49 protein-coding genes, 7 tRNA genes, 3 rRNA genes and 1 pseudogene (1 of these 60 running past the window's edge) are annotated in these 57,671 nt (G+C 46.0%); 54 read left to right on the top strand and 6 right to left on the bottom strand.

The window, feature by feature from the left end; all coding sequences use genetic code 11:
- Nucleotides 1–37: 37 nt before the first annotated feature.
- From dnaA to priA, 26 genes are all read left to right on the top strand, one after another.
- Nucleotides 38–1,465 (top strand): chromosomal replication initiator protein DnaA, encoded by a 1,428-nt coding sequence (gene dnaA / locus NHB34_RS00005; protein ID WP_353427486.1) that lies wholly within the window; start codon nt 38–40, stop codon nt 1,463–1,465.
- Nucleotides 1,466–1,727: 262 nt separating this feature from the next.
- The gene (gene dnaN, locus NHB34_RS00010; RefSeq protein WP_353427487.1) at nt 1,728–2,843 is read left to right on the top strand and encodes a DNA polymerase III subunit beta; all 1,116 of its coding nucleotides are present in this window, start codon (nt 1,728–1,730) and stop codon (nt 2,841–2,843) included.
- Nucleotides 2,844–2,854: 11 nt separating this feature from the next.
- Entirely contained in the window at nt 2,855–5,353 is a 2,499-nt protein-coding gene (gene gyrB, locus NHB34_RS00015) for a DNA topoisomerase (ATP-hydrolyzing) subunit B (protein WP_353427489.1), read from the top strand.
- A gap of 2 nt (nt 5,354–5,355) precedes the next feature.
- Nucleotides 5,356–5,850, top strand: coding sequence for an SET domain-containing protein-lysine N-methyltransferase (locus tag NHB34_RS00020; protein WP_353427490.1), 495 nt, complete (start codon nt 5,356–5,358; stop codon nt 5,848–5,850).
- A 4-nt stretch (nt 5,851–5,854) separates the two neighbouring features.
- A complete protein-coding gene (locus NHB34_RS00025; protein WP_353428596.1) occupies nt 5,855–6,088 on the top strand; it encodes a DUF3717 domain-containing protein in 234 nt (77 codons plus the stop codon).
- Nucleotides 6,089–6,182: 94 nt separating this feature from the next.
- Nucleotides 6,183–6,950 carry an ABC transporter ATP-binding protein gene (locus NHB34_RS00030; protein ID WP_353427492.1) on the top strand — a complete coding sequence of 256 codons (768 nt, stop codon included), beginning with the start codon at nt 6,183–6,185 and terminating at the stop codon, nt 6,948–6,950.
- On the top strand, nt 6,947–7,648 hold the full coding sequence (locus tag NHB34_RS00035) for an ABC transporter ATP-binding protein (RefSeq protein ID WP_353427493.1): 702 nt from the start codon (nt 6,947–6,949) through the stop codon (nt 7,646–7,648). The genes NHB34_RS00030 and NHB34_RS00035 overlap by 4 nt, the downstream gene beginning before the upstream one ends.
- A 21-nt stretch (nt 7,649–7,669) precedes the next feature.
- Complete coding sequence (locus NHB34_RS00040) at nt 7,670–8,896, top strand: ABC transporter substrate-binding protein (RefSeq protein WP_353427494.1); 1,227 nt, start codon at nt 7,670–7,672, stop codon at nt 8,894–8,896.
- A 14-nt stretch (nt 8,897–8,910) separates the two neighbouring features.
- Nucleotides 8,911–9,831, top strand: coding sequence for a branched-chain amino acid ABC transporter permease (locus tag NHB34_RS00045; RefSeq protein ID WP_353427495.1), 921 nt, complete (start codon nt 8,911–8,913; stop codon nt 9,829–9,831).
- A gap of 2 nt (nt 9,832–9,833) precedes the next feature.
- Nucleotides 9,834–10,763 (top strand): branched-chain amino acid ABC transporter permease, encoded by a 930-nt coding sequence (locus tag NHB34_RS00050; RefSeq protein WP_353427496.1) that lies wholly within the window; start codon nt 9,834–9,836, stop codon nt 10,761–10,763.
- Nucleotides 10,764–10,919: 156 nt separating this feature from the next.
- Nucleotides 10,920–11,657, top strand: a complete 738-nt coding sequence (locus NHB34_RS00055; protein WP_353427497.1) for a TSUP family transporter — start codon at nt 10,920–10,922, stop codon at nt 11,655–11,657.
- A gap of 107 nt (nt 11,658–11,764) precedes the next feature.
- Nucleotides 11,765–13,684 carry a tRNA uridine-5-carboxymethylaminomethyl(34) synthesis enzyme MnmG gene (mnmG, locus tag NHB34_RS00060; protein ID WP_353427499.1) on the top strand — a complete coding sequence of 640 codons (1,920 nt, stop codon included), beginning with the start codon at nt 11,765–11,767 and terminating at the stop codon, nt 13,682–13,684.
- Nucleotides 13,681–14,364: a 16S rRNA (guanine(527)-N(7))-methyltransferase RsmG gene (gene rsmG, locus NHB34_RS00065; protein WP_353427500.1), complete on the top strand. Its 684-nt coding sequence runs from the start codon at nt 13,681–13,683 to the stop codon at nt 14,362–14,364. The genes mnmG and rsmG overlap by 4 nt, the downstream gene beginning before the upstream one ends.
- 6 nt (nt 14,365–14,370) lie before the next feature.
- Nucleotides 14,371–15,141, top strand: a complete 771-nt coding sequence (locus NHB34_RS00070; RefSeq protein WP_353427501.1) for a ParA family protein — start codon at nt 14,371–14,373, stop codon at nt 15,139–15,141.
- Nucleotides 15,142–15,162: 21 nt separating this feature from the next.
- Nucleotides 15,163–16,053: a ParB/RepB/Spo0J family partition protein gene (locus NHB34_RS00075; protein WP_353427502.1), complete on the top strand. Its 891-nt coding sequence runs from the start codon at nt 15,163–15,165 to the stop codon at nt 16,051–16,053.
- Between the two features lie 67 nt (nt 16,054–16,120).
- Nucleotides 16,121–16,615 carry an ATP synthase subunit I gene (locus tag NHB34_RS00080; RefSeq protein ID WP_353427503.1) on the top strand — a complete coding sequence of 165 codons (495 nt, stop codon included), beginning with the start codon at nt 16,121–16,123 and terminating at the stop codon, nt 16,613–16,615.
- Between the two features lie 40 nt (nt 16,616–16,655).
- Nucleotides 16,656–17,531, top strand: coding sequence for a F0F1 ATP synthase subunit A (atpB, locus tag NHB34_RS00085; RefSeq protein WP_353427504.1), 876 nt, complete (start codon nt 16,656–16,658; stop codon nt 17,529–17,531).
- Between the two features lie 45 nt (nt 17,532–17,576).
- The gene (gene atpE, locus NHB34_RS00090) at nt 17,577–17,843 is read left to right on the top strand and encodes a F0F1 ATP synthase subunit C (RefSeq protein ID WP_114639407.1); all 267 of its coding nucleotides are present in this window, start codon (nt 17,577–17,579) and stop codon (nt 17,841–17,843) included.
- Between the two features lie 63 nt (nt 17,844–17,906).
- Nucleotides 17,907–18,377 carry a F0F1 ATP synthase subunit B gene (locus tag NHB34_RS00095; RefSeq protein ID WP_353427505.1) on the top strand — a complete coding sequence of 157 codons (471 nt, stop codon included), beginning with the start codon at nt 17,907–17,909 and terminating at the stop codon, nt 18,375–18,377.
- A 1-nt stretch (nt 18,378) separates the two neighbouring features.
- Nucleotides 18,379–18,915 (top strand): F0F1 ATP synthase subunit delta, encoded by a 537-nt coding sequence (locus NHB34_RS00100; RefSeq protein WP_353427506.1) that lies wholly within the window; start codon nt 18,379–18,381, stop codon nt 18,913–18,915.
- A gap of 46 nt (nt 18,916–18,961) precedes the next feature.
- Nucleotides 18,962–20,503: a F0F1 ATP synthase subunit alpha gene (atpA, locus tag NHB34_RS00105; RefSeq protein WP_353427507.1), complete on the top strand. Its 1,542-nt coding sequence runs from the start codon at nt 18,962–18,964 to the stop codon at nt 20,501–20,503.
- A 13-nt stretch (nt 20,504–20,516) separates the two neighbouring features.
- Nucleotides 20,517–21,386 carry a F0F1 ATP synthase subunit gamma gene (gene atpG / locus NHB34_RS00110; RefSeq protein WP_353427508.1) on the top strand — a complete coding sequence of 290 codons (870 nt, stop codon included), beginning with the start codon at nt 20,517–20,519 and terminating at the stop codon, nt 21,384–21,386.
- Nucleotides 21,387–21,441: 55 nt separating this feature from the next.
- On the top strand, nt 21,442–22,842 hold the full coding sequence (gene atpD, locus NHB34_RS00115; protein ID WP_353427509.1) for a F0F1 ATP synthase subunit beta: 1,401 nt from the start codon (nt 21,442–21,444) through the stop codon (nt 22,840–22,842).
- A 21-nt stretch (nt 22,843–22,863) separates the two neighbouring features.
- Nucleotides 22,864–23,280 (top strand): F0F1 ATP synthase subunit epsilon, encoded by a 417-nt coding sequence (locus NHB34_RS00120; protein WP_353427510.1) that lies wholly within the window; start codon nt 22,864–22,866, stop codon nt 23,278–23,280.
- A gap of 14 nt (nt 23,281–23,294) precedes the next feature.
- The gene (gene hemE, locus NHB34_RS00125) at nt 23,295–24,407 is read left to right on the top strand and encodes a uroporphyrinogen decarboxylase (RefSeq protein WP_353427511.1); all 1,113 of its coding nucleotides are present in this window, start codon (nt 23,295–23,297) and stop codon (nt 24,405–24,407) included.
- A 267-nt stretch (nt 24,408–24,674) separates the two neighbouring features.
- Complete coding sequence (gene priA / locus NHB34_RS00130) at nt 24,675–26,810, top strand: primosomal protein N' (protein ID WP_353427512.1); 2,136 nt, start codon at nt 24,675–24,677, stop codon at nt 26,808–26,810.
- Between the two features lie 7 nt (nt 26,811–26,817).
- Here the strand turns inward: priA and gcvH are convergent, their stop codons facing one another.
- A complete protein-coding gene (gcvH, locus tag NHB34_RS00135; RefSeq protein WP_353427513.1) occupies nt 26,818–27,210 on the bottom strand; it encodes a glycine cleavage system protein GcvH in 393 nt (130 codons plus the stop codon).
- Between the two features lie 86 nt (nt 27,211–27,296).
- On the opposite strand from gcvH, the gene NHB34_RS00140 reads away from it, so the two are divergent.
- The gene (locus NHB34_RS00140; protein ID WP_353428597.1) at nt 27,297–27,935 is read left to right on the top strand and encodes an MBL fold metallo-hydrolase; all 639 of its coding nucleotides are present in this window, start codon (nt 27,297–27,299) and stop codon (nt 27,933–27,935) included.
- Nucleotides 27,936–27,967: 32 nt separating this feature from the next.
- On the opposite strand, the gene NHB34_RS00145 is transcribed toward NHB34_RS00140, so the two are convergent.
- From NHB34_RS00145 to NHB34_RS00155, 3 genes are all read right to left on the bottom strand, one after another.
- Nucleotides 27,968–28,153 carry a hypothetical protein gene (locus tag NHB34_RS00145; RefSeq protein ID WP_173954835.1) on the bottom strand — a complete coding sequence of 62 codons (186 nt, stop codon included), beginning with the start codon at nt 28,151–28,153 and terminating at the stop codon, nt 27,968–27,970.
- 41 nt (nt 28,154–28,194) lie between these two features.
- Entirely contained in the window at nt 28,195–29,229 is a 1,035-nt protein-coding gene (locus NHB34_RS00150) for a fatty acid desaturase (protein WP_353428598.1), read from the bottom strand.
- Between the two features lie 190 nt (nt 29,230–29,419).
- Nucleotides 29,420–29,495: transfer RNA gene (locus NHB34_RS00155), tRNA-Arg, on the bottom strand.
- Between the two features lie 104 nt (nt 29,496–29,599).
- Between NHB34_RS00155 and NHB34_RS00160 the strand changes: the two genes are divergently transcribed.
- Nucleotides 29,600–30,091 carry a c-type cytochrome gene (locus tag NHB34_RS00160; protein ID WP_353427514.1) on the top strand — a complete coding sequence of 164 codons (492 nt, stop codon included), beginning with the start codon at nt 29,600–29,602 and terminating at the stop codon, nt 30,089–30,091.
- 47 nt (nt 30,092–30,138) lie between these two features.
- Here the strand turns inward: NHB34_RS00160 and rsmI are convergent, their stop codons facing one another.
- Complete coding sequence (rsmI, locus tag NHB34_RS00165) at nt 30,139–31,041, bottom strand: 16S rRNA (cytidine(1402)-2'-O)-methyltransferase (RefSeq protein ID WP_353427515.1); 903 nt, start codon at nt 31,039–31,041, stop codon at nt 30,139–30,141.
- Nucleotides 31,042–31,146: 105 nt separating this feature from the next.
- Between rsmI and NHB34_RS00170 the strand changes: the two genes are divergently transcribed.
- The 3 genes from NHB34_RS00170 to NHB34_RS00180 are packed head-to-tail and all read left to right on the top strand — an operon-like array spanning nt 31,147 to nt 32,798.
- Complete coding sequence (locus NHB34_RS00170) at nt 31,147–31,749, top strand: phosphoheptose isomerase (protein ID WP_353427516.1); 603 nt, start codon at nt 31,147–31,149, stop codon at nt 31,747–31,749.
- 26 nt (nt 31,750–31,775) lie between these two features.
- Nucleotides 31,776–32,426 (top strand): BON domain-containing protein, encoded by a 651-nt coding sequence (locus tag NHB34_RS00175; protein WP_353427518.1) that lies wholly within the window; start codon nt 31,776–31,778, stop codon nt 32,424–32,426.
- An 18-nt stretch (nt 32,427–32,444) separates the two neighbouring features.
- Complete coding sequence (locus NHB34_RS00180; protein WP_353427519.1) at nt 32,445–32,798, top strand: c-type cytochrome; 354 nt, start codon at nt 32,445–32,447, stop codon at nt 32,796–32,798.
- A gap of 10 nt (nt 32,799–32,808) precedes the next feature.
- Here the strand turns inward: NHB34_RS00180 and NHB34_RS00185 are convergent, their stop codons facing one another.
- A complete protein-coding gene (locus NHB34_RS00185) occupies nt 32,809–33,465 on the bottom strand; it encodes a GNAT family N-acetyltransferase (RefSeq protein WP_353427520.1) in 657 nt (218 codons plus the stop codon).
- Between the two features lie 472 nt (nt 33,466–33,937).
- Here NHB34_RS00185 and NHB34_RS00190 point away from each other — a divergent pair.
- From NHB34_RS00190 to rpsJ, 23 genes and pseudogenes are all read left to right on the top strand, one after another.
- A 16S ribosomal RNA gene (locus tag NHB34_RS00190) occupies nt 33,938–35,470 on the top strand.
- 59 nt (nt 35,471–35,529) lie between these two features.
- Nucleotides 35,530–35,606 (top strand) — tRNA-Ile (locus tag NHB34_RS00195).
- A 30-nt stretch (nt 35,607–35,636) separates the two neighbouring features.
- Nucleotides 35,637–35,712 (top strand) — tRNA-Ala (locus NHB34_RS00200).
- A gap of 268 nt (nt 35,713–35,980) precedes the next feature.
- Nucleotides 35,981–38,852 (top strand): 23S ribosomal RNA (locus tag NHB34_RS00205).
- Nucleotides 38,853–38,957: 105 nt separating this feature from the next.
- Nucleotides 38,958–39,071, top strand: a 5S ribosomal RNA gene (rrf, locus tag NHB34_RS00210).
- Together the 16S, 23S and 5S rRNA genes with 5 tRNA genes alongside form the textbook arrangement of a ribosomal RNA operon.
- A 104-nt stretch (nt 39,072–39,175) precedes the next feature.
- Nucleotides 39,176–39,260 (top strand) — tRNA-Tyr (locus tag NHB34_RS00215).
- Between the two features lie 5 nt (nt 39,261–39,265).
- Nucleotides 39,266–39,339: transfer RNA gene (locus NHB34_RS00220), tRNA-Gly, on the top strand.
- 21 nt (nt 39,340–39,360) lie between these two features.
- A tRNA-Thr gene (locus tag NHB34_RS00225) sits at nt 39,361–39,435 on the top strand.
- 66 nt (nt 39,436–39,501) lie between these two features.
- Nucleotides 39,502–40,692 (top strand): elongation factor Tu, encoded by a 1,191-nt coding sequence (gene tuf / locus NHB34_RS00230; protein WP_353427521.1) that lies wholly within the window; start codon nt 39,502–39,504, stop codon nt 40,690–40,692.
- A gap of 17 nt (nt 40,693–40,709) precedes the next feature.
- Nucleotides 40,710–40,785: transfer RNA gene (locus NHB34_RS00235), tRNA-Trp, on the top strand.
- A gap of 20 nt (nt 40,786–40,805) precedes the next feature.
- On the top strand, nt 40,806–41,183 hold the full coding sequence (gene secE, locus NHB34_RS00240; RefSeq protein ID WP_353427522.1) for a preprotein translocase subunit SecE: 378 nt from the start codon (nt 40,806–40,808) through the stop codon (nt 41,181–41,183).
- Between the two features lie 9 nt (nt 41,184–41,192).
- Nucleotides 41,193–41,765 (top strand): transcription termination/antitermination protein NusG, encoded by a 573-nt coding sequence (nusG, locus tag NHB34_RS00245; protein ID WP_215389954.1) that lies wholly within the window; start codon nt 41,193–41,195, stop codon nt 41,763–41,765.
- Between the two features lie 174 nt (nt 41,766–41,939).
- On the top strand, nt 41,940–42,371 hold the full coding sequence (gene rplK, locus NHB34_RS00250) for a 50S ribosomal protein L11 (protein ID WP_173954844.1): 432 nt from the start codon (nt 41,940–41,942) through the stop codon (nt 42,369–42,371).
- 2 nt (nt 42,372–42,373) lie between these two features.
- The gene (gene rplA / locus NHB34_RS00255) at nt 42,374–43,075 is read left to right on the top strand and encodes a 50S ribosomal protein L1 (RefSeq protein WP_353427523.1); all 702 of its coding nucleotides are present in this window, start codon (nt 42,374–42,376) and stop codon (nt 43,073–43,075) included.
- Nucleotides 43,076–43,311: 236 nt separating this feature from the next.
- Nucleotides 43,312–43,833, top strand: a pseudogene (gene rplJ / locus NHB34_RS00260) (50S ribosomal protein L10); the annotation flags it as partial.
- A gap of 141 nt (nt 43,834–43,974) precedes the next feature.
- On the top strand, nt 43,975–44,352 hold the full coding sequence (gene rplL / locus NHB34_RS00265) for a 50S ribosomal protein L7/L12 (RefSeq protein ID WP_173954847.1): 378 nt from the start codon (nt 43,975–43,977) through the stop codon (nt 44,350–44,352).
- A 227-nt stretch (nt 44,353–44,579) separates the two neighbouring features.
- Entirely contained in the window at nt 44,580–48,680 is a 4,101-nt protein-coding gene (gene rpoB, locus NHB34_RS00270) for a DNA-directed RNA polymerase subunit beta (RefSeq protein ID WP_353427524.1), read from the top strand.
- A gap of 1 nt (nt 48,681) precedes the next feature.
- Complete coding sequence (gene rpoC, locus NHB34_RS00275; RefSeq protein WP_353427525.1) at nt 48,682–52,944, top strand: DNA-directed RNA polymerase subunit beta'; 4,263 nt, start codon at nt 48,682–48,684, stop codon at nt 52,942–52,944.
- 179 nt (nt 52,945–53,123) lie between these two features.
- A complete protein-coding gene (rpsL, locus tag NHB34_RS00280; protein WP_068947691.1) occupies nt 53,124–53,504 on the top strand; it encodes a 30S ribosomal protein S12 in 381 nt (126 codons plus the stop codon).
- A gap of 170 nt (nt 53,505–53,674) precedes the next feature.
- Nucleotides 53,675–54,145, top strand: coding sequence for a 30S ribosomal protein S7 (rpsG, locus tag NHB34_RS00285; protein WP_068320103.1), 471 nt, complete (start codon nt 53,675–53,677; stop codon nt 54,143–54,145).
- Nucleotides 54,146–54,172: 27 nt separating this feature from the next.
- The gene (gene fusA, locus NHB34_RS00290; protein ID WP_353427526.1) at nt 54,173–56,275 is read left to right on the top strand and encodes an elongation factor G; all 2,103 of its coding nucleotides are present in this window, start codon (nt 54,173–54,175) and stop codon (nt 56,273–56,275) included.
- Nucleotides 56,276–56,323: 48 nt separating this feature from the next.
- A complete protein-coding gene (tuf, locus tag NHB34_RS00295) occupies nt 56,324–57,514 on the top strand; it encodes an elongation factor Tu (protein WP_353427521.1) in 1,191 nt (396 codons plus the stop codon).
- 122 nt (nt 57,515–57,636) lie between these two features.
- A protein-coding gene (rpsJ, locus tag NHB34_RS00300) for a 30S ribosomal protein S10 (RefSeq protein WP_011901899.1) crosses the window boundary here: on the top strand, nt 57,637–57,671 show its 5' portion. Its footprint extends 277 nt past the window's final position; only the first 35 of its 312 coding nucleotides appear in the window; the start codon lies at nt 57,637–57,639; its stop codon lies off the right edge, out of view.

Genomic DNA, 57,671 nt, shown 5'->3' on the forward strand with positions numbered 1-57,671 from the left:
AACTTTACGAAATCGCTACAATGGATCCTCCAAAAATATGAGCAACCTACAAAATCCCCCCACATTAAATTCAGCCAGTCCTTTTGGTTTTTGGGACGGCGCTGTTGGCACCCTTTCGCGCGAACTGTCTCCACAGCAATTTAAAACCTGGATACAACCCCTAGTTTTATTGTCTTTTGAAGAGAGTGATCGCTTACTAACAATAGGAGCGCCGAATCGCTTCAAGCTTGATTGGATCAAAAAAACTTTTGCGGAGCGCTTTCAGGAAATGGCGGTTGAGTATTTTGGGGCGCCCATTAATATTCATTTTGCGTTGGCTCTTGAGGGCTCATCACCCATAAAACCAGTCGCTACTGAGACTGCTGAACCCCAACCAAACCCAGAAATAGAAAGTGGCAGCCCTCAAAATGTCTCGGTTGAAGAGCAGGCTTTTGAGATAGAAGACCATTCAAAATTGAACCCAAACCTTACTTTTGATACTTTTGTGACGGGTAAGGCAAACCAACTGGCAAGGGCGGCTTCTATCCAGGTTGCCCACAATCCCGGAACCTCATATAACCCGATGTTTTTGTATGGTGGCGTTGGTCTTGGCAAAACCCACCTTATTCACGCTATTGGTAATCACCTTCTTAAAGAGAAACCTAACGCTCGAATTCGTTATATTCATGCCGAACAGTATGTGTCTGATGTGGTGCGCGCCTATCAGCAAAAGGCTTTTGATCGCTTTAAACGCTACTACCACTCTCTTGATTTGTTGTTAATTGACGATATCCAGTTTTTTAGTGGCAAATCGCGAACCCAAGAAGAGTTTTTTTATGCCTTTGAGGCGCTATTAAGCAATAAATCTCAAGTCATCATTACTAGCGATACCTACCCTAAGGAAATGGCAGGCATTGATGATCGGCTTATATCGCGCTTTGACTCAGGCTTAACGGTCGCAATTGAGCCCCCAGAATTGGAGATGAGGGTCGCCATTCTAATGAAAAAGGCAGCCAATGAAGGCATCCCCATGAGTGAGGATGTGGCTTTTTTTGTGGCCAAACACCTCCGATCAAATATACGAGAGCTTGAGGGGGCCCTTCGAAAGATTTTGGCATTTGTTCGCTTCCATGGTCGCGAAGTCACTATTGAGGTTGCTAGAACAGCACTAAAGGATTTGTTGTCTATACAAAACCGACAAATTTCGGTTGAGAATATTCAAAAGGCTGTGGCCGATTTCTACAGTATTAAAGTGGCTGATATGTATTCAAAGAAGCGCCCAGCAAATATTGCGCGACCAAGGCAAATCGCTATGTTTATGGCCAAAGAGTTGACCCAAAAGAGCCTTCCAGAAATTGGGGAATTGTTTGGTGGTCGTGACCACACAACCGTTTTGCATGCGGTACGCAAAATCGCGGATGAGCGGGCGCATGATAGCCAACTAAACCATGAAATTCACGTTATTGAGCAAACCTTAAAAGCTTGATTTTGATTGTGGATAAGTGTGTGCACAACTTAAGGGATAAGTTTGGGGATTGTTTGTGGATAAATTGTGGAAAGATCTAGCTTCATGCAAAAATAGGGTGTTAAAGAAGAGTTATCCCCGTTTTATGCAAGATTTATACAGAAGTTTTCCACAGGTTTTTAATTGTTTAGTGTGTTGTTTTGTTTGAGTTTTTTGACTTATCCACCGAAAGAATAACCCTTACTACTATTACTACTTAGATATATACAAGGATTTAAAAACAATGCAACTCGTCAATACTTCACGCGATAGTTTGTTAAAACCACTACAGGTGGTTAGTGGAATTGTTGAGCGTAGACACACTTTGCCAATTTTGGCAAACCTCTTATTTAAAAAGAATGGTGAGAGGGTGTCGTTTATTTCAACCGACATTGAAATCCAAATTACAACAAATACTAATTTTGGTGTCGGTTCTGAAGATGTAACTACTACAGTTGCAGCAAGAAAATTATTAGATATTTTGCGCGCACTACCAGAGGGTCCCGTATCACTTAACCTTAAAGATAACCGCATGGTTGTACAAAGCGGTAAAAGCCGCTTCTCTTTGCAAACACTATCTGCAACAGAATTCCCAATTATGCAGAGCGTTGGCGAGGTTACTGCCGCGTGGAAGATGTCTCAGAAAAGTTTTCGTCAGTTAATTAGCCAAGTACATTTTTCAATGGCCCAACAAGATATTCGTTATTACTTAAATGGAATGTTGTTGGTTGTTGAGGGTAAAGAGGTGGTTGCTGTGGCAACGGATGGCCATCGTTTGGCGTTTTCTCAAGTTCAACTTTCAGAAGCTCCATCAGGTTCGGGTCAACGCCAAGAGATTATTATTCCTCGCAAAACAATCCTTGAGTGCCAGCATCTACTTGAGGATACAGACGAGCCACTAGAAATTAGTTTGACGGCCAATCAAGTGAAATTTACGTTTGGTGATATCGAACTTATTTCTAAATTGGTTGAAGGTAAATTCCCGGACTTCCAAAGGGTGATACCGAAAGGACATAAAAACACTCTAGTAGTTGGGCGAGATGTATTGCAAGCCGCCCTACAACGCGCTGCAATTTTAACGACCGATAAATTCAAAGGCGTTCGCTTTTCTTTGTCCCCAAATCAAATCACCATCCAATCCACCAATGCTGAGCAAGAAGAAGCTCAAGAAGAAATTGAAACTGAATACAGTGGCGAAACGGTTGAAATTGGTTTTAATGTGAGCTATCTGTTGGATGTGTTGGCAAACTTGAAAAATGAAAAAATTCAAATTAGCCTGGGTGATGCAAACAGTAGTGCAGTAGTTACACTACCAGGATCAGAAGATTTTAAGTATGTAGTAATGCCAATGCGCATTTAATGTAGAAAAAAATGACTGAAGAAAACAAAGCGGTAGAGCAGTATGGTGCAGCATCGATTCAAATCTTAGAAGGTCTTGAGGCTGTTCGTAAGCGTCCTGGTATGTACATTGGAGACACCTCCGATGGAACAGGTTTACACCATCTTGTTTTTGAGGTTTTAGATAACTCTATTGATGAAGCTTTGGCGGGTTATTGTTCAGAAATTACGGTTGTTATTCAAACCGACAACTCCATTTCAATCGTTGATAACGGTCGCGGAGTCCCAACAGGTATTAAATACGACGACAAACACGAACCAAAAAGAAGTGCCGCTGAAATTGTGATGACTGAGCTTCATGCTGGAGGTAAGTTTGATCAAAATAGCTATAAAGTTTCTGGTGGTTTACATGGTGTTGGTGTTAGTTGTGTAAACGCACTTTCTAAGTGGTTAAAGCTAACCATCCGACGAGATGGCAAAACCCATTACATGGAGTTTGCTCGGGGGGTTATTCAAAATCGCAACATTCAAGAAGAGAATGGTGTTGCCATTTCACCAATTACAGTTATTGGTGATACCGAGCTATCGGGCACCGAGGTGCACTTTTTAGCTGATGAAGAAATTTTTGGAAACATTGAATTTCATTACGAAATTCTAGTGAAGCGCATTCGTGAGCTTTCATTCCTAAATAATGGCGTTCATATTAGGTTGATTGATCAACGCAGCGGACAAGAAGAAGACTTTGCTTTTTCAGGTGGTGTGCGTGGGTTTGTTGAATATATTAATCAAACCAAAAACGTTTTACACCCCAACATTTTTTATGCAGAAGGTGTTCGACCCTCTGACTTGGGTGGTCAAATTACTGCCGAAGTGTCGATGCAGTGGAATGATAGTTTTAGTGAGCAGGTTTTATGTTTTACCAACAACATTCCTCAGCGAGATGGTGGCACCCATTTGACTGGTTTACGCGCCGCCATGACGCGCGTTATTAATAAATATATTGATGAAAATGAAATTGCCAAAAAGGCAAAAGTAGAAATTTCTGGTGATGATATGCGCGAAGGCCTTGCGTGCGTATTGTCTGTAAAAGTACCAGAACCAAAATTTTCAAGCCAAACAAAAGACAAGTTGGTCTCAAGCGAAGTTCGTGGACCGGTTGAAGAAATTGTTGCTGAGGCATTGAGTGCTTATTTGCAAGAGCGACCTGCAGACGCAAAAATTCTTTGTGGAAAAATTGTGGATGCTGCGCGTGCTCGAGAGGCTGCGCGTAAAGCACGCGACATGACCCGACGCAAAGGAGCCTTAGATGGGCTTGGATTGCCAGGTAAGCTTGCAGATTGCCAAGAAAAAGATCCTGCAAAATCTGAATTATTTATTGTCGAGGGTGATTCAGCGGGGGGTTCTGCCAAACAAGGCCGTGATCGTCGCTTCCAAGCAATTCTTCCTTTAAAAGGAAAAATTCTCAACGTTGAAAAAGCGCGCTTTGACAAAATGCTCACAAGCCAAGAGGTGGTGACACTCATTACTGTTCTAGGTACTGGTATTGGTGTTGAGGAATATAAGGCAGATAAATTGCGCTATCACCGCATCATTATTATGACCGACGCGGACGTTGATGGAAGCCACATTCGCACGCTGCTTTTAACCTTCTTCTACAGACAAATGCCTGAGTTGATTGAGCGCGGCCATATTTATATTGCCCAACCACCGCTTTATAAAGTGAAGTTTGGCAAAAGCGAGCAGTACATTAAAGACGATACCGAACTCAACCAACTTCTGTTAAAAATCGCAATGGAAACAGCCTCTTTGCAAACCCCGGGTGGCGAAGTCATTGAGGGTGAGGCGTTAAATGAATTAGCAAAACACTATCAAGTAATCCAGTCTATTGTTGATCGACTGTCACGCACAATTGACGAAGACGCGCTGCGCGCAATTGCTTCTGGAACCCAATTAAACTTGGATACCGAAAAAGCTGCGAATGATTCTGCGGAGCGCTTAAGGCTTGCTCTTGCTGATCCTTCAAACCCGCTGGCATTGCCCCCAGAAATTATTGTGCAAAAAGAAGATCGTACAGAGCGGTTCCGTTTGTTGTTGTCCCGACGTATTCATGGCAACCTAAAACTTTCTACCATTAACTCCGACTTTGTTCATGGTGATGACTATCAAAGCCTTGCTAACGCAGCTGCCGTTTTATCTGGAAAGGTATTGCCTGGGACAAAAGTTCGTCGCGGAGATCCTGATAAAAATTTGAAAGAGCAAACCATTCATGATTTCAGGGGCGCCTTCTCTTGGTTGTTGTCCGAGGCTGAGCGGGTATTAAGTCGTCAGCGGTACAAGGGTCTTGGCGAAATGAATCCATCGCAATTATGGGAAACAACCATGGATGCAGATTCAAGAACCTTGCTCCAAGTAAAAATCGAGGATGCCATCGCTGCCGATCAAGTTTTTACAACCCTTATGGGTGATGAGGTAGAGCCACGACGCGCATTTATTGAAAAAAATGCATTAATTGCCCGCAATCTCGACGTATAAACATGACATCCAAAAAACTCAAACCACCTAAAGTGGATCGGTCATCTATTGTTGTTAAATCCTCACCAATTCATGGCAAGGGCGTTTTTGTTGTGAAGCCAATTAAAAAAGGCCAAGCCATTATCGAATACAAAGGCGAGCGTATTAGCTGGAAGCTTGCTCAAAAACGACACCCCCATGACCCTAAAGACCCGAACCATACCTTCTATTTTTCATTAGAAGATGGCCGAGTCATTGATGCTAAATATGGTGGCAATGCTGCTCGCTGGATTAACCACTCGTGCAAACCAAGCTGTGAAACTCGAGAGGATAAATTTAACGGTGAGCCTCGAGTTTTTATTTATGCCAAGCGCGACCTGAAGGCTGGCGAAGAACTTTTTTATGACTACTCCTTGGATATTGAGGGGCGCATTACCAAACAAATGAAAAAAGATTACGAATGTCGTTGTGGTGCTAAAAAATGTCGTGGCACCATGTTGGCCCTAAACAGTAAGTAATTAAATAACTTTTATGCTGTACATCACCATCCAAGAGATTGAGGCCGCAATTAATTATTGGCGCAATCAATCTCCAGCCAAGGGTGATGAGCTGAGCCTGTGCGCAGAAGCATCGGCATTAGCAAGGGCTTACGCGCTAATGATTATTCAGGGAGCGCAGCGTGTTCCAGCGGATGTTCTAGATGAATCCGCAAAACTGGCAATGCAAAAGTTTGCTAAAGCAAACCAAAATCTTTGACATTCAAAACCCTTTCAATTTAGGGTAATTGCTATATATAGCGGCCCCGTTCTAGGTTATTCTCAAAGTCTTGCCCCGGTTGGGGGTAGAGGGTATGAACTTGCAAGAAACAATTTTAAAAACTATTGGTCTAGGAAAATCCTTTAAAGGATTTTCGGCGGTCAGCGATGTTAATTTAAATGTGACCAGGGGAACCATTCACGCCCTCATTGGTCCAAACGGCGCTGGAAAAACAACCTGCTTTAATTTACTAACAAAATTCTTAGAGCCGACTAGCGGCCAAATTTTATTTAATGGTTTTGATATCACCAAAGAGGCTCCATCAGAGATTGCTCGTCGTGGCGTGATTCGATCATTTCAAATTTCCGCGGTTTTCCCCCACCTAACAGTCTTGGAAAACGTTCGTGTTGCACTGCAGCGAGGGCTGGGCACAGAGTTTCACTTTTGGAAACCAGGAAGCTCTTTGAATGTTCTCAACGAGAGGGCTTTAGAGCTTTTGCGCGAAGTTGGTTTAGAGCAATTTGCCGACGAAGAAACAATGAATTTGGCTTATGGGCGCAAGAGGGCGCTGGAAATAGCGACCACCTTAGCCATGGAGCCTGAACTTATGTTGCTCGATGAGCCGACACAAGGCATGGGGCACGAGGATGTTGAGCGGGTGACCGAGCTAATTGATCGTGTATCAAGGGGTAGAACCATTCTGATGGTTGAGCACAATATGAAGGTGGTTTCTTCAATTGCCGATCGAATTACCGTGCTACAGCGTGGCTCGGTACTGGCGGAGGGCTCTTACCATGAGGTGTCTAATAACCCTTTGGTGGTCGAGGCGTATATGGGTAGTCATGGGGGAGATGCCCTATGACGATGGCGCTCGAAGTTAAAAATTTAGAGTCTTGGTACGGCGAGTCGCACATTCTTCATGGTGTAAATTTTGCTGTCCGCGATGGTGAGGTTGTTACTTTGTTGGGCAGGAATGGTGCGGGCCGCAGCACTATTCTGAAATCTATTCTTGGATTAACAAGCAAAAGAACTGGCTCGGTGCAGATTTACGGCGCAGAAACCGTCGCAATGCCAACCTACAAAATTGCACGACTTGGTGTTGGTTTTTGTCCCGAAGAGAGAGGCATTTTCGCAAGCCTAAGCACAGAGGAAAATTTACTCTTATTGCCAGAGGTGGCCACAGGCGGGATGGGTTTGGAAGAAATCTATGAAATGTTTCCGAACCTTTATGAGCGTCGCAATAGTCCAGGCACTCGACTTTCTGGGGGTGAACAACAGATGTTGGCGATGGCTCGTATTTTAAGAACGGGAGCCAAGCTACTTTTGCTAGACGAGATCACTGAAGGCTTGGCGCCAGTGATTGTGCAAAAACTGGGAGAAGTGGTTACTAGTTTGCGCAACAAAGGTTTCACTATTGTGTTGGTTGAGCAGAACTTTCGTTTTGCTGCGCCCTTGGCAGACCGACATTATGTTGTTGAGCATGGAAATGTTGTGGAGGTTGTTCAGCAAAATGAGCTTGCAGAAAAAGCGAGCCTATTAAACGAGTATCTTGGTGTTTAGTTGTTTTTATAGGAGATGGGTATGAAGTTAAAGCAAATTACCGCAAGTCTGGTTGCAGCGACCCTGTTCGCTTCAAACCCAGTTTTTGCACAAAGTGGTTCTAAAGTTAGTGGTGATGTAATTAAGATTGGAGTGTTAACCGATCTTTCCTCAACCTATTCTGATTTGGCGGGCCCTGGCGCGGTGATTGCCGCCAAGATGGCGATCGCTGATTTTTCAAAAGACGGCACCGTTATTGGGAAAAAAATTGAACTAGTTAGTGCAGACCACCAAAACAAAGCTGATATCGCTGCTAATAAAGCGCGCGAATGGTATGACAAGGATGGTGTAGATGTGATTGTGGAATTGGTTTCCACTAACGTTGCTTTGGCGGTTATGGAGGTAGCCGAGCAAAAGAACAAAATTACTTTGGTATCGGGCGCTGCATCATTGCCGATTACAAACGAAAAGTGTACCGCCAACAACGTTCATTGGACTTATGACACCTATGCACTCTCTAATGGAACTGGTAAGGCGGTTGTAAAACAGGGCAAAAAGAATTGGTACTTTATTACTGCTGACTACGCTTTCGGCGCTGCATTAGAAAAAGATGCTACCAGCGTTGTGACATCTAATGGTGGAAAAGTGTTGGGAACCAGTAAGCATCCTTTCCCGAACAGTGATTTCTCTTCTTACCTTTTAAAGGCACAGGCGAGTGGCGCCGATGTTGTTGCTCTAGCAAACGCGGGCCAAGACACCATCAATACCGTGAAGCAAGCTTCTGAGTTTGGCATTAATAAAAAACAAACTGTTGTGCCTTTGTTAATGTTTATTACAGACGTTCACTCTTTAGGTTTAAATGCTGCTCAAGGAATGTACCTCACCGAGGGCTTCTATTGGGATAAGGACGATAAAACTCGTGCATTCTCTAAGCGCTTTATTTTGCAACACAAGCGTATGCCAAGCATGGTTCAAGCTGGTGTTTACTCCTCTGTACTTGCATATTTAAATGCAGTTCAAAAAGCTGGCACAGATGATACTCAAGCGGTTATGAAGGCTCTCAAGTCAACCAACATTGATGACGGCCTCTTTAAAGGCAAGATTCGTGCTGATGGTAAGTTCGAGCATGACATGTATCTCTTAGAAGTGAAGAAGCCATCTGAGTCTAAGAGCCCATGGGATTACTACCATGTTCGCGCAGTGATTCCTGCTGCCGAAGCAACCCAACCACTTTCATTATCACGATGCAAATTGGTTACTAATAAGTAATAACAAAAATAAGCATGTTTGAACTTCTTGGAATTACCCCACAAGGGCTGGTTGCCCAGCTCTTAGTGGGTTTGATTAATGGCTCTTTTTATGCCATTTTGAGTTTGGGGTTGGCCATTATTTTTGGCCTCCTCAACATTATTAATTTTGCTCATGGTGCTCAATACACCATGGGTGCATTTATTGCTTGGATTGGCTTAACTCAAATTAGCCAATGGCTTGGCTTTCCCGAGCTATCCATCAACTATTGGTTTGCATTGATTATTGTTCCGCTTGTGTTGGCGGGCTTTGGTTTGATTCTTGAGCGAACAATGTTGCGTCGCCTTTATCACCTTGACCATTTGTATGGTCTTTTACTTACCTTTGGACTGGCTTTAATTATTGAAGGTATGTTCCGCCATTGGTATGGCATCTCTGGTGAAAGCTATCCTGCACCTGAGTTGCTACAAGGCGCCATCCCCCTAGAGTCAATCGGAATTATTTTGCCCAAGTATCGCTTGTGGGTTGTTGTGATTTCTTTAGCGGTTTGTTTCTCTACTTGGTATGTGATTGAGAGAACAAAGTTGGGCGCGTATTTGCGCGCGGGTACTGAAAACCCAAAATTACTTCAGGCGTTTGGCATTAATGTGCCGCTGATGATTTCATTGGCTTACGCCTATGGCGTTGGCTTAGCAGGATTTGCTGGCGTATTAGCCGCCCCTATTTTTCAAGTAAATCCATTGATGGGGTCAAATCTCATCATTGTTGTTTTTGCTGTGGTGGTGATTGGTGGTATGGGCTCCATCATGGGCGCCATTTTGACGGGCCTGGCTTTAGGTTTAATCGAGGGTCTTACTAAGGTTTTTTATCCTGAGGCTTCTGGAGTTGTCATTTTTGTGATCATGGCAATCGTTCTCTTGATTCGTCCTGCTGGACTTTTTGGGCGGGAAAAATAATCATGAACTCTAAAACAAAATTGCTTTATGGCGCCCTTGTTTTAATTGCACTACTTTTGCCTTTGCAAGATTTTATTTATCTTGTGTTTGCAATGAAGGTTTTGTGTTTTGCTCTTTTTGCTTGCGCATTTAATTTGTTGCTTGGCTTTACTGGCCTTTTGTCTTTTGGTCATGCGGCATTTTTTGGAACAGCGGCTTATATTACCGCCTACTTTTGCAAAGAGCTGGGCTATTCACCAGAGCTTGGCATCCTCCTGGGTGTAGTTGGTTCTGGTGTTTTAGGTTTCTTAATTGGATCTCTCGCGATTCGTCGCCAAGGCATTTATTTTGCGATGGTGACTTTGGCGCTTTCGCAGATGGTTTACTTCTTAGCCGTGCAAGTTCCCTATACGGGTGGTGAGGATGGCATTCAAGGCGTTCCTCGTGGAACATTGTTTGGCTTGATCGATCTTAAAGACGATGTCGCGATGTATTACTTTGTGTTGGCGATTTTCTTGTTTGGCTTTGCGCTCATTATGCGTACAGTTCATTCGCCATTTGGGCAAGTGTTAAAAGCCATTCGTGAAAATGAACCACGTGCTATTTCTCTCGGCTATGACGTTGACCGCTTTAAGCTAATGTCTTTCGTCATTTCTGCCACGCTGGCAGGCTTGGCTGGGTCGATGAAGTCTTTGGTGTTTCAGTTGGCAACTTTGACGGATGTTCATTGGCACATGTCTGGCGAGGTGGTGTTGATGACCTTGCTCGGTGGCATGGGAACTATTCTAGGACCAGTAGTAGGTGCGGGCATCGTAGTTGGCCTGCAAAACTATCTTGCCAACATTGGGTCTTGGAGCACGATTGCAACAGGCTTTATTTTTGTTATTTGTGTGCTGGCATTCCGTCGCGGCGTGGTCGGTGAAATCGTTGCACATCTTAAAAATAAAAACTAAGACAAAACAAAGTAGGCCCTGTTTTTACTTCTCCCAGTATTCTTTTATTATTAGCTTTTAGTGCGGCGCCGATTTTGGCGCCGCACTCAATTTAATTTTTAATAAAAAGAGACTCCCATCGAATTTTCAATTTACACCTGGCCATTGCTTTTGGCGTTGGCTTTTTTTGCTGGCTTGGTAGATGCTGTTGCTGGAGGTGGTGGCTTGATTCAGGTGCCCGCACTTTTTACAACATATCCAGATGCTCCTCCAGCCACCCTACTCTCGACCAATAAAGTTTCCGCAATAGGTGGAACCTTAAATGCAGCGCGAAGATATTTACGTCATGTATCCCTTCCGTGGGCTGTGGTTGGTCCCGCAGTTGTTGCTGGTTTTGTTGGCTCTTTGCTAGGAGCAAACGCTGTAAGCAATTTCCCAGCAGAGCCTTTACGAAAGGCATTGCCCTTTGTTCTATTGCTTCTGTTGTTGTATACCTGGTTTCAGCCATCTCTTGGCGAAACACATGCACCAAAGGTCACGAGTCGCTTTCAACAATTAAAGGCGGTAATGCTGGGTTTATCGATTGGCTTTTATGATGGTTTTTTTGGACCTGGTACTGGCAGCTTTTTATTGTTTGGGTTTGTCCGCTTTTTTGACTTTGATTTTTTGCATGCATCTGCCGCTACAAAGCTTGTTAATGTAGCAACCAACTTGGCGGCTATTTTGCTTTTAGCAAGTTACGGACAAATTTATTGGCCACTTGGTTTTGCCATGATGGCAGCCAATATTGCAGGCAGTCAGTTTGGCAGTCGTCTAGCAATTAAACATGGCAGCGCTTTTGTGAGAAAAGCTTTCTTGCTCATTGTGAGTGTTTTAATTTTGAAGTCTGGGTGGAATGCTTATTTTCTCAATTAAATCAATGACTTATAGATAATTATCTTTTATTGATTAGATTTTATTAATCATTTGTTTCACGTGAAACAAACAAAATGCTATGATCATCGCCCTATCCAGGGTAAATCATGCGTTATTCCAAAAATTTCGATGTCATTGTTGTAGGGGGCGGTCATGCAGGGACCGAGGCCGCACTTGCTTCCGCAAGGATGGGTTGTAACACCCTTTTAATAACCCATAGCATTGAAAATCTGGGGGCAATGAGCTGCAATCCATCTATAGGTGGTATCGGGAAGGGCCATCTGGTTAAAGAAATAGATGCCATGGGTGGTGCAATGGCCGCGGCTACTGATGAGGCTGGAATACAGTTTCGAATATTAAATTCCAGCAAAGGTCCCGCTGTTCGGGCAACCCGAGCCCAAGGTGATCGCATTTTATATAAAGCCGCTATTCGCCGCCGTCTTGAGAATCAACCAAACTTAAGCCTATTCCAAGCTGCAGTTGATGATCTTCTGGTAAATGGTGATGAAGTAGCGGGCGTTGTAACCCAAATGGGATTGGAGTTTGCGGCAAAAAAAGTTGTGCTCACGGCCGGTACTTTTTTGGATGGAAAAATTCACGTTGGTTTAAATAATTATGCTGGCGGCAGAGCTGGTGACCCGGCAGCCGTAACACTATCAGCGCGCCTCAAAGAACTAACGCTTCCCCAAGGGAGACTAAAGACTGGCACTCCACCCCGTATTGATGGTCGCACTATTGATTTTTCTGTCATGTTAGAGCAGCCTGGGGACCTGGATCCAGTCCCTGTATTTTCTTACTTGGGGCGTGCCGACCAGCACCCCAAGCAAGTCCCGTGTTGGATCTCTCATACTAACGAGAAGACGCATGACATTATTCGGGGCGGCTTAGATCGTTCGCCGATGTATACCGGCGTAATTGAGGGTGTTGGTCCTCGATATTGCCCCTCTATAGAAGATAAGATTCACCGCTTTGCCTCAAGAAATAGCCATCAGATTTTTTTAGAGCCAGAGGGATTGACTACAAATGAGTTTTATCCCAATGGTATTTCAACCAGCCTCCCCTTTGATGTTCAATGGGATTTAGTTCGCAGCATTCGTGGTCTGGAGTCGGCAGTGATTGTGCGACCTGGCTATGCGATTGAGTATGACTTCTACGATCCACGCCAGTTAAGACCCAGTCTTGAGACCAAAGCAATAGGCGGCTTGTATTTTGCAGGGCAAATCAATGGCACAACTGGCTATGAGGAGGCTGCTGCGCAGGGCCTATTGGCTGGAATTAATGCTGGTTTGGCTGCCCAAGAAAAAGAGCCATGGTTACCAAAGCGTAGCGAATCATACATAGGCGTATTAGTCGATGACTTAATTACGCGCGGTGTTCAGGAGCCGTATAGGATGTTTACAAGCCGCGCTGAATATCGATTAAGTTTGCGTGAGGATAATGCGGATATACGACTTACCGGCGTGGGGCGCGAGCTTGGATTGGTTGACGACCATCGTTGGGATGTTTTCTGTAGAAAGCAGGAGGCTGTTTCACGTGAAACATCTCGTCTGCATGATATTTGGGTGGGCCCAAAACACGAAGTTGCCCCATTGATTTCAGAATTGTTGGGTCAAGACTTGTCGCACGAATGCAATTTGGCAGACCTTTTGAGAAGGCCCGGGGTTTCCTATGATGCAATTACAAGCCTAGGGGGCGGCATTTGGTCTCCCGGCACCCTTGATGATGACTTTGGGTTGGCCAACCAAATTAGCGACCAAGTGGAAATTTCCATTAAATATCAAGGATATATTGATCGTCAGGCCATGGAAATCGCTCGTCAAGAGCACAACGAGACCTACCCTCTTCCAGAATCCTTAGATTATTCCCAGGTTCTTGGTTTATCAAAAGAGGTGCAACAAAAGTTGAATTTGCATAAGCCAGCGACTTTGGGGCAAGCCGGAAGAATTTCGGGGGTTACGCCGGCGGCAATTTCTTTGCTTTTGGTGCATCTTAAAAAGGGTTTGGGCCGCACGCAGGAACTCACATGACCGAAGATTTGCTAGAGCATGGAATTGCAGGGCTGGGTCTCAAGTTAAGCAATGCCAATATTGAAGATTTGGAGCTCTTTCTGCAAGAAATGTCTCGCTGGAACCAGGTTCACAACCTTACAGCAATCGAGGGAGAACACGATTCAGTCCGATTGCACCTTATTGATTCTATTGCGGTTTTACCGATTATGAGGCGCTATTTGCAGATGAGCAGCCCCAAAATTGCTGACCTTGGTTCGGGGGGCGGCTTGCCGGCTATACCGATCGCGATCATTCAGTCAGAGTGGCATTTGGCGTTGATTGAGGCAATTCGAAAAAAGACCGCCTTTTTGCAGCACATTAGAGGCAAGTTAAAACTAAAAAACATTGATGTTCTGGCTGATCGAGTTGAAAATGTTGCAATGCAACAATCTGGACAATTTGATGCTGTTATTTCTAGAGCTTTTACCAACTTATCTCGATTTTTAGAGCTCTCATTACCCTTGCTTAAGTCGGATGGAATTGTTTTTGCAATGAAGGCCAAGCGCGCAGAAGAAGAGTTATCTGCGGTTTGTAAGAATGATTGGCAATTGCTGGCTGACGAAGCGCTTTGTATACCAAATTTATCTGTGGAGCGTCGGCTGTTGGTGCTCAGCCCCGTGAGAAAATCTACATCCACTATTTCATCAGAACTTACCTAAAAACCTATGGCAAAAATATTTTGTATTGCAAATCAAAAAGGCGGCGTTGGTAAGACCACAACCGCTGTTAATTTGGCCGCAGGATTGGTAGGACACGGACAGCGTGTTTTGTTGGTGGACTTGGATCCACAGGGCAATGCCACAATGGGATCAGGCGTAGAAAAAGCAGAATTAAATTTGAGCGTATACCAAGTTTTAATTGGGGCGGCATCTATAAAGGAGGCTACACAACGTTGCGATAGTTCGGCTTATGATTTGTTACCAGCAAATCGCGATTTGGCAGGCGCTGAAATTGAATTAGTTGATTTAGAGGAGCGCGAGTCTCGATTAAAAAATGCGCTCTCATTAGTGGCGGGCGATTACGACTTTGTATTAATTGACTGCCCTCCAGCTTTATCGCTGCTAACCCTCAATGGATTATGTGCGGCAAACGGAGTCATTGTTCCAATGCAGTGTGAGTACTTTGCACTGGAGGGGCTTTCAGATTTAGTAAACACCATCAAGCAGGTACATGCAAACTTAAATCCAGATTTAGTAATTATTGGGCTCTTGCGCGTAATGTTTGATACACGAATGACTTTGCAGCAACAAGTATCAGAGCAATTGATTGAGCACTTTGGTGACAAAGTATTTAAGACGATTATTCCGCGAAACGTTCGATTGGCTGAAGCCCCGTCCTATGGGCTTCCGGGGGTAGTTTTTGATAAGACATCGCGGGGCGCAAAGGCCTATTTAGATTTTGGCGCTGAAATGATCGAGCGCATTAAACACATGTAACTTCGAAGAAGACAAATCATTATGGTTGTAATAAAGAAAAAGGGTTTGGGTAGAGGATTAGAGGCCCTGTTGGGAGAGAAAAATCTAGCACCAACATCATCAACAGAAATCAATCGCTTGCCTTTAAGTGCCCTACAGGCAGGCAAGTATCAGCCTCGTCAAAAAATGGAAGCTGGTGCATTGCAAGAATTGGCAGAGAGTATTCGCGAACAAGGCGTTATGCAACCGCTGCTCGTAAGGTTGGTTGGGCAAGGCAAATACGAGATCATTGCGGGAGAAAGACGTTTTCGTGCGGCAACCATTGCAGGTTTAAAAGAAGTTCCTGTGTTGGTTTCTGGCGCAGACGATCAAGCTGCTGCAGCGATGGCTTTGGTTGAAAACATGCAGCGCGAGGATTTAAATCCTCTAGAGGAATCTCAAGGTTTGGCACGACTGATAGAAGAGTTTGGCTTTACGCATGAGCAAGCTGCAAAAGCAGTTGGTAAATCCCGAAGTGCTATCAGCAACTTACTAAGACTGGCGCAATTGGCAAAACCTGTGCAAGCAATGTTATTGGCTGGCGATATTGATATGGGGCATGCGCGCGCCCTTTTACCTTTGCCAGGAGCAAGTCAGGTTGCTTTGGCACAAAAGATTGCCGCCCAAGGGTTGTCTGTTCGTGAGGCAGAAAGAATGGCTGCTGCGCTGGTTATTGCCGGCGGACAAATTGGGGATAAAAAAACAAAGGGAAATTCCAGTTCTGTGGGCTCAAATCAGGACCCCGATACCCGTCGCTTGAGTCAAGAAATCGCTGATGCAATCGGATTAAATGCGGAATTTAAGTTTAAGGGTAAAGGTGGAGAGCTCAGAATTGGATTCAGTCAGTTTGATGAATTAGATTCTTTATTAAAGAAGTTGGGTATTGACTCCTAATTTATGTAGGAAATGTCCCAAATCCTTTGACATATTGCACTGCACACATTAAACTTTCGGGGCTAAATTGATTCCTCAAAAAAATCAGTTTTCCAACGCGAATGACTGGGATGAGCTTGAAGAAGAGCCTATTCGAGTCTATAGCAAGGACGAAATTGTTGCGTTGCAGCAAAGCAATGCAACAAAGTACCGAATTCTTTCGCCATGGAAAGTTTTATTAGCCCAAGTGCTCATTACTGTGATCAGTATGGTGTTTTGGTCAATTTTTGGGGGGCCGATAGGGGTAAGCCTTTATACTCAGTCGGCCTTTTTAGGTGGTTTAATTAGCGTCTTGCCTTCGGCCTTGTTTTTAACAAGGCTAGAGTTAGCAAAAAAATCGCAAAGATTAAATCCAGGAAGTTTTTTAGCAGCATTAATTTCAGGCGAATTTATAAAAATTGCCATGACATTAATGATGTTTGTGGGGATTGCGTACCTCGTCCCTGATGTGCTGTGGGTCCCCTTATTGGTGACCTACCTGCTAGCCTTAAAGTGTGTATGGCTTGCGTGGTTGTGGCGCTAAGAAGTGACAATTGAGATTGAAGCAAAGGACTAGTTAAGAGATGTCTAGCGAAGTACACCAAGCCCACGGGGCAGCAGAACAAGTAACGCCAACAGCGTATATTTCTGAGCACTTACAAAATCTCACCAGCACTGGTGGACCGCAGTCTTCCATTATTGATTTCAGCGTTGTTAATTTAGATACTATTTTTTGGGCCTCATTAATGGGCCTTCTTGCAGTATTTATTTTGCTCATCGCTGCCCGTCGTGCAACCCCTGGTGTACCTGGCCGCTTTCAATGCTTGGTAGAAATGATTGTTGAGATGGTCGACACCCAGGCAAAAAGTATTGTTCACGGTAATCGTACGTTTATTGCGCCACTAGCATTATTTGTATTCTTCTGGGTCATCCTTCTGAATACTCTCGACTTGATTCCCGTAGATTGGGTTCTGGGCGTTAATCATTTCATCGAGGGCTTTGGTGTACATGTCCCGCATCACAGATTAGTTCCAACAACAGATTTGAATGCCACGATGGGCATGTCGCTATCTGTGTTGTTATTGGTTTTCTTCTACAGCTTTAAGATTAAAGGTGTTGGCGGATTCTTGCATGAGCTTGTCTCTGCTCCGTTTGGCGCGAAGTGGTATTTGGCCCCATTCAACCTTGCGTTGAACATCATCGAATATTTAGCCAAAGGCGTTTCATTGGGGATGCGACTTTTTGGAAACATGTACGCCGGTGAGTTGGTGTTCTTGTTGATCGCGTTGCTCGGAAGCGTATGGACATTTAATTTAGATTTATCCCTGTTCGGATTGGTGGGCCATGTTATTGCTGGATCAGCTTGGGCCATCTTCCACATTTTGGTTATTTTGTTACAAGCCTTTATTTTCATGATGTTGACTTTGGTTTACATCGGGCAAGCACATAGCCATCACTAAGATTTTATTTTTAACCTACCTCTTTTAACTTCAGGAGTCAGCAACATGCAACAATTTCTCGCAAACATTCAAGGTTTCACAGCGATTTGTATCGGCATCATCATCGGCCTCGGCGCGATCGGTGCTTGTTTGGGTATTGCATTGATGGGTGGTAAGTACATCGAAGCTTGTGCACGTCAACCAGAATTGATGGAGCCACTCCAAACCAAAATGTTCCTCTTGGCTGGTTTGATCGACGCTGCGTTCTTGATCGGTGTTGGTGTTGCAATGTTGTTTGCATTCGCAAACCCACTGCTCGCAGTTATTAAGTAATTGTTTTGGCATGGATGACCGAGGGGTCGTCCAACTGTTCTCAACAATACTGAAAGGAATATCGTGAATCTGAACGCGACCCTATTCGCGCAAATGATCGTTTTCTTCGTCTTATGGTGGGTTGTTGCACGTTTCGTGTGGCCACCACTTGTTAAGGCGCTAGATGAGCGTTCAAGCAAAATTGCCGATGGTTTGGCTGCGGCCGAACGCGGCAAAGAAGCGCTAGCATTGGCAAGCAATGAAGCCGAGCAAGAATTAAACAAGGCACGCCAAGAAGGCGTTCAACGTGTGGCTGAAGCAGAAAAACGTGCGCAAATGTCTGCCGAAGAAATTCGTGCAAATGCACAAGCTGAAGCTGCTCGAATCATTTCTCAAGCAAAACAAGACGCAGACCAACAAGTTACACGCGCACGCGAACTCCTGCGCGCGGAAGTTGCTGTTCTTGCTGTTAAAGGTGCTGAGCAAATTTTGCGTCGTGAAGTAGACGCAAAAGCGCATAGCCAATTGCTTGACCAACTAAAGGCAGAACTTTGATATGGCTGATTTAGCCACTATTGCACGTCCTTATGCTGAAGCGCTTTTTCAAAGCGCTAAGCCGGCGGAACTTGCTGGCTGTTTAGAGCAGTTAAACGAGTTGGCTCAGCTTGCTGCTTTGCCTGAAGTTGCTGCTTTGTCAAACAATCCAAAAGTATCCGCTGATGATTTGAGCAAGCTGCTTTCTGGCATGGTGAAAACCAAACTAGATCCTAAGGTTGCTAGCTTTTTAAATCTTGTGAATCAGAATCACCGCTTAGCAGCTGTTCCAGAAATTGCCCATCAATTTGAGGCGATGAAGAACAAGAGCGAAGGCGCAGCAGAAGTAAATATTACAAGCGCGTTCCCTCTTGAGGGTTCTGCGTTGAATGATTTGTTGTCAAGTTTGAAGAAGCGCTTTGGGGGTAAGGAATTGCGCCCAACTATTCAAGTTGATCCAGAATTGATTGGCGGGGTTCGCATTCAAGTTGGTGATGAAGTAATGGATAGTTCTGTCAAGGCACAGTTAGCTCAAATGCAAGCAAGTCTTGGCGCATAAGTAAATCCCTATTAAGAACATACGAAATAAGACCCAGGAGTAAGTAATGCAACTCAACCCTTCCGAGATCAGCGAACTGATCAAAAGCCGAATTAGCGAATTGGGTGTTGACTCCCAAGTTCGTAACGAAGGCACCGTTATTTCAGTGACCGACGGTATTTGTCGCGTCCATGGTTTGTCTGGTGTGATGCAGGGCGAAATGTTGGAGTTTCCAAACAACACTATCGGCCTCGCATTGAACCTTGAGCGTGATTCTGTTGGTGCCGTAGTGTTGGGTGAGTACACCCACATTAAAGAAGGTGATTCAGTTAAATGTACTGGCCGCATTTTGGAAGTTCCAGTTGGCCCAGAGTTGCTCGGTCGCGTGGTTAACGCACTTGGTCAGCCAATTGATGGCAAAGGCCCTATCAACACCAAATTAACTGACTTTATTGAGAAGGTTGCACCTGGCGTTATCGCACGTCAATCTGTTAGCCAGCCAGTGCAAACTGGTTTGAAGGCGATTGATGCAATGGTTCCAATTGGCCGTGGTCAGCGTGAGTTGATCATTGGTGACCGTCAAACTGGTAAGACAGCGGTTGCGGTTGATGCAATCATCAACCAAAAAGGTAAAGGCGTGTATTGCGTTTATGTAGCGATTGGCCAAAAAGCCTCTACGATTGCTAACGTAGTGCGTAAGCTTACAGAGAATGGTGCAATGGACTACACCATTGTGGTGGCAGCAAGTGCATCTGAGTCTGCAGCGATGCAGTATCTTTCTGCCTATGCTGGTTGCACGATGGGCGAATACTTCCGTGATCGTGGTGAAGATGCATTAATTGTTTACGATGACTTGACCAAGCAAGCTGTTGCATACCGTCAAATTTCCTTGTTGCTTCGTCGCCCACCAGGCCGCGAAGCTTATCCTGGCGACGTGTTCTACCTCCACTCACGCTTGCTCGAGCGCGCTGCTCGTGTGAATGCCGAGTACGTTGAGAAGTTCACCAATGGTGCAGTGAAAGGTAAGACTGGCTCTTTGACAGCATTACCAATTATTGAAACTCAGGCAGGTGACGTTTCTGCATTCGTTCCAACTAACGTGATTTCGATTACTGACGGTCAGATCTTCTTAGAAACGGATTTGTTCAATGCGGGTATTCGTCCAGCGATTAACGCGGGTATTTCTGTTTCTCGTGTTGGTGGTGCGGCACAAACTAAAGTAATTAAGAAATTGTCTGGTGGTATTCGTACTGACTTGGCGCAGTATCGTGAATTGGCAGCGTTTGCTCAGTTCGCGTCTGACCTTGACGAAGCTACTCGTAAACAGCTCGAGCGTGGCCGTCGCGTGACTGAATTGTGTAAGCAAGCTCAGTACAAGCCGCTCCAAGTTTGGGAAATGGCTGCTTCACTCTATGCTGTAAACAATGGTTTCTTTGATGATCTCGAAGTGAAAGATGTATTGGCATTTGAAAAAGGTTTGCAAGATCATTTGAAATCAAAATACGCTGATTTAGTTGGCCGTATTGAAGACAGCAAAGATTTGAGCAAAGAAGGCGAAGCCGCTTTACGCGCTGCGATTGAGGACTACAAGCGTTCTGCAGCCTTCTAAGGACGCGTAAATCATGGCCGGCACAAAAGAGATACGATCCAAGATCAAGAGCGTGCAAAACACGCGCAAGATCACTAAAGCGATGGAAATGGTCGCTGCATCAAAGATGCGGCGTGCTCAAGAGCGCATGCGTAATGCGCGTCCATACGCTGAAAAAATTCGTGAAATGGTTGCCAATCTTTCAAAGGCAAGTCCCGAGTATCGCCCTGCTTACATGGCAACTCGAGAATTGAAGAAAGTGGGCACGATTTTGGTTACAACAGACAAAGGCTTATGCGGCGGTTTAAATACCAATGTATTGCGTTTGATTGCTAACCAAGTACGCGAGTTGCAAGCTAAAAATATTGAAATTGAGTACACCGCAATTGGTTCAAAAGGTCTGCAGTTTTTGAATCGCTCCAAAGCAAAACTCCTGTCTCAGACGATTCAAATTGGTGACACACCGCATTTGGATGTATTGCTTGGAGCAATCACAGCCCAACTAGAGGCATTTGAAAAGGGTGAGATTGATGCAGTGTATCTGGCATATACACGGTTTGTGAATGCCATGAAACAAGAGCCAGTTTTAGAAAAGCTATTGCCATTAGAGCCCACCGTTTTGAGCACTGACAACAAGTCAGGACCATCTTGGGATTACATCTATGAGCCTGATGCTGAGTCTATCTTGAATGGTTTGTTAAAGCGTTATGTTGAAGCGATGATTTATCAGGCGGTGGCTGAAAACATGGCGTCTGAGCAGTCTGCTCGAATGGTTTCCATGAAAGCTGCATCAGATAACGCGAAGAACGTAATCGGCGAATTGCAATTGGATTACAACAAAACACGACAAGCTGCTATTACTAAGGAGTTGTCAGAAATTGTTGGTGGAGCGGCTGCGGTTTAAGCGGTCAGCATTTAGGAATACGAAAGAATTTACGGAATTAAAAGCGGAGAAAGCGATGAGTAACGGAAATATCGTGCAATGTATCGGTCCAGTGGTGGACATTCAGTTCCCACGCGACAAAATGCCAAACATTTATGATGCGTTGACATTAGTTGAAAGCGGAGAAAAATCATTTGCTGAAAAAGGTTTGACCTTTGAAGTTCAGCAACAAATCGGTGATGGCGTGGTTCGCGCAATTGCGATGGGTGCAAGTGATGGTTTGCGTCGCGGCATGGAAGTGAAATCTACTGGTAAGCCAATTTCTGTTCCTGTAGGACCTGCAACACTTGGTCGCATTATGGATGTTTTGGGTCGCCCAATTGATGATGCGGGTCCGATCGCTACCCAAGAGCGTCGCGCTATTCACCAGCCAGCTCCAAAATTCGATGAGCTTTCCCCTTCTGTGGACCTCTTAGAAACGGGTATTAAGGTTATTGACTTAGTTTGCCCATTTGCTAAGGGCGGTAAGGTTGGTCTATTCGGTGGTGCTGGTGTTGGTAAGACCGTGAACATGATGGAATTGATTAACAACATCGCTAAGCAACACTCTGGTTTATCAGTGTTTGCCGGCGTGGGTGAGCGTACTCGTGAGGGTAACGACTTCTACCATGAGATGAAAGAATCTAACGTTATCGACAAAGTGGCGATGGTGTTCGGTCAGATGAACGAACCTCCTGGCAACCGTTTGCGTGTTGCGTTGACTGGTTTGACAATGGCTGAAGCATTCCGTGACGAAGGCCGTGACATTTTGTTCTTCGTTGACAATATTTACCGTTACACCTTGGCTGGTACTGAAGTTTCTGCGTTGCTTGGCCGTATGCCTTCTGCTGTGGGTTACCAACCTACATTGGCTGAAGAAATGGGTAAATTGCAAGAGCGTATTACTTCTACTAAGACTGGTTCTGTGACATCTATTCAGGCCGTTTACGTTCCTGCGGATGACTTGACTGATCCATCACCTGCGACAACCTTCTTGCACTTAGACTCCACCGTTGTGTTGTCACGTGATATTGCTGCTTTGGGTATTTATCCAGCGGTTGATCCATTGGACTCAACTAGCCGTCAGCTTGATCCACAAGTGGTTGGTCAAGAGCACTACGAAGTGGCTCGTTCAGTTCAGATGACTTTGCAGCGCTACAAAGAATTGCGCGACATTATTGCGATTTTGGGTATGGATGAATTGTCTCCAGAAGACAAGCTGGCTGTGGCTCGTGCTCGTAAGATTCAACGTTTCCTGTCCCAGCCTTTCCACGTTGCTGAGGTGTTCACTGGTTCACCAGGTAAATACGTGCCATTGAAAGAAACCATCCGTGGTTTCAAGATGATCGTTAGTGGTGAATTGGATCACTTGCCTGAGCAAGCGTTCTACATGGTGGGTTCAATTGATGAAGCCATCGAGAAAGCGAAGAAGCTTTAATCGAACTCATCTAGGGAAATTATGTCAACCATACGCGTCGATGTAGTAAGTGCTGAGCAATCTATTTTCAGCGGTGAAGCCAAGTTTGTAGCGCTTCCTGGTGAGAGTGGTGAGCTCGGTATTTTGCGCGGCCACACACCACTGATGACACGCATCCGTCCAGGTTCAGTACGCATTGAAAAAGCTGATGGCGATGAAGAGTTTGTGTTTGTAGCGGGTGGCTATTTAGAAATTCAGCCCGATCATGTAACCGTATTGGCAGATACTGCTATTCGTGGCCATGATTTGGATGAAGCAAAAGCACTAGAAGCGAAGAAGCGCGCTGAAGAGGCGATGCAAAATCGTGGAACAGAATTCGATATGGCATTAGCGCAATCTGAATTCGCAATGGCTGCCGCACAGTTGGCGGCAATTGCGCGTTTCCGCCGTAAAAAATAAAAACCGGTTATTCCTTGCTGTTAAACGATCGGTTTTTAAAGGCTTGCCTGGGCGAAGCGGTAGATCAAACACCGCTTTGGCTCATGCGCCAAGCTGGTCGATATCTCCCTGAGTACAACGCTACTCGTGCAAGAGCTGGAAGCTTTCTAGGGCTTGCAAAAAATCCTGCATATGCTACTGAGGTGACTCTTCAGCCATTGGATCGTTATCCACTAGATGCAGCCATATTGTTTTCTGATATTTTGACCATTCCTGATGCAATGGGTTTGGGACTGAAATTTACTGCTGGAGAAGGCCCCAGTTTTGATCACCCGCTGCGTGATGAGGCGGCTGTCAAAAAGCTTAGAGCAGCTGATATTGGCGAGCTCAAGTATGTATTTGATGCGGTATCGGAAATACGTCGGGCATTGATTCAGAACGGCAAGCAACGTGTGCCACTGATTGGTTTCTCAGGAAGCCCATGGACGTTAGCGTGCTACATGATTGATGGTTCTAGTTCCGATGATTTTCGTCATGCTAAAACCATGATGTTTAGTCGCCCTGATTTGTTGCAACACATTTTGGATATTAATGCTCAATCAGTCGCAAATTATTTGACTGAGCAAGTAAAAGCTGGCGCACAGGCGCTAATGATTTTTGACACCTGGGGCGGCATGTTGCCAGATGGCTGGTATCAAAAAATGTCACTGTCCTCTATGCAAAAAGTGATTTCAGCTTTGCCAAGAGAGCACGATGGCAGAAAAATTCCTGTCATTATGTTTACTAAAGGCGGCGCTATTTGGTTAAACGATATGGCCCAAGTTGGTGCGGACGTGATCGCATTAGATTGGACAATCTCGCTTAGTCGGGCGCGTAAACAACTGCTCGCTTTAAGCAAGCCATTAGCCCTGCAAGGCAATTTAGATCCACTGATTTTGTTCTCTGAGCCAGAGCAAATCGCCAAACAGGCTAGTGTAATTTTGGATGATTTGGCTGGTGCTCCAGCCCTGAAATCTGGCTTACATCCTTTGGATGGTCATGTGTTTAATTTGGGGCATGGGATATCGCAATTCACCCCGCCTGAGAACGTCTCTGTATTGGCCCAGACAGTGATTCAGCACTCTAGGGCTTTAAGATCAAAGCAATAATCCTGAGTAATTGCTAACTTTCTTTGGCCTTTTTTTAGAAAAGTTATGCACAGCAATGGTTAAAAATGAAAATTCAGTAAGATTGCGTTTAAAGATAAACTGATGCATTCGAAAAGTTATATAACTTACTGATTATTAAGACTATTTTACCATTCGCATGAAAAAGCAATTCCTAGAGCTTTGCTGGTAAATTAGTTTACAAATTAAAGTTTTTGGATGATATCCACAGACTTATCCACAAGATAACTAGAAAAAACGAAGTAGCCCATGTCCTTGCCCATAGTGGTCCAAGTAGTTGTAGATAAACCCCTTGCCCAGGGGTTTGATTACCTATGGGACAAAACAATGTTGGGGCTAGATCCGCAAATAGGACATGTGGTTGAGGTGCCCTTTGGCAGGTCTTCCTTGGTCGGTGTAGTTATAAAAGTAAGTACACACTCCGAATATGAAATCAGCAAGTTAAAGGCCGTTGTCAAAGTCGCACCATTGCCGCCAATCGATCAGGCGGCTTTACGGTTAATGAATTTCGCAAGCCAGTATTACATCCATGGGCTTGGCGAAACCATCATTCCCGCAATTCCACAAATGTGGAAAAAGCCTGTTAACTGGGAAAAGCTGTCAGCTGGATTGTTGGTAAATGACAATAAGGGACCAAAGAAAAAAGAGAATGAAAAGAGCTTAGCCGAGGGATTTGTATCCGAATCTCAGTTGAATGACGTTCAGAAAACTGCCTTAAATCAACTAAATGATTCTTGTCCGCAGGAGGGATTTCAGGTTGCTTTATTGCAGGGTCAAACAGGCAGCGGAAAGACCGCTGTCTTTTTGAACTGGTTAAGTGCCCTGCTTAAGGATAAAAAATCACAAGCATTGGTATTGGTCCCTGAAATTAATTTAACGCCACAATTAGAGAGGCGTGTACGCGCATACTTCCCAGAAAAGAAAATGGCTGTATTGCACAGCGGCATTTCAGAAAAGAAACGCGGTAACGCATGGTATGAGGCGATTACTGGCGAAGCACAAATCATTTTGGGAACTAGATTGGCAGTATTGACGCCTTTGCTTAACCTGAGTGCGATTGTGGTGGATGAGGAGCACGATCCATCCTATAAACAACAAGACGGCATACGATACTCCGCCAGAGATCTTGCAATATGGCGCGCACACGATTTAAAAATACCGATTGTGCTGTCTTCAGCAACACCTTCATTAGAAACTTGGATGGCTGCCAAAGTGGGTCGATATCAGCACTTAAGGCTAGATCAACGCGCTCAAGGCACCGCTTTGCCAAAAGTACATTTAATCAATGTAAGGGATTCACAAAATCAATTCAGTCCTGGCGATAAACCAAAGTCAGCAAATAACATTTGCCTTAGCAAGCCTGTGCTTGGAGCCATTCAAAAAAGTTTGGATCACAAACAGCAAAGTTTGATCCTAATTAATCGCAGGGGCTATGTGCCTGTGCTTACCTGTAATGCGTGTACATGGCTGTCCAAATGCCATCAATGCAGCTCCTATATGGTCATGCATAAAGCAGGTACGCTAGGTGGCAGATCAGTGTTGAGTTGTCATCATTGTGGGCTGGTAAAAGGCATACCCAGCCATTGCCCCGATTGCGGTAATGCAGATTTAAAAACCCTTGGACAGGGCACTCAAAAACTAGAGGATGCCGTTGAAGAATGGTGGCCTAGTGCTCGAGTGTTGCGAGTAGATACAGACTCTAGTCGCAAAAGCAAAGGGGCTGAAGAATTATTTCAAGAAATACACGAGGGCAATGTTGATATTGTGGTCGGCACACAAATGATTGCCAAAGGACACGATTATCAGCACGTCAGTTTGGTTGTGGTGGTGGATGCAGATGGAAGATTGTTCTCGCAAGATTTTCGGGCGGCTGAGAGATTGTTTGCGCAGCTTGTTCAGGTTGCGGGTCGCGCTGGACGAGCGAGCAAGGATGGTGAAAGTAGTGGCGACATTTATATTGAAACTCAATTTCCAGAGGCGGCGGTATATCAATACTTATTGAGACACGACATTGATGGATATTTATCTCATCTAGCCGAGGAAAGAGAAGAAGCTAAATTACCCCCCTTCTGTTTTCAAGCGTTGGTACATGCAGAGTCCAAAAGTCTTGATAAGGCAATACGATTTTTGAGTAAGCTCAAAGGACAATTGCAGGATCAAAGCATGGTGGGGCTTGGTTTGAAGGTATATGATCCAGTTCCAAGAAGTATGATGCGGGTAGCTGGTGTGGAGCGCGCCCAATTGTTAATTGAGTCTGACGATCGCAAACGCTTGCAAACCGTTTTAGAGCTAATTAACAGCGACTTGCGATCCCAATCTCAGGGGCGCATTAGCAAGCAAGATCGCATTCGGTGGCTTATTGAACGCGACCCTATATCCATTTAAATGAAGCCTAAGCTCCTGACGAGGAGTTATATTGATTCAGGTTCATGAGTTGATTTAATTCGGTAGATAAAGTTGTCTCAGAACTTGGTTTGATTTTGAATAACCAAATGGCGTATGGACTTTGGTTTACTAATTCTGGGCTGGCATCTACAGCTTCATTCAGGGCAACAATTTCACCGCTAACTGGCGCATGAATATCGCTCGCTGCTTTTACGGATTCAATGACCGCAATCGCTTCACCTTGCTTTACATACTGGCCAAGCTTAGGCGCCTGAAAGAACATCACATCACCCAAAGCTTCTTGGGCATGGTTGCTAATGCCAACCCATATCAAGCCATCATCTTCTAGATCGGCCCACTCATGTGTTTCTGCAAATTTAAAAGTATCTTCGGTATTCATTGTTATATCCTTTAGATCCATTTTATTCTTAGTCCCATAAACTATGGGCTGACAAGTTATTCATTTATCTGCTTTCATATATGCCAATTAAATTAGGAATTGTTCCAGTTACCCCTTTTGAGCAAAATTGTTCGATTTTGGTTTGCCAGGAAACCGGTGATGCAGCGGTAGTAGACCCTGGCGGAGACATCGAAAAAATATTAGATGGTGTAAAGCAAATGGGTGGCAAAGTAAAAAAGATACTGCTTACTCACGGCCATTTGGATCACTGCGCAGCGGCAAAGGATTTATCAGACCAGTTGGGCGTGCCTATCGAAGGTCCACAAGAAGATGAGCGTTTTTGGATTGACCAGTTGCCTGAGCAAACCGTGCGATTTGGTTTTGGACATGCGAAACCATTTGAGCCCAATCGTTGGCTTAATGATGGCGATCATGTGCAAGTGGGCAATGTAGATCTAGATGTACTTCATTGTCCTGGACATACACCAGGGCATGTGGTTTTTTATGACAAAGAAGATCGTCTAGCGATTGTGGGCGATGTGCTGTTTGCAGGCTCTATTGGCAGAACAGATTTTCCGCGGGGCAATCATGCGGATTTAATTCATGCGATCAAAACAAAATTGTGGCCTTTGGGTGATGACGTTCAGTTCGTACCAGGCCATGGACCAATGTCGACATTTGGCAACGAGCGTAAAACAAACCCTTATGTAGGAGATAAAGCTTAGCAATTTTGATAATTGCTATACCGCTGGGCAAATTAGGTCTTTGCTGAACCGGTGCGGTGTGTGCGGTTGTAGAGACAGCTGGCGCAAATCCAACGCTGCTTACGGTTGCTAGTAGGAATCCAAGTCCCACCTTCAAGACGCTTTTCGCGACTGCAAGAAGAGCAAAATTTCAGGCTCTGTGAAGAATCTTGTGCGGCGGCTGGAGTCGATGTAGTCATGGGTAATCCGGGTAAGGCAAATCTTTAAACGAAGATGTATTTTACCCGTTTTGTCCCGCTGGTACTGGGGATAGAACTACTCTGACAGAGTCCGCAGTCTTGTTTCCATCAAAATCTAACCAAGCCTTATTTTGGAAGTCGTAAAGCTTGCACTTGCGTGCCGTATCGAAATACCATGCCCAAGAGAATTTTTGGATAAAAATACGCTCTGGAAGGATGGTTTCAAGGGTTTTTTGAGCCTCTTGGAGGCGGTAAAGAGGAACGCTCATGTCCACATGGTGGGCGGTATGCTCCATGATGTGGTGCATTAGAGATCCCCAAATCCAGCTAAAAGTCAGGTGTACTGTTGTCGAAACAAATGGCTGGGCGCGTAACCACTCTGATTTTTTGTCATACCAAGAAACTGATGGATGGGTGTGGTGAACGTACACCACAAATCCAATCATGCCGTTCCAAAATAAAAATGGGACAGCAAAACCAGTTAGAAGACCAACCCAAATGGATTGGTTGGTGGCAATTGCGCCAGCAATCAGACAGCCGATCCAAACAATTGCAAATGCGGTTACTAACAGATTGTCTTTTAAGAAAATGGGACGATCACCCGGCTTATTTTTTGCGTTTGGAAAGTACTCGCGTCTCCACCAAATTTCGATCAAATAGTAAAAAACAGGACCCCAGCCGCTACGGTAAAGGCGCTCTAAAGCCTTACGCCATGAGGGTAAGGCGTCATATTCTTCTTTTGATAGCGGAGCCCAAACAAAGTCAAAGCCCTTCAAATTCGTTTGCCCATGATGCACTACGTTGTGACCAACATCCCATAGGCTGTAAGGTGTGAGTGAGGGCAAGAATGCAATGCGCCCGAGGACTTTATTGAGTTCACGATTCGGCGTGAAGCTTTGATGGCAGGCGTCATGCCCCAAGATAAAAATGCGACCAGTAACAAAACCAGCAATAAGGCCAAAAACAATTTTTAGCAAAACGTTTTCAACAAATACCGTACCGGCAATGCAACCAAGCCATAAAAATGAATCAATCAACAGCAGCATGATCGCACGCGCTGTTTCGCCCTGGGCCATTGGAATCAACCAGCTCCGAATAATCTTGCGGTGCGGCAATGGTGCCTCGGGAGGCAAAGGATTTGTCAGGGATGGCTCTGAAAGGGCTGAATTTAGATGTGTAGACACGATAAGAATCAATAAGTTAGAGGCTAATTTTAGCGGTTTTCATGATTTTACGCATGATATAAGTCAAAAACCCCCTGTGTTTTGGCGCGCCCGGCAGGAATCGAACCTGCGACCCTTGGCTTCGGAGGCCAATACTCTATCCACTGAGCTACGGGCGCCCGTAGAAAAACTGGATACCCCGTTATTGTAAGTGCCTATAACCCTACTCTCTAGTTATAATCACCGCAAATCAACCCTAAAACCCGTCAAACGATAAATCCTTATGAGCAACGAGCACGGAAACCTTATTAAGTCCCCAAAACAACTCATCATCATGGTGTTTGCAAGCTTTTTTGTGCCCTTGATCATTATTTTGCTATTGATGGTATTTGTTAACAATGGCAAGCGCGGCGAGCCTTCAACCGTAACCGAGCAGCTTATTAAGCCAGTAGCCCAGCTTAACTTTAAGGACGCTAGTGCGCCTAAGGGAACGCAAACAGGCGAGCAAGTCTATAAAGCGGTTTGCGCTTCATGTCATGCGACTGGTGCCGCGGGCGCTCCTAAAGTTGGCGATGCGGGCGCTTGGGCACCACGAATCGCAAAAGGCTATGACTCTTTGTTGACCTCTGTTTTAAAAGGCAAAGGCGCGATGCCTGCACGCGGTGGATCAAGTCCAGCGGATATTAGTGATTACGAATTGGGTCGTGCGGTGGTTTATATGACTAATTCATCGGGCGGAAATTTGCCAGAGCCAAAAGCACCGGCTGCCAAGTAATTTATTTCTTTATTGCGTTATAAAAGCTGGCTATATGCCAGCTTTTATTATTTTTGCCTTGCCGCTTTTGCGTCTAAGGCAGCTTGATAGGCACCTTTTTTGTTTAGCCCTAAAGCTTGAGATAAAACGGTTGCGATTTCTTTGCTACCAAGATAAGGTGTTAATGCTTGCGCCCATCGATTGAGAGAGGCGCCTTCAGGAGATTGATCGGTATTGCTTTTGCAGCGACCAACGAGAACGACAAACTCACCTTTTAAATGCTCAGTATTTTCAAGCCATTCTGAAATTCCTTGGGCCTCAATGGAAACAAGCCCCTCAAATTTTTTTGTGAGTTCTCGGCAGATTAGTAAGGGTCGATCTTTTTCTAAAGATTCTGCGAGTAAAAGAAGCGTCTCGCGAATATGGTGTGGCGATTCAAAAAAAATGCTGACCTTATTGCTATGAAGAATCTCTTCCAAGAGGGCATCGCGATCCTTGGTTTTGTGCGGCCAAAAACCCAAGAATTGAAAGCGCCCGTCTGAGTTGAGCATGACAGAGCCAGACGCTGAAATGGCACAAGATACTGAGCTGACGCCTGGAATGGGAATCACGCGGTATCCGGCGTTTTGAACTTGCTCTACTAATCGGGCTCCTGGGTCTGATATTCCAGGGGTCCCGGCATCAGAGATATAGGCCCAGCGCTCATGCTTTGAAAGGTGTTCAATAACCGTTTGCGCGCCACTAAGTTCATTGTGGTCGTGAAGTGCAATGCACTTTTTATGGATGCCAAATTGCCTTAAAAGAGGAGCACTATGACGGGTATCTTCGCAAGCAATTCCATCAACCGAGTTAAGGACATGTAGGGCGCGTAAGGTGATATCACCCATATTGCCAATGGGGGTTGCAACCATATACAAAGCCCCAGACGGCAAATCTTGTTGCTTTAAAAAATCGGCTGAGGCAAATTCCATGGGTCAATTGTCTGCTGAAGATGAATGAATGACAAGAGAATACGTTGGTTTTGCGTTAAGCTGACAACATCCAGATTAAAGCTTGCTTTGACGCATAATATTGCTATGAACAAAGATACGATTGAACGTTTGCGTCAGCGCGCATCCCAGCATTTTTTAGATAGCATTGCCGTAAAACAAGAAGCCGAAAAAACCCTTCCAGACTTGGTTGCTCAAGGCGTGTTAGCGATGACAAGTTGTTTGCAGTCGGGCGGCAAAGTGATGGCGTGTGGCAATGGGGGGTCGGCTGCTGATGCTCAGCATTTTGCAGCCGAACTGATTGGCCGATTTGAGCGCGAGCGGCAAGAGCTAGCTGCAATTGCATTAACAACGGATAGTTCAATCTTGACTGCTGTTGGCAATGACTATAGTTATGACGAAGTGTTTAGTAAACAAGTGCGCGGCTTGGGCAAAAAAGGCGATGTCCTGTTGGCGATTTCTACTTCAGGAAATTCTAAGAATGTAGTGAAAGCAATTGAAGCCGCAAAAAAGATTGGTATCAAAATTATTGCGCTTACTGGAAACGGTGGTGGAAAGATGGCCACCCTTTTAGATAAAGATGATATTCATTTGTGCGCCCCTTCAACTCGTACTGCACGCATTCAAGAAACCCATTTGGTCTTGTTGCATGGCTTATGTGATGGCGTTGATCACGTACTCTTAGATTAATTTTTATATCAACACAAAGTACATTTATGCAAATCCGATTCATTAGTAAATTCTTGCTTGCAGTTTTACTTGCCACGCAATTATCTGCATGCGGCATCTTGGCGGTGGGTGGAGTTGCGGCGGGCGCAAGCGTAATGGCTGATCGCCGCACACCAGGTGTGCAGGCAATTGATAATGGAATAGAGATGCAAGCAAATGCAGCGCTGTCGAAAAAATTTGGAGATAACGCACACATTAATGTCACCTCATTTAATCAAAAGGTATTGCTAACTGGTGAAGCAAAAGATGCAGACATAAAGGGCGAGGCCGAGGCTTACGTCAAGGCAATGAAGAATGCTCGCACCGTGTTTAATGAGATTGTTATTGGCCCCAATAGCACCTACACAGCTCGCGCAAATGATTCTTATCTCGAGTCAAAAATTAAAACGCAAATGATTTTCACGGATAAATTACCGTCCAACTCTATGTCAATAGTGGCAGAGGGTACAAGCGTATATCTGATGGGAATTTTGACTCAAAGCGAAGCTGATCTTGCAAAAAAAGTGGCGAGCAATACTAATGGTGTGAAAGATGTTTACGTTTACTTTGACATTATTTCGAATACGGAGAAAAACCGTCTTGAGAAGCAAGGCAAGGCCGATGAGTCGCAGCCTAATAGTCCACCGAAATTTCAGTAAATATTGCGCGGTGTTGTGATGTTTCAAAAATATGCGCGAGTAAAAATAGTTTTTATTTTTACAGCGCTTTTTTTCTTTGCGACAAAAGCGCATAGCAATAGCGATGACCAAAAAGCTTTTACGCTTGCAAAACAAAATGCTTGTTTAGGGTGTCATGCAGTTGATAAAAAAATTGTTGGTCCAAGCTTTCAATCTGTAGCTAAAAAATATCAGCATGATCAAAATGCGCCTACATTTTTAAAAAATAAAATTGCCAAAGGCGGTTCAGGTTCTTGGGGTGTAGTACCCATGCCTGCAAATACAAAATTAAGCGATGCTGATTTGTCGTTGATGGTGGGCTGGATTTTGCGTGGCGCACCTAAGCAAAATTAAAAATTTCTAGTTAACGTGCGTGTTTTGGTTTTCCTAAAAACCACCACCATGCTTGATTAGCAAGTTTTAAATTTTCTTTTAATGCGTAATCAAAATCTGCCCATTGTTCATTTGCGGCTTCTTCAACAATCGTGCTTGGATTAGCTGGCGGCAGTGTGAGGTAAGCATCGGCATCGCCGTATGCATACTCAACTTTCATGCCGGCTTTTTGAGCTAAATGCATCATGGCTTTATTGTTTGCAAGACAGTGAACGTAAAGCGTTTGAATATTGCTATTGCGTGAGTGCACTGCAGAGCGATTCAGTAGTGCAGTGCCAAGTCCTTGCGCCCTGCCCTCTGGCAATACAGATACGCCAAATTCAGCGGCACGAGCTTGTCCTTTTGTCTTGGGAAGGAATGCCAAATGAGCCATACCGATTAGTTGAAGATCAGCATCAAATACGCCAAAAACAGCATCTTGGTTGAAATCTAAATGCTCTACATAGTGATGAATAACTTCATCTGGGGTTTGCGTGCCAAAACGCAGGCGACGATCTTCGTCGCCAAGCTTGAGAAGATGGCTGAGGATTGCATCCCTGTGGCCCGCATGAAGTTCGCGCACAGGAACTACCTGCCCTACCAAGAAAGGGCTAGAAGGTGAGTGATTGTTCGCTAATTTATTGTGCATAGCAACATATTAGCACTAATTATGAAAAATTACAGGGTTTTCCCTTAGCGTGTGGCTTATACGCAAATACACCTTGATGAGCAGATTTGCAGGAGTTCAAAGCCTCAAAAACGGGCTCAAAATAGAAAAAATTTAAAAAAAGATTAAAATTTTTTGCATCTTTATCTATATGATTTCATTGATTTTTTTTCAACAGTCAGAAAAATCTTCGCCTTTTTTAGGAAAAAGAGTGCAAAAGGTGTTGACAACCCTATTCGGGTATGTCATAGTCTCGCTTCTTCGCTGAATGTTTTTTTAAACGATTCAGCCCTCTTTAAAAATTAGTCAACCGATAATTGTGGGTACTAAGTGAAAGCATCCAGTCCTTCGGGACAGATGTAAATAAATAGTACTCATAGACAGTAAAGATTTGGTTTTTTTACCAAGTCGATTTCTTGAATGAGTGCGACGATCCGCAAGGATCACAGGAATTGAACTGAAGAGTTTGATCCTGGCTCAGATTGAACGCTGGCGGCATGCCTTACACATGCAAGTCGAACGGCAGCACGGGTGCTTGCACCTGGTGGCGAGTGGCGAACGGGTGAGTAATACATCGGAACGTACCTTATCGTGGGGGATAACGCAGCGAAAGCTGTGCTAATACCGCATACGCCCTGAGGGGGAAAGCGGGGGATCGCAAGACCTCGCGCGATTAGAGCGGCCGATGCCTGATTAGCTAGTTGGTGGGGTAAAAGCCCACCAAGGCGACGATCAGTAGCTGGTCTGAGAGGACGATCAGCCACACTGGGACTGAGACACGGCCCAGACTCCTACGGGAGGCAGCAGTGGGGAATTTTGGACAATGGGGGCAACCCTGATCCAGCAATGCCGCGTGAGTGAAGAAGGCCTTCGGGTTGTAAAGCTCTTTTGTCAGGGAAGAAACACCGGCTCTAACACAGTCCGGGAATGACGGTACCTGAAGAATAAGCACCGGCTAACTACGTGCCAGCAGCCGCGGTAATACGTAGGGTGCGAGCGTTAATCGGAATTACTGGGCGTAAAGCGTGCGCAGGCGGTTATACAAGACAGGCGTGAAATCCCCGGGCTTAACCTGGGAATGGCGCCTGTGACTGTATAGCTAGAGTGTGTCAGAGGGGGGTAGAATTCCACGTGTAGCAGTGAAATGCGTAGATATGTGGAGGAATACCAATGGCGAAGGCAGCCCCCTGGGATAACACTGACGCTCATGCACGAAAGCGTGGGGAGCAAACAGGATTAGATACCCTGGTAGTCCACGCCCTAAACGATGCTGACTAGTTGTTCGGGATTTACATCCTGAGTAACGTAGCTAACGCGTGAAGTCAGCCGCCTGGGGAGTACGGTCGCAAGATTAAAACTCAAAGGAATTGACGGGGACCCGCACAAGCGGTGGATGATGTGGATTAATTCGATGCAACGCGAAAAACCTTACCTACCCTTGACATGTCACTAACGAAGTAGAGATACATTAGGTGCTCGTAAGAGAAAGTGAACACAGGTGCTGCATGGCTGTCGTCAGCTCGTGTCGTGAGATGTTGGGTTAAGTCCCGCAACGAGCGCAACCCTTGTCTTTAGTTGCTACGCAAGAGCACTCTAAAGAGACTGCCGGTGACAAACCGGAGGAAGGTGGGGATGACGTCAAGTCCTCATGGCCCTTATGGGTAGGGCTTCACACGTCATACAATGGTGCATACAGAGGGTTGCCAACCCGCGAGGGGGAGCTAATCTCAGAAAATGCATCGTAGTCCGGATCGTAGTCTGCAACTCGACTACGTGAAGCTGGAATCGCTAGTAATCGCGGATCAGAATGTCGCGGTGAATACGTTCCCGGGTCTTGTACACACCGCCCGTCATACCATGGGAGTGGGTTTTGCCAGAAGCCGTTAGCCTAACCGCAAGGAGGGCGACTGCCACGGCAGGGTTCATGACTGGGGTAAAGTCGTAACAAGGTAGCCGTATCGGAAGGTGCGGCTGGATCACCTCCTTTCTAGAGAAAAGATGCTGAAGCTATAGTGCCCACACTTATCGGTTGACAATAATAGCCACGGGTCTGTAGCTCAGCTGGTTAGAGCACTGTGTTGATAACGCAGGGGTCGTAGGTTCAAGTCCTACCAGACCCACCAATCAGTAGTGATATGGTCTTAGTGGACGTTGGGGGATTAGCTCAGCTGGGAGAGCACCTGCTTTGCAAGCAGGGGGTCGTCGGTTCGATCCCGTCATCCTCCACCAACTCTTAAATGTCAAAACTAAGCGATTAGTAAATTGTTTAGTTTTGCCATTTATGGCTGTTCTTTAAAAATTTGAGTAAGCAAAGTGTCAAGCGTATCTTTGAGAGTGCGTTTGACAATGTAATAAGGGTAAAGATTGAATCATCAATCAGTAATATCAAACGAGTTTTACAAAGTTCTTAACAAGTACTTACAGTTTGGATTACGGCAAACATGTCAGAAGTAGAAGTAAAACCTGTAACAGGTACTAGCAATGGTGCTCGTTATAGGATCAAGTGAATAAGTGCACATGATGGATGCCTTGGCGATTACAGGCGACGAAAGACGTTATAACCTGCGATAAGCCCCGGGGAGCTGGTAAATAAGCTTTGATCCGGGGATTTCTGAATGGGGAAACCCACCACTTTTGTGGTATCCATACCTGAATACATAGGGTATGAGAAGCGAACCTCGTGAACTGAAACATCTAAGTAGCGAGAGGAAAAGACATCAACCGAGATTCCCAAAGTAGTGGCGAGCGAAATGGGAAGAGCCTTCTAGTGATAGCTCAGTAATTAACAGAATGGAATGGAAAGTCCAACAATAAAGGGTGATAGTCCCGTATGTGAAAATTATTGAGTGGTACTAGGCTAGAGACAAGTAGGGCGGGACACGTGAAATCCTGTCTGAATATGGGGGGACCATCCTCCAAGGCTAAATACTCGTAATCGACCGATAGTGAACAAGTACCGTGAGGGAAAGGCGAAAAGAACCCCGGGAGGGGAGTGAAATAGATCCTGAAATTGTGTGCATACAAACAGTAGGAGCCTCGCAAGGGGTGACTGCGTACCTTTTGTATAATGGGTCAGCGACTTACATTCAGTAGCAAGCTTAACCGAATAGGGAAGGCGTAGCGAAAGCGAGTCCGAATAGGGCGCTAGTTGCTGGGTGTAGACCCGAAACCAGTTGATCTATCCATGGCCAGGTTGAAGGTGCGGTAACACGTACTGGAGGACCGAACCCACTAACGTTGAAAAGTTAGGGGATGAGCTGTGGATAGGGGTGAAAGGCTAAACAAAACTGGAAATAGCTGGTTCTCTCCGAAAACTATTTAGGTAGTGCCTCGTGTATCACCGTAGGGGGTAGAGCACTGTCATGGTAGTGGGGTCCATTGCGGATTACTGCGCCATAGCAAACTCCGAATACCTACGAGTGCGAGCACGGGAGACAGACATCGGGTGCTAACGTCCGGTGTCAAGAGGGAAACAACCCAGACCGCCAGCTAAGGTCCCTAATATATGCTAAGTGGGAAACGAAGTGGGAAGGCTAAAACAGTCAGGAGGTTGGCTTAGAAGCAGCCATCCTTTAAAGAAAGCGTAATAGCTCACTGATCGAGTCGTCCTGCGCGGAAGATGTAACGGGGCTAAGCATATAACCGAAGCTGCGGATCACGTAAGTGATGGTAGGAGAGCGTTCTGTAAGCCTGTGAAGGTGTCTTGTAAAGGATGCTGGAGGTATCAGAAGTGCGAATGCTGACATGAGTAGCGATAAAGGGGGTGAAAAGCCCCCTCGCCGTAAGCCCAAGGTTTCCTGTTCAACGTTCATCGGAACAGGGTGAGTCGGCCCCTAAGGCGAGGCAGAGATGCGTAGCTGATGGGAACAAGGTTAATATTCCTTGACCATTGTTAGATGCGATGGGGGGACGGATTGCGGAAAGTTGTCCGGGTGTTGGATGTCCCGGTTCTTGCGTTGGAGATGGCTATTAGGTAAATCCGGTAGCGTAATTCAAGGGCGTGAGACGAGCGAATTTATTCGCGAAGCAATTGGAAGTGGTTCCAAGAAAAGCCTCTAAGCTTCAGTCTAACAAGACCGTACCGCAAACCGACACAGGTGGGCGAGATGAGTATTCTAAGGCGCTTGAGAGAACTCAGGAGAAGGAACTCGGCAAATTTGTACCGTAACTTCGGGATAAGGTACGCCCTGGTAGTTTGAACCTGAACAAGGGGAGGACGAAAGGGTTGCAATAAAAAGGTGGCTGCGACTGTTTAATAAAAACACAGCACTCTGCAAACACGAAAGTGGACGTATAGGGTGTGACGCCTGCCCGGTGCTGGAAGATTAAATGATGGGGTGCAAGCTCTTGATTGAAGTCCCAGTAAACGGCGGCCGTAACTATAACGGTCCTAAGGTAGCGAAATTCCTTGTCGGGTAAGTTCCGACCTGCACGAATGGCGTAACGATGGCCACACTGTCTCCTCCTGAGACTCAGCGAAGTTGAAATGTTTGTGATGATGCAATCTACCCGTGGCTAGACGGAAAGACCCCATGAACCTTTACTGTAGCTTTGCATTGGACTTTGAACCGGTCTGTGTAGGATAGGTGGGAGGCGTTGATATCAGGATGCTAGTTCTGATGGAGCCGTCCTTGAAATACCACCCTGATTTGTTTGAGGTTCTAACCTTGGCCCGTTATCCGGGTCGGGAACAGTGCATGGTAGGCAGTTTGACTGGGGCGGTCTCCTCCCAAAGTGTAACGGAGGAGTACGAAGGTACGCTTGGTACGGTCGGACATCGTACCTAAAGTGCAATGGCAAAAGCGTGCTTAACTGCGAGACCGACAAGTCGAGCAGGTGCGAAAGCAGGTCATAGTGATCCGGTGGTTCTGTATGGAAGGGCCATCGCTCAACGGATAAAAGGTACTCTGGGGATAACAGGCTGATACCGCCCAAGAGTTCATATCGACGGCGGTGTTTGGCACCTCGATGTCGGCTCATCTCATCCTGGGGCTGTAGCCGGTCCCAAGGGTATGGCTGTTCGCCATTTAAAGAGGTACGTGAGCTGGGTTTAAAACGTCGTGAGACAGTTTGGTCCCTATCTGCCATGGGCGTTGGAGATTTGACGGGGGCTGCTCCTAGTACGAGAGGACCGGAGTGGACGTACCGCTGGTGTACCTGTTGTTTCGCCAGAAGCATCGCAGGGTAGCTATGTACGGAAGAGATAACCGCTGAAAGCATCTAAGCGGGAAACTTGCCTGAAGATGAGATCTCCCGTAGGTTTAACCTACATAAAGGGTCGTTGAAGACCACAACGTTGATAGGTCGGGTGTGGAAGCGCAGTAATGCGTTAAGCTAACCGATACTAATTGCCCGTTAGGCTTGATCCTATAACCAGCACTATTGTGTTGGATGTTTGCCAGATTTAATCTGCATCCTTAATACATGCTTACTCAAATAGAGTTGTTGATTTATCAGCAACTCAACCCTCTACGCCCGGTGACCATAGCGAATTGGAACCACTCCTTCCCATCCCGAACAGGACAGTGAAACGATTCTACGCCGATGATAGTGCGGATTACCCGTGTGAAAGTAGGTAACTGCCGGGCACCAATGCGACGCCCAGACCCATTTAGGTCTGGGCGTTTTTACTTGTGCAAAGCGCTAGAGAGATTGACAGAAACTCCATTTGGAGTCAGAATGTTGGGTTCGCGGAGGGGTGTCCGAGCGGCTAAAGGAGGCAGACTGTAAATCTGTTGGCTACGCCTACGTAGGTTCGAATCCTACCCCCTCCACCAGATGTGCGGGATTAGTTTAATGGTAAAACAGCAGATTTCCAATCTTCGGTCAAGAGTTCGATTCTCTTATCCCGCTCCAGTTTTTGTAGCAAATAGAAAGGCCCATGTGGCTCAGTGGTAGAGCACTCCCTTGGTAAGGGAGAGGTCGGCAGTTCGATCCTGCCCATGGGCACCAGGCTTAGTTTTATTAATTATGTATTTCGTGTTTTGGTTTTTAAGAGTTAACTAAAGGCAGACAAAAATGGCAAAAGAAAAATTCGAGCGGACAAAACCGCACGTAAACGTAGGCACCATCGGTCACGTTGACCACGGTAAAACTACTTTGACAGCAGCAATTGCAACCGTGCTCTCAAAAGCATTCGGTGGCGAAGCAAAAGCATACGATCAGATCGATGCGGCTCCAGAAGAAAAAGCCCGCGGTATTACGATTAACACCGCACACGTTGAATACGAAACTGCTGGTCGTCACTATGCACACGTTGACTGCCCAGGACACGCTGACTACGTCAAAAACATGATTACTGGTGCTGCGCAGATGGACGGCGCAATTTTGGTTTGCTCTGCTGCAGACGGCCCAATGCCACAAACTCGTGAGCACATCCTCTTGGCACGTCAGGTTGGCGTTCCATACATCGTTGTTTTCTTGAACAAGTGCGACATGGTTGACGATGCTGAACTCTTAGAGCTCGTTGAAATGGAAGTGCGTGAACTGCTCTCTAAATATGACTTCCCAGGTGACGATACTCCGATCATCCGTGGTTCTGCCAAGATGGCATTAGAGGGTGACGAAGGCCCATTGGGTAAAGAAGCCATCATGAAATTGGCTGAAGCACTCGATACTTACATCCCAACTCCAGAGCGTGCTGTTGATGGCTCATTCTTGATGCCAGTAGAAGACGTGTTCTCTATCTCTGGTCGCGGTACTGTAGTAACTGGCCGTATTGAGCGCGGCATCATCAAGGTTGGTGAAGAGATTGAAATCGTTGGTATCAAGCCAACTCTCAAGACCACTTGTACTGGTGTTGAAATGTTCCGTAAATTGCTCGACCAAGGTCAAGCAGGCGATAACGTCGGTATCTTGTTACGTGGCACAAAACGTGAAGAAGTTGAGCGTGGCCAAGTATTGGCTAAGCCTGGTTCTATCACTCCACACACTCACTTTACTGCTGAGGTTTACATCTTGGGTAAAGATGAAGGTGGTCGTCATACTCCATTCTTTAACAACTATCGTCCACAGTTCTACTTCCGTACAACGGACGTAACTGGTTCAATCGAGTTGCCAAAAGATAAAGAGATGGTGATGCCTGGTGATAACGTCACCATCACCGTCAAACTCATCGCGCCAATCGCGATGGAAGAAGGTTTACGTTTTGCGATCCGTGAAGGTGGCCGTACTGTTGGCGCCGGTGTGGTTGCAAAGATTTTGGCTTAAGAAGTATTTAGAAATAAAGGGGTGTAGCTCAATTGGCAGAGCGTTGGTCTCCAAAACCAAAGGTTGGGGGTTCGATGCCCTCCGCCCCTGCCACGATTTGAACTGAAAGCAATATGTCTCAACAAACTGCAAGTCATTCTGAAGAAAAAAGCAGCTGGGTCTCAGGCCTCGCTGCTTTAATCGTCGTTGCTGCGTTAGTGCTGTACTACACGCTCATCGATCAATCTTTATTGGTGCGCTTGGGGGTATTGTTTGGCGGCATTGCAGCTGCAGTAATAATTGTGGCGATTTCTCCGGATGGGCGTCGTTTTATCGTCTATGCAAAAGATTCTTGGTATGAAGTAAAAAAGGTTGTTTGGCCAACTCGTAAAGAGACCACCCAAATGACTCTAGTCGTATTTGGCTTTGTTCTGATCATGTCCTTGTTTTTGTGGATTGCAGACAAATTAATTGAATGGCTAGTTTTTTCAGTCCTCTTGGGCTGGAAGTGAGTAAGCAAAATGACTGATTCAGAAGTAGTCGCAAATTCTCAAGCCGCTGGTAATAAGCGTTGGTATGTAATCCATGCCTACTCCGGCATGGAAAAGAGCGTTAAAAAAGGCCTTGAGGAGCGTATCGCTCGTTCAGGTATGCCTGAGAAATTTGGCCGTATTTTGGTTCCATCGGAAGAGGTGGTTGAGGTGAAGTCTGGCTCTAAGTCTGTTACAGAGCGCCGTTTCTTCCCTGGCTATGTCTTGATTGAGATGGAAATGACCGACGAAAGCTGGCATTTGGTGAAAAATACCCCAAAAGTGACCGGTTTCGTGGGTGGCGTACGTAACCGCCCAAGCCCGATTTCAAACGCAGAAGTCACCAAAATCATGGATCAGATGCAAGCTGGGGTTGATAAACCTAAGCCCAAGACTCTATTTGAAGTGGGTGAGATGGTTCGCGTCAAAGAAGGTCCGTTTACCGACTTTAATGGCAACGTTGAGGAAGTGAACTATGAGAAGTCAAGATTGCGCGTTTCTGTTACAATTTTCGGTCGCGGCACCCCAGTTGAACTGGAGTTTGGCCAAGTAGAAAAGATGTAAAAACAAGGACTTAGTCTTGTTTTGCAGTGCAGCAAAGTAGTAAAAGTCGTTTTAAGTGGTTATTTAGTTTTAGTAATTAACCGAGGAGCTGAGCTAGAAAGCCAAAAACTAGCAAAGCGTTAACTCAACGGCGGTCTTTCCTAATGAGGTTAGGCGCGCTTTAAGGAGCAACACATGGCAAAGAAGATTGTTGGCTTTATTAAGCTGCAGATTCCTGCAGGTAAAGCAAACCCATCACCACCCGTAGGTCCAGCATTGGGTCAACGCGGCCTCAACATTATGGAATTCTGTAAGGCGTTTAATGCTCAAACTCAGAGCATGGAACCTGGCTTGCCAATTCCAGTCGTGATTACAGCGTTCGCTGACAAGAGCTTCACATTCATCATGAAGACTCCTCCAGCAACCATCATGATTAAGAAGGCTGCAAAGATCGAAAAAGGATCACCACGTCCTCATACCGATAAGGTAGGAAAAATTACTCGTGCTCAAGCGGAAGAAATCGCTAAAGCAAAAATGCCAGATTTGACAGCGGCTGATATGGATGCAGCAGTTCGCACAATCGCTGGTAGCGCCCGTTCCATGGGCATCACTGTGGAAGGAGTCTAATCATGACTAAATTATCTAAGCGCGTAAAAGCAATTCAGTCCAAAGTAGATCGCAACAAGTTTTACCCATTGGAAGATGCATTGAATCTTGTTAAAGAGTGTGCAACTGCTAAGTTTGATGAGTCTATCGACGTTGCTGTTCAGTTGGGCATTGATGCCAAGAAATCTGACCAAGTTGTGCGCGGGGCGGTTGTGCTCCCAGCTGGTACAGGTAAGCACGTTCGTGTTGCTGTTTTTGCACAAGGCGAGAAGGCTGAACAAGCTAAAGCTGCTGGCGCAGAAATCGTTGGCATGGAAGATTTGGCTGAACAAATTAAAGGCGGCAAAATTGACTTTGATGTATTGATCGCATCTCCAGACACAATGAAAATTGTTGGTACTTTAGGTCAAGTGTTGGGCCCACGTGGTTTGATGCCAAATCCAAAAGTAGGAACAGTGACACCTGACGTAGCAACTGCAGTGAAAAATGCAAAAGCTGGTCAAGTACAGTTCCGTGTCGACAAAGCCGGTATCGTGCATGCAAGCATTGGCCGTCGTTCATTCGAGCCAGCTGCATTGAAATCTAATTTGCTCGCATTGCTTGAGGCTTTGAATAAAGCAAAACCTCCTGCATCTAAGGGAGTTTATTTAAAGAAGGTTGCCGTAAGCAGCACTATGGGTGCTGGCGTACGTGTTGACCAAGCATCGTTACAGGTTGCTGCTTAATAGCCTGTAACAAAAAAGAACTTTGGGTCGACTCACATTTTTTGGATGAGAGTCGAACATCAAAGACCGTTGGTGAATTAGTTGCTAGCAAAGAGTTAATTCTTAATTGTTACGAAAGTAACGACCAGCGCAGATGGCGACCCTGAAAAGATTTTCACAAGAATCTTTGTGAACAAATGATCAGACGCTGGTGTGTAACCCCAACTGGAAACAGTTGGTTTTTATGGAGTTAAACCGTGCCTTTGAATGTACAAGACAAAAAAGCGATTGTTGCTGATGTCGGCGCTCAATTGGCTGGAGCCCAAACTGTCGTTCTCGCTGAATACCGCGGTATCCCAGTAGAAGAATTGACAAAGCTGCGTGCTAGTGCACGTGACCAAGGTGTATATCTTCGTGTTTTGAAGAACACATTGGCACGTCGTGCTACACAAGGCACACAGTTTGAGCCTCTTGCTGATTCGATGGTTGGCCCCTTGATCTACGGCATTTCTGCTGATCCGATTGCCTCGGCAAAAGTATTGCAGAACTTTGCTAAGACTCAAGATTTGCTAGTGATTAAAGCTGGCCTATACAACGGTAAGTTGTTGGACGTTGCAGGTGTTAAAGCCCTCGCGACAATTCCAAGCCGTGAAGAGTTGTTATCAACGTTGTTGGGTGTCATGAAGGCCCCAGTTTCTGCGATGGCTCGTGTATTGGGCGCAGTGGCTGCGCAAAAAGCAGCTGGAGCACCTGCTCCGGTAGCCGAAGCGGCAGCACCTGTAGAGGCGGCCCCAGTGGCAGAAGCTGTGCAAGCCGCAGAGCCTGCAGCTGAACCAGCAGCCCCAGAAGCTACAGCAACAAACGAAACCCCTGCCGCTGAATAAGCGACAAATTAACTATTTAAGTATTAGGAGCTAAAAATGGCGATTACTAAAGAAGAAATCATTGAAGCAGTAGGTAGCATGTCCGTTATGGATTTGAACGACTTGGTTAAAGCGTTCGAAGAGAAATTTGGTGTTTCAGCTGCAGCGATGGCTGTTGCTGGTCCTGCAGGTGCTGGTGGTGGTGATGCTGGTGGTGCAGAGCAAACTGAATTCACAGTAAACCTCGTTGAAGCTGGCGCAAACAAAGTTTCAGTAATTAAAGCAGTTCGCGAAATTACTGGTCTCGGTTTGAAAGAAGCGAAAGATTTGGTTGACGGTGCACCGAAGCCAATCAAAGAAGGCGTTGACAAGAAGACTGCTGAAGAAGCCAAGAAGAAGCTTGAAGAAGCTGGCGCTAAGGCAGAACTCAAGTAATACAAACTCAGCTAGCGCCTCTCACAAAGGGGCGTTGGCCATGTTGGGTTTGACCTTTAGAGGTCAAACCCGATTTCATTTCTGATTGGAATCGGGTTTGCCTTCTGATACGACTGCAGAATGCAAGTTTGGTCGGACACTAGATCCTAGCGATGTAGTGTTGTCCGCCAGTGATTGGTAGTGGCCAATCGCCAAATCTTTGTACAGTCGCTGAATTCGGAGATGAAATGAACTATAGCTTCACCGAACGCAAGCGAGTCCGTAAAAGCTTTGCTAAGCGAGTAAATAACCATCAGGTTCCTTACCTGATCGCGACGCAGCTGGAGTCCTACGCTAAATTTTTACAGGCTGATAAGCCGGCTACTTCTCGTATTAACGAGGGATTACAAGCTGCGTTTACATCAGCATTCCCAATTGTGTCCAACAACGGATACGCACGCATGGAATACGTGTCTTATCAGTTGTCACAGCCACCATTTGACGTTAAAGAATGTCAACAACGTGGTTACACATATCACTCTGCCTTACGCGCAAAAGTTCGCTTGATTATTTATGATCGCGAAGCGCCTACTAAGGTTAAAGAAGTAAAGGAGAGCGAAGTCTACATGGGCGAAATTCCGCTCATGACAGAAAACGGCTCTTTCGTGATTAACGGCACTGAGCGTGTAATCGTTTCTCAGTTGCATCGTTCCCCAGGCGTGTTCTTTGAGCACGATAAGGGCAAAACTCATAGCTCTGGTAAGTTGCTGTTCTCAGCACGCATCATTCCTTACCGTGGCTCATGGCTCGATTTCGAGTTTGATCCAAAAGATATTCTGTATTTCCGTGTTGACCGTCGTCGTAAGATGCCTGTCACCATTTTGCTCAAGGCAATTGGTTTAAATAACGAACAGATCCTTGCAAACTTCTTCAACTTTGATCATTTCTCATTGACCGCTAATGGCGCATCAATGGAATTTGTTCCAGAGCGTTTGCGTGGTCAGTTGGCTAGCTTTGATGTGGTCGATAAGAATGGCGTTGTAGTCATTCAAAAAGACAAGCGCATCAATGCAAAACACATTCGTGAACTCGAAGCCGCTAAGACAAAGACGATTGCTGTTCCAGATGACTACTTAGTAGGTCGTGTAGTTGCGCGCAATATTGTTGATCCAGATTCTGGTGAAATCTTGGCTTACGCTAATGATGAAATCACTGAAGAGTTGTTGGCAACATTGCGCGATGCTGGCATCAAACAATTGGAAACGATTTACACCAACGATTTAGATTCTGGTGCGTACATTTCTCAGACATTGCGTACTGATGAAACCGCTGATCAAACAGCTGCTCGTATCGCCATCTACCGCATGATGCGTCCTGGCGAGCCTCCAACAGAAGATGCTGTTGAAGCCTTGTTCCAGCGCTTGTTCTATAGCGAAGATACTTACGATTTATCTCGTGTTGGCCGTATGAAGGTCAATAGCCGTCTTGGTCGTGCTGAGATGGAAGGCCCCATGGTCTTGTCGAACGAAGATATTCTCGACACAATTAAGTCCCTCGTAGATTTGCGTAACGGCAAAGGCGAAGTGGATGATATCGATCACTTAGGTAATCGTCGTGTACGTTGCGTTGGTGAATTGGCAGAGAACCAATTCCGTGCTGGTTTGTCACGTGTTGAGCGTGCGGTTAAAGAACGTCTCGGCCAAGCCGAAACAGAAAACCTCATGCCGCATGACTTGATTAACAGCAAGCCAATTTCTTCTGCAATTCGTGAGTTCTTCGGTTCTTCGCAGTTATCCCAGTTTATGGACCAAACCAACCCACTCTCAGAGATCACGCATAAGCGTCGTATTTCTGCATTGGGACCCGGTGGTTTGACACGCGAACGCGCTGGTTTCGAAGTTCGCGACGTGCATCCAACTCACTACGGACGTGTTTGCCCAATTGAAACTCCAGAAGGACCAAACATTGGTTTGATCAACTCACTCGCCTTATTTGCGCGTTTGAATGAGCATGGCTTCCTAGAGACTCCATACCGTAAAGTTTCCAATAGCAAGGTAAGCGATGAAGTGGTTTACCTCTCTGCAATTGAAGAAGCGAAGTATGTGATTGCTCAGGCAAATGCGACGATCGACAAAAACGGCAAGTTAGCTGACGAACTCGTTTCTGCTCGTCAAGCTGGTGAGACCATGATGGTGAGCCCAGAGCGCATCGATTTCATCGACGTTGCTCCTAGCCAGATCGTTTCTGCCGCTGCTTCACTTGTTCCATTCTTGGAGCACGATGATGCGAACCGTGCGTTGATGGGTGCGAACATGCAACGTCAAGCGGTTCCTTGCTTGCGTCCAGATAAGCCATTGGTTGGTACAGGTTTAGAGCGTATTGTTGCGGTTGACTCCGGCACTGTTGTGTTGGCAGCGCGTGGCGGTATCGTGGATTATGTTGATGCGAATCGTATTGTGATTCGTGTGAACGATGACGAGACTGCTGCTGGTGAAGTTGGTGTGGATATTTATAACCTCATCAAGTACACTCGCTCAAACCAAAACACCAACATCAATCAACGTCCAATCGTGAAGGTTGGCGATCGTGTAGCCCGCGGTGACGTGGTTGCTGACGGCGCATCTACCGATTTGGGCGAATTGGCTTTGGGTCAAAACATGACTGTGGCATTTATGCCATGGAACGGTTACAACTTCGAAGATTCAATCTTGATCTCTGAGAAGGTTGTTGCTGATGATCGCTACACCTCTATTCATATTGAAGAGTTGTCAGTGGTTGCTCGTGACACCAAACTTGGTTCAGAAGAAATCACGCGCGATATCTCCAATTTGGCAGAGTCACAACTCTCTCGTTTAGATGAGAGCGGTATTGTGTACATCGGTGCCGAAGTTGAAGCTGGCGACGTACTGGTTGGTAAGGTCACTCCAAAGGGTGAGACTACTCTAACCCCTGAAGAGAAGTTACTGCGTGCGATCTTCGGCGAAAAAGCATCTGATGTAAAAGATACTTCTTTGCGCGTTCCTTCCGGAATGGTTGGTACTGTTATCGATGTTCAAGTTTTCACTCGTGAAGGTATTGAGCGCGATGCCCGTGCACAATCGATTATTCAGGAAGAATTGCAACGCTATCGTTTGGATTTGAACGACCAGCTGCGTATTGTTGAAGGCGATGCCTTCATGCGTTTAGAAAAACTGTTGGTGGGCAAAGTTGCTAACGGCGGCCCTAAGAAATTGGCTAAAGGCACCAAAATCGACAAGGATTACCTTTCTGATTTGGATAAATACCATTGGTTTGATATTCGTCCAGCAGATGATGAAGTTGCTTCACAGGTTGAAGCGATCAAATCTTCTATTGAAGCGAAACGTAAGCAGTTTGATGAAGCGTTCGAAGAGAAGCGTACCAAGCTTACTCAAGGCGATGATTTACAGCCTGGCGTAACGAAGATGGTTAAGGTTTACTTAGCTGTTAAGCGTCGCTTGCAGCCTGGTGACAAGATGGCTGGTCGTCACGGTAACAAAGGCGTGGTCTCTAAGATTGCTCCTGCTGAAGATATGCCATTTATGGCTGACGGACGTCCTGTTGATATCGTCTTGAACCCATTGGGCGTTCCTTCACGTATGAACGTTGGCCAGATCTTGGAAACCCACTTAGGTTGGGCTGCTCAAGGTATTGGTAAGCGTATTGATGAAATGGTTCGTCAACAAGCTAAGCAAGCTGAACTGCGTAAGTTCTTCAAGCAGCTTTACAACGAGACTGGTCGTCAAGAAGACATCGACAATTTTACTGATGAGCAAATCAATGCATTGGCTGAGAACTTACGCCAAGGCTTACCATTTGCAACCCCAGTGTTTGACGGTGCTACTGAGGCTGAAATCAGTCGCATGCTTGAGTTGGCATACCCAGAAGAAGTTGCTAAGTCATTGCAAATGACCCCATCACGTCAGCAAATGGTTCTGTTCGATGGTCGCACTGGTGATCAGTTCGAACGTCCTGTAACTGTTGGCGTAATGCACGTCTTGAAACTCCACCACTTGGTTGATGACAAGATGCATGCTCGTTCAACTGGACCTTACTCCTTAGTAACGCAGCAGCCATTGGGCGGTAAAGCTCAGTTTGGTGGTCAGCGCTTTGGTGAGATGGAAGTCTGGGCCCTCGAAGCATACGGCGCTTCATATGTCTTGCAAGAAATGCTGACAGTGAAGTCCGATGACGTCACAGGCCGAACCAAGGTTTATGAAAACATCGTCAAGGGCGAGCACACGATTGATGCTGGCATGCCCGAATCCTTCAACGTTCTGGTGAAAGAGATCCGTTCGTTGGGTATTGACATTGACATGGAGCGCAACTGATATGAAAGCATTGCTCGATTTATTTAAGCAAACGCAGGGTGATGAGCAGTTTGATGTCATCAAGATTGGCCTCGCATCCCCTGAGAAAATTCGCTCATGGTCTTTTGGTGAAGTACGCAAACCAGAAACCATTAACTACCGGACTTTTAAGCCCGAGCGTGATGGTTTGTTTTGCGCCAAGATTTTTGGACCAACTAAAGACTACGAGTGCTTATGCGGTAAGTACAAGCGCTTAAAGTTCCGTGGCGTTATCTGTGAGAAGTGCGGTGTTGAAGTTACTCTCGCTAAGGTACGTCGTGAGCGTATGGGCCACATTGAGTTGGCAGCCCCTGTAGCGCACATTTGGTTCTTAAAGTCCCTGCCATCCCGTTTAGGCATGGTTCTCGATATGACATTGCGTGATATCGAGCGCGTTCTTTACTTTGAGGCATATGTAGTTGTAGATCCTGGTATGACTCCTGAAGGCGCAATGAAGCGCGGTCAGATCATGTCTGAAGATGAGTACATTGCTAAAACAGAAGAGTATGGTGACGGCGCGTTTACCGCCATCATGGGCGCGGAAGGTATTCGTGAGCTTTTGCGTTCGATCGATATCGATCGTGAAGTGGAAACGATTCGTGCTGAGTTGAAAGCAACTGGTAGCGATGCCAAGATCAAGAAATACGCTAAGCGCTTAAAAGTGCTTGAGGCGTTCCAAAGCTCAGGCATCAAGCCTGACTGGATGATCATGGAAGTGTTGCCAGTATTGCCACCAGAGTTGCGCCCATTGGTGCCATTGGATGGCGGTCGCTTCGCTACTTCTGACTTGAACGACCTCTATCGTCGTGTCATTAACCGTAACAATCGTTTGAAGCGTTTGTTGGAATTGCGCGCACCAGAAATTATCGTGCGTAACGAAAAACGAATGTTGCAAGAAGCGGTTGACTCATTGCTCGACAACGGTCGTCGCGGTAAGGCTATGACAGGCGCCAATAAGCGCCCTCTCAAGTCATTGGCTGAGATGATTAAAGGTAAGAGCGGTCGTTTCCGTCAAAACTTGCTCGGTAAGCGTGTTGACTACTCTGGTCGTTCAGTGATCGTGGTTGGTCCTACATTGAAATTGCATCAGTGCGGCTTGCCGAAATTGATGGCGCTTGAGTTGTTCAAGCCATTTATTTTCAACAAGCTTGAGACCCTTGGCATTGCAACCACGATTAAGGCTGCGAAGAAAGAAGTAGAAAGTCAGACGCCAATCGTTTGGGACATTCTCGAAGAAGTGATTCGCGAACATCCAATCATGTTGAACCGTGCGCCGACATTGCACCGCCTTGGCATTCAGGCTTTCGAGCCAATGTTGATTGAAGGTAAAGCAATTCAGTTGCACCCATTAGTCTGCGCGGCATTTAACGCGGACTTTGACGGTGACCAAATGGCGGTTCACGTTCCTTTGTCGCTCGAAGCGCAAATGGAAGCACGTACATTGATGTTGGCCTCGAACAACGTATTGTTCCCAGCTAACGGTGAGCCATCTATTGTTCCTTCACAGGACGTGGTGTTGGGTCTGTACTACGCTACACGCGATAAGATCAACGGCAAAGGCGAAGGTATGGTCTTCGCCAACATTACTGAAGTCGTGCGCGCATACGAAGCAGGTCAAGTTGAATTGGCTTCTCGGGTTGCTGTGCGTATTACTGAGTACGAGATCGTGGATAAGAAGGCAGAAGGCGATGCGCGTTTTGTTGAGAAGACCAAGATCTATCAAACATCTGTTGGCCGCGCAATTCTGTCCGAGATTTTGCCTAAGGGCATGTCTTTCGAGGAAATTAACAAGCCTTTGAAGAAAAAAGAAATCTCACGTTTGATCAACACCTCATTCCGTAAGTGTGGTTTGCGCGACACCGTCATATTTGCTGATCGCTTGTTGCAGTCTGGTTTCCGTTTGGCTACTAAGGCTGGTATCTCGATTGCCATCGACGATATGTTGATTCCAACTTCTAAAGATCGCATCATTACTGAAGCGTCTACCAAGGTTAAGGAATACGACAAGCAGTTCATGTCAGGTCTCGTAACCAATCAAGAACGTTATAACAACGTGGTTGATATTTGGGGTGCCGCAGGCGACCAAGTTGGTAAAGCCATGATGGATGAGTTGTCACACGTTGATGTGCTCGACCGTAATGGCAAAACTGCTCGCCAAGAATCCTTTAACTCCATCTATATGATGGCGGACTCTGGTGCGCGTGGATCTGCTGCGCAGATACGTCAGTTGGCTGGTATGCGTGGTTTGATGGCTAAGCCAGATGGCTCTATTATTGAAACCCCGATTACTGCGAACTTCCGTGAAGGTTTGAATGTGTTGCAGTACTTCATCTCAACTCACGGTGCTCGTAAGGGTCTAGCCGATACTGCGTTGAAGACAGCGAACTCTGGTTACTTAACACGTCGTTTGTGTGACGTTACTCAAGATCTCGTAGTAATCGAAGAAGATTGCGGTGCATCTACGGGTGTAACTATGAAGGCGCTTGTTGAGGGCGGCGAAATTATCGAAGCATTGCGCGATCGTATTTTGGGTCGTGTATGTATCGGTGACATCGTTCATCCTGATACACAAGAAGTCATTGTTCCTAACGACACATTGCTTGATGAAGATCACGTTGATCAAATCGTTGCATTGGGTATCGACGAAGTTAAGGTTCGCACAGTACTTTCTTGCCAAACTCGTTATGGTTTGTGCGCGAAGTGCTACGGACGTGACCTAGGTCGCGGTGGTTTGGTTAACGTTGGCGAGGCAGTTGGTGTGATTGCTGCTCAGTCTATCGGTGAGCCAGGCACACAGTTGACCATGCGTACCTTCCACATCGGTGGTGCTGCATCACGTGCTTTAGTTGCAAGCAATATTGAAGCTAAATCGAACGGTTCTTTGAAGTTCTCCGGCACGATGCGTGTTGTGAAGAATGCGAAGGGCGAGCAGATTGTGATTTCACGTTCTGGTGAAGCCTTGATCGTTGATGACAACGGTCGTGAGCGCGAGCGTCATAAAGTGCCTTATGGTGCAACTCTCTTGTTAAAAGAGGGTGCAGCAGTCAAGGCAGGCGCAAGCTTAGCGACATGGGATCCATTAACACGCCCGATCATTTCTGAGTACGCTGGTATTGCACGCTTTGATAACGTTGAAGAGGGTGTAACCGTTGCGAAGCAGGTTGACGAAGTTACTGGCCTCTCCACTTTGGTGGTGATTGACGGTAAGCGTCGTTCTGCCGCAAGCAAGGGCGTTCGTCCAGTGATCAACTTAGTTGATGACAAGGGCAATGACGTGATGATCGCTGGTACTGATCATCCAGTAAACATCGGCCTCCAAGTGGGCGCCTTGATTACTGTCAAGGATGGTCAGAAAGTCGAAGTGGGTGAAGTATTGGCACGTATTCCAATTGAATCCCAGAAGACTCGCGACATTACCGGTGGTTTGCCACGTGTTGCTGAACTCTTTGAAGCACGTTCACCAAAAGATGCTGCTGTATTGGCAAAAGTAACTGGAACTGTTTCCTTCGGTAAAGAAACCAAAGGCAAGCAACGTTTGGTTATTACCGATATGGATGGCGAAGCGAATGAATTCTTGATTCCAAAAGAGAAGCAAGTTCTTGTTCATGACGGTCAAGTGGTGAACAAGGGCGAGATGATTGTGGAAGGCCCTGCTGATCCGCATGACATCTTGACTCTCAAAGGTATTGAAGAGTTGGCGATTTACATCGTTGATGAGGTTCAGGACGTTTATCGTCTCCAGGGTGTGAAGATTAATGACAAGCACATTGAAGTGATCGTGCGTCAGATGTTGCGCCGTGTTCAGGTAACCGATCCAGGCGACACCACATTCATCCCTGGTGAGCAAGTAGAGCGTTCTAAGCTCTATGACGAGAATGATCGCGTCATCGCCGAAGGTAAGCGCCCAGCTTCATTCGACAACGTATTGCTTGGTATTACTAAAGCATCCTTGTCGACAGACAGCTTCATTTCAGCTGCTTCTTTCCAAGAAACCACCCGCGTATTGACCGAAGCCGCAATTATGGGCAAGACCGATACACTACGTGGCCTCAAGGAAAACGTCATTATTGGTCGTCTGATCCCTGCTGGTACCGGCTTGTCTTATCGCCGTGCTCGCAAGGTCAGAGAGCAATTTGAGCGTGATCGCGCTCAGATGATTGCTGCCGAGGAAGAGGCAATGGCTAGCGCCCCTGTGGAAATAGAGGCTGAGGTCATCGCTCCTACTGGGGAGGCTGATCCAAGCTAATTTGGTAATTCTGGCCACAAATGGCCAGTTTTCCCTCGATTTGGTTGACGGGGAAGGCTGGCCAAGCTAGAATGCTGAGTTCTACTGATTCAGAAGAGGGTCTATTTTGACCTAGAAATTCTCTAAGTCATTGATTTTCTTGAAGAAAGCAACAAAGAAGTACTAACCGAGCTATTTTTATGCCAACAATTAATCAACTATTACGCAAGCCAAGAACAAGGCTTACCGTTAAAAGCAAGAGCCCTGCGCTGCAAAACAGCCCGCAGCGCCGTGGTGTATGTACCCGTGTGTACACAACCACTCCTAAAAAGCCTAACTCTGCGCTTCGTAAAGTAGCCAAGGTTCGCTTAACCAATGGTTTTGAAGTGATTTCATACATTGGCGGTGAAGGCCATAACCTCCAGGAACACTCTGTAGTGTTAATCCGTGGTGGTCGTGTGAAGGACTTGCCAGGTGTGCGTTATCACATCGTTCGCGGTTCTTTGGACTTGCAAGGTGTTAAAGATCGTAAGCAAGCACGTTCTAAATACGGTGCTAAGCGCGCTAAGAAAGCTGCTTAATTTCTCATTAAGCAGTGGTAGTTTCGCAGTAAGCAATATGCAGTAAGTCACTTTTGCCAGACTTAAAAGGCAAGTAAGTGGCTGTTCCGTTTAAGAATTTTCTTAAATAGTAGGACAGCTGGAGCGGGTAGTTCATGTGAGCTGCCCCTAACTGAACTGAAGGAGTAGTTATGCCACGTCGTCGTGAAGTTCCCAAACGGGAAATTTTGCCGGATCCAAAATTCGGCAATGTAGAAGTAGCTAAATTCATGAACGTCCTCATGTTGGACGGCAAGAAATCGGTTGCAGAGCGCATTGTTTACGGTGCCTTTGATCACATCGAGAAAAAAGCAAATAAAGAACCCCTCGAAATTTTTTCAACAGCCATGGGCAACGTTAAGCCAATGGTTGAGGTTAAGAGCCGCCGCGTTGGCGGTGCAAACTATCAAGTTCCTGTTGAAGTTCGTCCATCTCGTCGTTCCGCTTTGGCAATGCGCTGGTTGCGCGAAGCCGCTAAGAAGCGTGGCGAAAAATCGATGGCTCAACGCTTGGCCAACGAATTATTAGAAGCAGCCGAAGGTCGTGGCGGCGCAATGAAGAAGCGCGAAGAAGTTCATCGCATGGCAGAAGCTAACAAAGCTTTCTCACATTTCCGCTTCTAATCGAATAGTTAAGAAAAGGCATAAACAGTGGCACGCAAAACCCCCATTGATCGATATCGCAATATTGGTATCTCTGCGCACATTGACGCAGGTAAAACAACTACTACTGAACGCGTTCTGTTCTACACCGGTGTTAATCACAAGATTGGTGAAGTGCATGATGGCGCAGCTACCATGGACTGGATGGAGCAAGAGCAAGAGCGTGGTATCACGATTACTTCTGCTGCAACCACAGCCTTCTGGAAGGGCATGGCAGGCAATTATCAAGAGCACCGTATCAACATTATTGATACCCCAGGACACGTGGATTTCACGATTGAGGTTGAGCGTTCCATGCGTGTTCTCGATGGCGCCTGCATGGTGTATTGCGCGGTAGGTGGCGTTCAGCCACAGTCTGAAACAGTTTGGCGTCAAGCAAACAAGTACGGTGTTCCACGTTTAGCATTCGTAAACAAAATGGACCGTACAGGCGCGAACTTCTTCAAAGTGTATGAACAGATGAAGGCTCGCTTAAAGGCGAATCCAATCTTGATTCAAATTCCAATTGGCGCAGAAGAAAACTTCCAAGGCGTTGTGGATTTAGTGAAGATGAAAGCAATTGTTTGGGACGAGGCTTCACAAGGAACTAAATTTACCTACGAAGACATTCCTGCCGAATTGCAAGCCAGCGCTGAAGAGTGGCGCGAGAAAATGGTTGAAGCCGCTGCAGAGAGTTCAGAAGAGTTAATGGACAAGTATCTCGGTGGTGAAGCATTAAGCGAAGAAGAAATTAAGAAGGCGATTCGTACTCGTACGATCGCTGGTGAAATTGTTCCAATGCTTTGCGGAACTGCCTTTAAGAACAAAGGTGTTCAGGCGATGTTGGATGCTGTGATCGATTACTTACCTTCACCAGTGGATATTCCTCCGGTTAAAGGTGAGTTGGAAGACGGCTCTGAGACAGAGCGTAAGGCTGATGACAATGAGAAGTTCTCAGCGTTGGCATTTAAGATCATGACTGACCCGTTCGTTGGCCAGCTCATCTTCTTCCGCGTGTATTCAGGCGTGATCAATTCAGGCGATACGATCTACAACCCAATCAAGGGCAAGAAAGAGCGTATTGGTCGTTTGTTGCAGATGCATGCTAACCAACGTGAAGAGATTAAAGAAGTTCGCGCAGGCGATATCGCCGCAGCAGTTGGTTTGAAAGACGCAACAACAGGCGAAACATTGTGTGACCCAGATAACATCGTGATCTTGGAGCGCATGGAGTTCCCTGAGCCAGTGATCTCTCAGGCAGTTGAGCCTAAGACAAAAGCAGACCAAGAGAAAATGGGTCTTGCATTGAACCGCTTAGCACAAGAAGATCCTTCATTCCGCGTGAAGACTGATGAAGAATCTGGTCAAACTATTATTTCTGGTATGGGCGAGCTCCACTTGGAAATTCTAGTGGATCGTATGAAGCGTGAGTTCGGTGTAGAGGCAACTGTTGGTAAGCCGCAAGTTGCATACCGCGAAACGATTCGCAAGACTTGCGACGAAATCGAAGGTAAGTTTGTTAAGCAGTCTGGCGGACGTGGTCAGTACGGTCACGTTGTATTGAAGCTTGAGCCACAAGAACCAGGCAAGGGCTTTGAATTCGTTGACGCTATTAAGGGCGGTGTAGTTCCACGTGAATATATCCCTGCAGTAGAAAAAGGCATTATTGAAACATTGAACTCCGGTGTATTGGCTGGCTATCCAGTGGTTGACATTAAAGCAACCCTGTTCTTCGGCTCATACCATGACGTTGACTCCAATGAAAACGCATTTAAGATGGCGGGCTCTATGGCGTTCAAGGATGGTATGCGTAAAGCAGCTCCAGTATTGCTTGAGCCAATGATGGCAGTTGAAGTTGAAACTCCAGAAGATTTCATGGGTAACGTGATGGGTGACCTTTCTTCACGTCGCGGCATTATGCAAGGCATGGACGACATTCCTGGCGGCGGCAAGATTGTTCGTGCAGAAGTTCCTCTCGCAGAGATGTTTGGTTACTCCACTGGCTTGCGTTCTTTGACGCAGGGCCGTGCAACCTACACCATGGAATTTAAGCATTACGCAGAAGCACCGAAGAACGTAGCAGAAGCAGTTATGGCTGCTAAAGCGAAGTAATTTATTCACATTAATTTTGATATTGACTAGCTAAGAAGGCAGACAAAAATGGCAAAAGAAAAATTCGAGCGGACAAAACCGCACGTAAACGTAGGCACCATCGGTCACGTTGACCACGGTAAAACTACTTTGACAGCAGCAATTGCAACCGTGCTCTCAAAAGCATTCGGTGGCGAAGCAAAAGCATACGATCAGATCGATGCGGCTCCAGAAGAAAAAGCCCGCGGTATTACGATTAACACCGCACACGTTGAATACGAAACTGCTGGTCGTCACTATGCACACGTTGACTGCCCAGGACACGCTGACTACGTCAAAAACATGATTACTGGTGCTGCGCAGATGGACGGCGCAATTTTGGTTTGCTCTGCTGCAGACGGCCCAATGCCACAAACTCGTGAGCACATCCTCTTGGCACGTCAGGTTGGCGTTCCATACATCGTTGTTTTCTTGAACAAGTGCGACATGGTTGACGATGCTGAACTCTTAGAGCTCGTTGAAATGGAAGTGCGTGAACTGCTCTCTAAATATGACTTCCCAGGTGACGATACTCCGATCATCCGTGGTTCTGCCAAGATGGCATTAGAGGGTGACGAAGGCCCATTGGGTAAAGAAGCCATCATGAAATTGGCTGAAGCACTCGATACTTACATCCCAACTCCAGAGCGTGCTGTTGATGGCTCATTCTTGATGCCAGTAGAAGACGTGTTCTCTATCTCTGGTCGCGGTACTGTAGTAACTGGCCGTATTGAGCGCGGCATCATCAAGGTTGGTGAAGAGATTGAAATCGTTGGTATCAAGCCAACTCTCAAGACCACTTGTACTGGTGTTGAAATGTTCCGTAAATTGCTCGACCAAGGTCAAGCAGGCGATAACGTCGGTATCTTGTTACGTGGCACAAAACGTGAAGAAGTTGAGCGTGGCCAAGTATTGGCTAAGCCTGGTTCTATCACTCCACACACTCACTTTACTGCTGAGGTTTACATCTTGGGTAAAGATGAAGGTGGTCGTCATACTCCATTCTTTAACAACTATCGTCCACAGTTCTACTTCCGTACAACGGACGTAACTGGTTCAATCGAGTTGCCAAAAGATAAAGAGATGGTGATGCCTGGTGATAACGTCACCATCACCGTCAAACTCATCGCGCCAATCGCGATGGAAGAAGGTTTACGTTTTGCGATCCGTGAAGGTGGCCGTACTGTTGGCGCCGGTGTGGTTGCAAAGATTTTGGCTTAAGAAGTAGGTATTACTAGTAACAATATTTAGCGGTTTGCTAACCGGTGACATCAGTGCTGCTGATGTCACTGTGCTCTTTAGATGTATAACGTGGCAGCACCACACCGCTCTTTGGAATTAATATGCAAAACCAAAAAATTCGTATTCGTCTTAAAGC

It is taken from the genome of Polynucleobacter sp. MWH-UH19D, assembly GCF_040409795.1.
Classification (GTDB): Bacteria; Pseudomonadota; Gammaproteobacteria; order Burkholderiales; family Burkholderiaceae; genus Polynucleobacter.

Excerpts from the sequence above, each read along its gene's own strand:
- dnaA (WP_353427486.1), top strand. The coding sequence starts at position 38 with ATGAGCAACCTACAAAATCCCCCCACATTAAATTCAGCCAGTCCTTTT.
- dnaN (WP_353427487.1), top strand. The coding sequence starts at position 1,728 with ATGCAACTCGTCAATACTTCACGCGATAGTTTGTTAAAACCACTACAG.
- gyrB (WP_353427489.1), top strand. The coding sequence starts at position 2,855 with ATGACTGAAGAAAACAAAGCGGTAGAGCAGTATGGTGCAGCATCGATT.
- NHB34_RS00020 (WP_353427490.1), top strand. The coding sequence starts at position 5,356 with ATGACATCCAAAAAACTCAAACCACCTAAAGTGGATCGGTCATCTATT.
- NHB34_RS00030 (WP_353427492.1), top strand. The coding sequence starts at position 6,183 with ATGAACTTGCAAGAAACAATTTTAAAAACTATTGGTCTAGGAAAATCC.
- NHB34_RS00035 (WP_353427493.1), top strand. The coding sequence starts at position 6,947 with ATGACGATGGCGCTCGAAGTTAAAAATTTAGAGTCTTGGTACGGCGAG.
- NHB34_RS00040 (WP_353427494.1), top strand. The coding sequence starts at position 7,670 with ATGAAGTTAAAGCAAATTACCGCAAGTCTGGTTGCAGCGACCCTGTTC.
- NHB34_RS00045 (WP_353427495.1), top strand. The coding sequence starts at position 8,911 with ATGTTTGAACTTCTTGGAATTACCCCACAAGGGCTGGTTGCCCAGCTC.
- NHB34_RS00050 (WP_353427496.1), top strand. The coding sequence starts at position 9,834 with ATGAACTCTAAAACAAAATTGCTTTATGGCGCCCTTGTTTTAATTGCA.
- mnmG (WP_353427499.1), top strand. The coding sequence starts at position 11,765 with ATGCGTTATTCCAAAAATTTCGATGTCATTGTTGTAGGGGGCGGTCAT.
- rsmG (WP_353427500.1), top strand. The coding sequence starts at position 13,681 with ATGACCGAAGATTTGCTAGAGCATGGAATTGCAGGGCTGGGTCTCAAG.
- NHB34_RS00070 (WP_353427501.1), top strand. The coding sequence starts at position 14,371 with ATGGCAAAAATATTTTGTATTGCAAATCAAAAAGGCGGCGTTGGTAAG.
- NHB34_RS00075 (WP_353427502.1), top strand. The coding sequence starts at position 15,163 with ATGGTTGTAATAAAGAAAAAGGGTTTGGGTAGAGGATTAGAGGCCCTG.
- atpB (WP_353427504.1), top strand. The coding sequence starts at position 16,656 with ATGTCTAGCGAAGTACACCAAGCCCACGGGGCAGCAGAACAAGTAACG.
- atpE (WP_114639407.1), top strand. The coding sequence starts at position 17,577 with ATGCAACAATTTCTCGCAAACATTCAAGGTTTCACAGCGATTTGTATC.
- NHB34_RS00100 (WP_353427506.1), top strand. The coding sequence starts at position 18,379 with ATGGCTGATTTAGCCACTATTGCACGTCCTTATGCTGAAGCGCTTTTT.
- atpA (WP_353427507.1), top strand. The coding sequence starts at position 18,962 with ATGCAACTCAACCCTTCCGAGATCAGCGAACTGATCAAAAGCCGAATT.
- atpG (WP_353427508.1), top strand. The coding sequence starts at position 20,517 with ATGGCCGGCACAAAAGAGATACGATCCAAGATCAAGAGCGTGCAAAAC.
- atpD (WP_353427509.1), top strand. The coding sequence starts at position 21,442 with ATGAGTAACGGAAATATCGTGCAATGTATCGGTCCAGTGGTGGACATT.
- NHB34_RS00120 (WP_353427510.1), top strand. The coding sequence starts at position 22,864 with ATGTCAACCATACGCGTCGATGTAGTAAGTGCTGAGCAATCTATTTTC.
- priA (WP_353427512.1), top strand. The coding sequence starts at position 24,675 with ATGTCCTTGCCCATAGTGGTCCAAGTAGTTGTAGATAAACCCCTTGCC.
- gcvH (WP_353427513.1), bottom strand. The coding sequence starts at position 27,210 with ATGAATACCGAAGATACTTTTAAATTTGCAGAAACACATGAGTGGGCC.
- NHB34_RS00145 (WP_173954835.1), bottom strand. The coding sequence starts at position 28,153 with ATGACTACATCGACTCCAGCCGCCGCACAAGATTCTTCACAGAGCCTG.
- NHB34_RS00150 (WP_353428598.1), bottom strand. The coding sequence starts at position 29,229 with ATGGCCCAGGGCGAAACAGCGCGTGCGATCATGCTGCTGTTGATTGAT.
- NHB34_RS00160 (WP_353427514.1), top strand. The coding sequence starts at position 29,600 with ATGAGCAACGAGCACGGAAACCTTATTAAGTCCCCAAAACAACTCATC.
- rsmI (WP_353427515.1), bottom strand. The coding sequence starts at position 31,041 with ATGGAATTTGCCTCAGCCGATTTTTTAAAGCAACAAGATTTGCCGTCT.
- NHB34_RS00170 (WP_353427516.1), top strand. The coding sequence starts at position 31,147 with ATGAACAAAGATACGATTGAACGTTTGCGTCAGCGCGCATCCCAGCAT.
- NHB34_RS00175 (WP_353427518.1), top strand. The coding sequence starts at position 31,776 with ATGCAAATCCGATTCATTAGTAAATTCTTGCTTGCAGTTTTACTTGCC.
- NHB34_RS00180 (WP_353427519.1), top strand. The coding sequence starts at position 32,445 with ATGTTTCAAAAATATGCGCGAGTAAAAATAGTTTTTATTTTTACAGCG.
- NHB34_RS00185 (WP_353427520.1), bottom strand. The coding sequence starts at position 33,465 with ATGCACAATAAATTAGCGAACAATCACTCACCTTCTAGCCCTTTCTTG.
- tuf (WP_353427521.1), top strand. The coding sequence starts at position 39,502 with ATGGCAAAAGAAAAATTCGAGCGGACAAAACCGCACGTAAACGTAGGC.
- secE (WP_353427522.1), top strand. The coding sequence starts at position 40,806 with ATGTCTCAACAAACTGCAAGTCATTCTGAAGAAAAAAGCAGCTGGGTC.
- nusG (WP_215389954.1), top strand. The coding sequence starts at position 41,193 with ATGACTGATTCAGAAGTAGTCGCAAATTCTCAAGCCGCTGGTAATAAG.
- rplK (WP_173954844.1), top strand. The coding sequence starts at position 41,940 with ATGGCAAAGAAGATTGTTGGCTTTATTAAGCTGCAGATTCCTGCAGGT.
- rplA (WP_353427523.1), top strand. The coding sequence starts at position 42,374 with ATGACTAAATTATCTAAGCGCGTAAAAGCAATTCAGTCCAAAGTAGAT.
- rplL (WP_173954847.1), top strand. The coding sequence starts at position 43,975 with ATGGCGATTACTAAAGAAGAAATCATTGAAGCAGTAGGTAGCATGTCC.
- rpoB (WP_353427524.1), top strand. The coding sequence starts at position 44,580 with ATGAACTATAGCTTCACCGAACGCAAGCGAGTCCGTAAAAGCTTTGCT.
- rpoC (WP_353427525.1), top strand. The coding sequence starts at position 48,682 with ATGAAAGCATTGCTCGATTTATTTAAGCAAACGCAGGGTGATGAGCAG.
- rpsL (WP_068947691.1), top strand. The coding sequence starts at position 53,124 with ATGCCAACAATTAATCAACTATTACGCAAGCCAAGAACAAGGCTTACC.
- rpsG (WP_068320103.1), top strand. The coding sequence starts at position 53,675 with ATGCCACGTCGTCGTGAAGTTCCCAAACGGGAAATTTTGCCGGATCCA.
- tuf (WP_353427521.1), top strand. The coding sequence starts at position 56,324 with ATGGCAAAAGAAAAATTCGAGCGGACAAAACCGCACGTAAACGTAGGC.